Origin of the sequence: Micromonospora sp. CPCC 206060, assembly GCF_036906895.1 — a bacterium.
In the GTDB taxonomy this organism is placed as follows: domain Bacteria; phylum Actinomycetota; class Actinomycetes; order Mycobacteriales; family Micromonosporaceae; genus Micromonospora.
Genome location: NZ_JBAKHU010000019.1, coordinates 1 through 57671, shown reverse-complemented (window position 1 = coordinate 57671; position 57671 = coordinate 1). Strand labels below are relative to the sequence as shown.

Annotated in this window: 43 protein-coding genes and 2 pseudogenes (1 of these 45 running past the window's edge); 15 read left to right on the top strand and 30 right to left on the bottom strand. The window is 69.9% G+C overall.

The genetic code is table 11. The annotated features are described in order from the left end of the window. Positions 1 to 6822, top strand: partial view of an amino acid adenylation domain-containing protein gene (locus V6U90_RS14840; protein WP_334435901.1) — the 3' portion only. 5100 nt of this gene lie to the left of the window's left edge; 6822 of the gene's 11922 nt are visible here — the last part of the coding sequence; its start codon lies off the left edge, out of view; the stop codon is at positions 6820 to 6822. 196 nt (positions 6823 to 7018) lie between these two features. After that, on the top strand, positions 7019 to 8071 hold the full coding sequence (locus V6U90_RS14835; protein WP_334435899.1) for a LacI family DNA-binding transcriptional regulator: 1053 nt from the start codon (positions 7019 to 7021) through the stop codon (positions 8069 to 8071). 27 nt (positions 8072 to 8098) lie between these two features. On the opposite strand, the gene V6U90_RS14830 is transcribed toward V6U90_RS14835, so the two are convergent. The 7 genes from V6U90_RS14830 to V6U90_RS14800 form a co-directional block, all read right to left on the bottom strand. Further along, positions 8099 to 9733: a fucose isomerase gene (locus tag V6U90_RS14830; protein ID WP_334435896.1), complete on the bottom strand. Its 1635-nt coding sequence runs from the start codon at positions 9731 to 9733 to the stop codon at positions 8099 to 8101. Next, entirely contained in the window at positions 9730 to 11262 is a 1533-nt protein-coding gene (locus V6U90_RS14825) for an FGGY-family carbohydrate kinase (protein WP_334435893.1), read from the bottom strand. The genes V6U90_RS14830 and V6U90_RS14825 overlap by 4 nt, the downstream gene beginning before the upstream one ends. A 109-nt stretch (positions 11263 to 11371) precedes the next feature. Next, positions 11372 to 12370, bottom strand: coding sequence for a substrate-binding domain-containing protein (locus V6U90_RS14820; protein WP_334435890.1), 999 nt, complete (start codon positions 12368 to 12370; stop codon positions 11372 to 11374). Positions 12371 to 12397: 27 nt separating this feature from the next. After that, the gene (locus tag V6U90_RS14815; RefSeq protein WP_334435888.1) at positions 12398 to 13480 is read right to left on the bottom strand and encodes an ABC transporter permease; all 1083 of its coding nucleotides are present in this window, start codon (positions 13478 to 13480) and stop codon (positions 12398 to 12400) included. After that, the gene (locus V6U90_RS14810; protein ID WP_334435886.1) at positions 13477 to 15030 is read right to left on the bottom strand and encodes a sugar ABC transporter ATP-binding protein; all 1554 of its coding nucleotides are present in this window, start codon (positions 15028 to 15030) and stop codon (positions 13477 to 13479) included. Before V6U90_RS14810 ends, V6U90_RS14815 begins: the two co-directional genes overlap by 4 nt. Before the next feature lie 125 nt (positions 15031 to 15155). Beyond that, on the bottom strand, positions 15156 to 17279 hold the full coding sequence (locus V6U90_RS14805; protein ID WP_334435884.1) for a family 43 glycosylhydrolase: 2124 nt from the start codon (positions 17277 to 17279) through the stop codon (positions 15156 to 15158). Next, positions 17279 to 17602 (bottom strand): FG-GAP repeat domain-containing protein, encoded by a 324-nt coding sequence (locus tag V6U90_RS14800; protein ID WP_334435882.1) that lies wholly within the window; start codon positions 17600 to 17602, stop codon positions 17279 to 17281. Before V6U90_RS14800 ends, V6U90_RS14805 begins: the two co-directional genes overlap by 1 nt. 211 nt (positions 17603 to 17813) lie before the next feature. On the opposite strand from V6U90_RS14800, the gene V6U90_RS14795 reads away from it, so the two are divergent. Then, positions 17814 to 18230 (top strand): hypothetical protein, encoded by a 417-nt coding sequence (locus V6U90_RS14795; RefSeq protein ID WP_334435879.1) that lies wholly within the window; start codon positions 17814 to 17816, stop codon positions 18228 to 18230. Between the two features lie 232 nt (positions 18231 to 18462). Next, positions 18463 to 19641: a low temperature requirement protein A gene (locus V6U90_RS14790; protein ID WP_334435877.1), complete on the top strand. Its 1179-nt coding sequence runs from the start codon at positions 18463 to 18465 to the stop codon at positions 19639 to 19641. Positions 19642 to 19660: 19 nt separating this feature from the next. On the opposite strand, the pseudogene V6U90_RS14785 reads toward V6U90_RS14790, so the two are convergent. From V6U90_RS14785 to V6U90_RS14765, 5 genes and pseudogenes are all read right to left on the bottom strand, one after another. After that, positions 19661 to 19801: pseudogene (locus tag V6U90_RS14785) on the bottom strand (IS1380 family transposase); the annotation flags it as partial. A 43-nt stretch (positions 19802 to 19844) separates the two neighbouring features. Continuing rightward, a complete protein-coding gene (locus tag V6U90_RS14780) occupies positions 19845 to 20777 on the bottom strand; it encodes a carbohydrate kinase family protein (RefSeq protein WP_334435874.1) in 933 nt (310 codons plus the stop codon). A 44-nt stretch (positions 20778 to 20821) separates the two neighbouring features. Then, positions 20822 to 21661 carry an ATP-binding cassette domain-containing protein gene (locus tag V6U90_RS14775; protein WP_334435872.1) on the bottom strand — a complete coding sequence of 280 codons (840 nt, stop codon included), beginning with the start codon at positions 21659 to 21661 and terminating at the stop codon, positions 20822 to 20824. Next, positions 21658 to 22695 (bottom strand): ABC transporter permease, encoded by a 1038-nt coding sequence (locus V6U90_RS14770; protein ID WP_334435869.1) that lies wholly within the window; start codon positions 22693 to 22695, stop codon positions 21658 to 21660. Before V6U90_RS14770 ends, V6U90_RS14775 begins: the two co-directional genes overlap by 4 nt. 99 nt (positions 22696 to 22794) lie before the next feature. Next, entirely contained in the window at positions 22795 to 23877 is a 1083-nt protein-coding gene (locus tag V6U90_RS14765; protein ID WP_334435866.1) for a substrate-binding domain-containing protein, read from the bottom strand. A 237-nt stretch (positions 23878 to 24114) separates the two neighbouring features. Here V6U90_RS14765 and V6U90_RS14760 point away from each other — a divergent pair, with 237 nt between their 5' ends. From V6U90_RS14760 to V6U90_RS14745, 4 genes and pseudogenes are all read left to right on the top strand, one after another. Beyond that, on the top strand, positions 24115 to 26670 hold the full coding sequence (locus V6U90_RS14760; RefSeq protein WP_334435863.1) for a GH32 C-terminal domain-containing protein: 2556 nt from the start codon (positions 24115 to 24117) through the stop codon (positions 26668 to 26670). 79 nt (positions 26671 to 26749) lie between these two features. Further along, positions 26750 to 27805, top strand: coding sequence for a LacI family DNA-binding transcriptional regulator (locus V6U90_RS14755; protein ID WP_334435860.1), 1056 nt, complete (start codon positions 26750 to 26752; stop codon positions 27803 to 27805). A gap of 539 nt (positions 27806 to 28344) precedes the next feature. Next, entirely contained in the window at positions 28345 to 29172 is an 828-nt protein-coding gene (locus V6U90_RS14750) for a pectate lyase family protein (RefSeq protein ID WP_334435857.1), read from the top strand. Between the two features lie 95 nt (positions 29173 to 29267). Beyond that, positions 29268 to 29369 (top strand): annotated as a pseudogene (locus V6U90_RS14745) (transposase); the annotation flags it as partial. Positions 29370 to 29462: 93 nt separating this feature from the next. On the opposite strand, the gene V6U90_RS14740 reads toward V6U90_RS14745, so the two are convergent. The 6 genes from V6U90_RS14740 to V6U90_RS14715 all read right to left on the bottom strand — a co-directional run bounded on the left by V6U90_RS14740 (position 29463) and on the right by V6U90_RS14715 (position 35472). Next, positions 29463 to 30212: a sugar isomerase domain-containing protein gene (locus V6U90_RS14740; RefSeq protein ID WP_334435854.1), complete on the bottom strand. Its 750-nt coding sequence runs from the start codon at positions 30210 to 30212 to the stop codon at positions 29463 to 29465. Then, entirely contained in the window at positions 30205 to 31449 is a 1245-nt protein-coding gene (locus V6U90_RS14735) for a hypothetical protein (RefSeq protein ID WP_334435851.1), read from the bottom strand. The genes V6U90_RS14740 and V6U90_RS14735 overlap by 8 nt, the downstream gene beginning before the upstream one ends. Then, positions 31446 to 32381: an N-acetylglucosamine kinase gene (locus V6U90_RS14730; RefSeq protein ID WP_334435849.1), complete on the bottom strand. Its 936-nt coding sequence runs from the start codon at positions 32379 to 32381 to the stop codon at positions 31446 to 31448. Before V6U90_RS14730 ends, V6U90_RS14735 begins: the two co-directional genes overlap by 4 nt. After that, positions 32378 to 33274, bottom strand: a complete 897-nt coding sequence (locus V6U90_RS14725; RefSeq protein WP_334435847.1) for a carbohydrate ABC transporter permease — start codon at positions 33272 to 33274, stop codon at positions 32378 to 32380. Before V6U90_RS14725 ends, V6U90_RS14730 begins: the two co-directional genes overlap by 4 nt. Beyond that, entirely contained in the window at positions 33275 to 34099 is an 825-nt protein-coding gene (locus V6U90_RS14720; protein ID WP_334435844.1) for a carbohydrate ABC transporter permease, read from the bottom strand. A gap of 104 nt (positions 34100 to 34203) precedes the next feature. Then, positions 34204 to 35472 (bottom strand): ABC transporter substrate-binding protein, encoded by a 1269-nt coding sequence (locus tag V6U90_RS14715; protein WP_334435842.1) that lies wholly within the window; start codon positions 35470 to 35472, stop codon positions 34204 to 34206. Between the two features lie 158 nt (positions 35473 to 35630). Here V6U90_RS14715 and V6U90_RS14710 point away from each other — a divergent pair, with 158 nt between their 5' ends. Continuing rightward, positions 35631 to 36404 (top strand): GntR family transcriptional regulator, encoded by a 774-nt coding sequence (locus tag V6U90_RS14710; protein ID WP_334435841.1) that lies wholly within the window; start codon positions 35631 to 35633, stop codon positions 36402 to 36404. Between the two features lie 20 nt (positions 36405 to 36424). Here the strand turns inward: V6U90_RS14710 and V6U90_RS14705 are convergent, their stop codons facing one another. The 11 genes from V6U90_RS14705 to V6U90_RS14655 form a co-directional block, all read right to left on the bottom strand. Next, complete coding sequence (locus V6U90_RS14705; RefSeq protein WP_334435839.1) at positions 36425 to 39748, bottom strand: beta-N-acetylglucosaminidase domain-containing protein; 3324 nt, start codon at positions 39746 to 39748, stop codon at positions 36425 to 36427. 668 nt (positions 39749 to 40416) lie between these two features. Continuing rightward, complete coding sequence (locus V6U90_RS14700) at positions 40417 to 40941, bottom strand: DUF3995 domain-containing protein (protein ID WP_334435836.1); 525 nt, start codon at positions 40939 to 40941, stop codon at positions 40417 to 40419. After that, entirely contained in the window at positions 40928 to 41389 is a 462-nt protein-coding gene (locus V6U90_RS14695) for a hypothetical protein (RefSeq protein WP_334435833.1), read from the bottom strand. The genes V6U90_RS14700 and V6U90_RS14695 overlap by 14 nt, the downstream gene beginning before the upstream one ends. 234 nt (positions 41390 to 41623) lie before the next feature. Then, complete coding sequence (locus tag V6U90_RS14690; RefSeq protein ID WP_334435831.1) at positions 41624 to 42220, bottom strand: alkylhydroperoxidase domain protein; 597 nt, start codon at positions 42218 to 42220, stop codon at positions 41624 to 41626. After that, positions 42217 to 42840, bottom strand: coding sequence for a CMD domain protein (locus V6U90_RS14685; RefSeq protein WP_334435829.1), 624 nt, complete (start codon positions 42838 to 42840; stop codon positions 42217 to 42219). The genes V6U90_RS14690 and V6U90_RS14685 overlap by 4 nt, the downstream gene beginning before the upstream one ends. A 26-nt stretch (positions 42841 to 42866) precedes the next feature. Beyond that, positions 42867 to 44123 (bottom strand): amidohydrolase, encoded by a 1257-nt coding sequence (locus V6U90_RS14680; RefSeq protein ID WP_334435827.1) that lies wholly within the window; start codon positions 44121 to 44123, stop codon positions 42867 to 42869. After that, positions 44120 to 45076 (bottom strand): aldo/keto reductase, encoded by a 957-nt coding sequence (locus V6U90_RS14675; protein ID WP_334435825.1) that lies wholly within the window; start codon positions 45074 to 45076, stop codon positions 44120 to 44122. The genes V6U90_RS14680 and V6U90_RS14675 overlap by 4 nt, the downstream gene beginning before the upstream one ends. A gap of 91 nt (positions 45077 to 45167) precedes the next feature. Continuing rightward, entirely contained in the window at positions 45168 to 45527 is a 360-nt protein-coding gene (locus V6U90_RS14670) for a hypothetical protein (protein ID WP_334435823.1), read from the bottom strand. 49 nt (positions 45528 to 45576) lie between these two features. Then, entirely contained in the window at positions 45577 to 46395 is an 819-nt protein-coding gene (locus tag V6U90_RS14665) for a MetQ/NlpA family ABC transporter substrate-binding protein (protein ID WP_334435821.1), read from the bottom strand. Positions 46396 to 46436: 41 nt separating this feature from the next. Further along, positions 46437 to 47099: a methionine ABC transporter permease gene (locus V6U90_RS14660; RefSeq protein WP_334435818.1), complete on the bottom strand. Its 663-nt coding sequence runs from the start codon at positions 47097 to 47099 to the stop codon at positions 46437 to 46439. Further along, on the bottom strand, positions 47099 to 48061 hold the full coding sequence (locus V6U90_RS14655) for a methionine ABC transporter ATP-binding protein (RefSeq protein WP_334435815.1): 963 nt from the start codon (positions 48059 to 48061) through the stop codon (positions 47099 to 47101). Before V6U90_RS14655 ends, V6U90_RS14660 begins: the two co-directional genes overlap by 1 nt. Positions 48062 to 48554: 493 nt before the next feature. Between V6U90_RS14655 and V6U90_RS14650 the strand changes: the two genes are divergently transcribed. The 3 genes from V6U90_RS14650 to V6U90_RS14640 all read left to right on the top strand — a co-directional run bounded on the left by V6U90_RS14650 (position 48555) and on the right by V6U90_RS14640 (position 52720). Continuing rightward, positions 48555 to 50615: an FAD/NAD(P)-binding protein gene (locus tag V6U90_RS14650; RefSeq protein ID WP_334435813.1), complete on the top strand. Its 2061-nt coding sequence runs from the start codon at positions 48555 to 48557 to the stop codon at positions 50613 to 50615. Between the two features lie 181 nt (positions 50616 to 50796). After that, the gene (locus tag V6U90_RS14645; RefSeq protein ID WP_334435811.1) at positions 50797 to 52326 is read left to right on the top strand and encodes a chitinase; all 1530 of its coding nucleotides are present in this window, start codon (positions 50797 to 50799) and stop codon (positions 52324 to 52326) included. A gap of 115 nt (positions 52327 to 52441) precedes the next feature. After that, positions 52442 to 52720 (top strand): DUF2255 family protein, encoded by a 279-nt coding sequence (locus V6U90_RS14640; protein ID WP_334435809.1) that lies wholly within the window; start codon positions 52442 to 52444, stop codon positions 52718 to 52720. Positions 52721 to 52740: 20 nt separating this feature from the next. Here V6U90_RS14640 and V6U90_RS14635 read toward each other — a convergent pair whose 3' ends face one another. Then, positions 52741 to 53325, bottom strand: coding sequence for a DinB family protein (locus V6U90_RS14635; protein ID WP_334435807.1), 585 nt, complete (start codon positions 53323 to 53325; stop codon positions 52741 to 52743). A gap of 61 nt (positions 53326 to 53386) precedes the next feature. Between V6U90_RS14635 and V6U90_RS14630 the strand changes: the two genes are divergently transcribed. From V6U90_RS14630 to V6U90_RS14620, 3 genes are all read left to right on the top strand, one after another. Next, on the top strand, positions 53387 to 53659 hold the full coding sequence (locus V6U90_RS14630; protein WP_334435805.1) for a WYL domain-containing protein: 273 nt from the start codon (positions 53387 to 53389) through the stop codon (positions 53657 to 53659). 291 nt (positions 53660 to 53950) lie between these two features. Then, complete coding sequence (locus V6U90_RS14625) at positions 53951 to 55732, top strand: family 43 glycosylhydrolase (protein ID WP_334435803.1); 1782 nt, start codon at positions 53951 to 53953, stop codon at positions 55730 to 55732. Positions 55733 to 56233: 501 nt separating this feature from the next. Next, positions 56234 to 57640, top strand: a complete 1407-nt coding sequence (locus V6U90_RS14620) for a nitronate monooxygenase (protein WP_334435987.1) — start codon at positions 56234 to 56236, stop codon at positions 57638 to 57640. Positions 57641 to 57671: the final 31 nt, after the last annotated feature.

Genomic DNA, 57671 nt, shown 5'->3' with positions numbered 1-57671 from the left:
CAGGCCCCCGCCGCGCTGCTGGCCGAGCTGTCCGGGGCCGGCGCCACCGTGGAGTACCACCGGTGCGACGTCACCGTCCGGGCCGACCTCGACGCGCTGCTCGGGGGTCCGCGCCGGCTGGACACCGTGTTCCACGCGGCCGGGACCATCCGGGTGGGCACCCTGCGGGCGAAGTCCCCCGGTGATGTCCTCGCCGTGCTGGCGCCGAAGGTACGCGGCAGCTACCTGCTCGCCGAAACACTGCACCGGCACGGCCACCACGGCACGCCGGTGGTGGGGTTCTCGTCGGTCAGCGCCGTGCTGCCCGGACTGGCGGCGGCGATCGGGGACTACGCCGCGGCCAACGCCTTCCTCGACGCGTTCGCCGCCGCGCACCGGGCCGCCGGCCGGCCGTTCCAGGCGATCGGGTTCGCCGCGATCACCGGCACCGGCATGGCGGCCCGGGCCGGGGTCGTCGCCGGTCCCGGCGGGGACCGGCCGGCCGGGGGCGGGGGCATCGGCGCCCTGACCGTCCGCGAGGCGCTACGGGCGCTGACGGTCGCCGGGAGTGTCGACGCGGCCCATCTGGTCGTCGCGGACCTGCGCCCCCAACGGCCGGACACCACCGGGACCGCCGGGCCACCCGGGGGCACCCGGACGGATCCGCCCGGCGGCGGGCAGACGGTGGCGGAGCTGGGCGAACTACTGCGCCGGCTGGTCGCCGAACCGCTGCACCGCCGGCCGGAGGAGATCGCCGACGACACCTCGTTCCTCGCCCTCGGCCTGGACTCCCTCGCGGCCGTGGACCTGGTCAGGCGGTTGGAGGACGAACTCGGCCGGGAACTGCCGGTCACCCTCTTCTTCGAGTACACCACCATCGCCGAACTGGCCGGGCACCTCGCGGCCCAGCCCGCCACCCCGGTGGTACCGGCGCCCACGCCGCTGGTGGCGGACGGGGACGAGAGGTTCCCGCTGACCGCGGTGCAGCGGGCGTTCCACGTCAACGAGCGGCTCCACCCGACCGTGGCGAGCTACGGCCTCGTCCGGCACACGGTTACCGGTCCGCTCGACACCGACCTGCTCGGACGGGCCCTGGGCCACCTTGAGGCGCGCCACCCGATGTTGCGGGTGAGATTCGTGGCTGGCACCACGGTCACCGCGCCGCAGCAGGTGATCCTGTCCCCGGCGGTCCCCGCGCCCGCCTGTCCGGGCTGGTACCGGGAGCAGCACCACACCGGTACCCTCGCCGCGTTGGAGGAGCAACTCTGCAACACCCCGGTCGACCTCACCCGTGACCCCCCGCTGCGGGCGGTACTCGTGCGGGAGAGCCCCGATCGGGGCCACCTGGTGCTCGTCATGCACCACGCCGCCGGGGACGGGTTCAGCCTCAACCTGCTCAGCGAGGAGCTGTGGGCCACCTACACCGTCCTGGCCCGGGGAGGGACGCCGCAGCCGTCGCCGCCGGCCACCGACTTCCCCGCGTACGCCCGCGGTGTCACGGCCCCGGCGGCACCGGACCTGACGTACTGGCGGGACATCCTCACCGGCGGCGGGTGGACGCTACGGTTGCCGTTCGACGGTGACAGCGGCACCGCGCCCGCTCCCCCGTACGCGACCCACCCGGAGCACCTGGGGACGGAGCTGGTGGCCGGGCTGCGCGAGCATGCCGCAACCGCCGGGGTCTCCCTGTTCCATCTGCTTCTCGCCGGATACGTGCGGTGCCTGGCCCGGTGGTGCGGGCAGCGGCGGGTCCCGGTGAACGTGGCCCGGGCCGGCCGCGAGGCACGCCTGCCCGGCATCGACCGGATCGTCGGCCCCTTCGCCGACACCCTGCCGCTCCTGGTCGACGTGGACCCGGACGAGCCGGCGGGTCGGCTCGCCGATCGGCTCCGCCTCGCCTGGTCGGCCGCGCAGCGGCACGGCTCGGTATCCAGTCTCGACCTGGCCCGGCTGCTCGGCCCGGCCGGCGGGGGCCCCCGCACCGCGAGCCCCGCCGGGTTCAGTTTCGCCCGTTTCCCGGTCAACCGGGACCCCGACTGCCCGGTCACGGTGGCCGCGACGGCTGCCGGCACCGCGTCGGCGGCCACCCGGCTCAGCCTGCTCTGCTGGGAGTCCGGCACGACGCTGCGCTTCTCCTGGAACTTCCCGGTCCGGCTGTTCGACCGGGCGACCGTGGCCCGGCTCGCCGCCGAGCACCGGCGGGAACTGGTCGCCCTGGCCGGGGCGGGACGGCCGGACGCGGGTACCCGGCACACCGCCTCGGCAGCCGGTGCCCGCCCGGCACCCGGGTCACGGGCCCGGGAGGCAGCGGCCGGTACGGCCGAGGGTGGCGACGTCAGCGCCCGGATCCGGGCGGTGTGCCGACGTACCCCCGAGGCGGTGGCTGTGCACGACGGTACGACGGCACTGACGTACCGGTCCCTCGACCTGGCCGCCGACGGGGTGGCCGCGCTGCTCGCGACGTACGGGGTGGGCCCGGGTGACCGGGTGGGGCTGCTCACCTCGCCAGGGCCCGGCACGGTCGTCGGGGTCGTCGGGATTCTCCGGACCGGTGCCGCGTGGGTACCGCTGGACGCCGGACACCCACCGGCCCGCCTGCGCGACCAGCTTGCCCGGGCCGGGGCTGAGCTGGTCCTGCACGACGACGAGTGCGCCACCGCCGCACAGCAGATCGGCGACGACGCCCGGCTGGTCCGGCTCGAACCGGTGCGGTCCGCCGGGCCGGGCGACGGAGCCGCCCGGCCCGATCCGGGACCGGCGGGCCGTACGCCGTCCCCGCAGGACCCGGCCTACGTGATCTTCACGTCGGGGTCGACGGGACGACCGAAAGGCGTACCCGTCACGCACCGGTCGATGCTGAACTACCTCGACTGGGCAGTCACCACCTTCGGGTACCGACCCGGGGACCGGCTCGCGCAGACCGCCTCGATCTGCTTCGACGCCTCGGTACGGCAACTGCTGGCGCCGCTGCTGGTCGGCGCCACCGTGGTCACCTTCACCCGGTCCCTGCTGCGTGACCCGGAGGCCCTGCTGTCCCGGCTGGAGCGGGACCGGATCACCGTGTGGAGTTCGGTACCGACCCTGTGGGAGAGGATCCTGCGGGCCGCCGAGGAACGGGCGGCACAACACGGTGCGGCACCGGATCTGACCTCGCTGCGCTGGGTCCACGTCGGTGGGGAGGAGCTGTCGCCGGTGCCGGTACGGCGCTGGTTCGACCTGTTCGGCAGCGGTTGCCGGATCACCAACCTGTACGGCCCGACCGAGGCGACCATCAACGCCACCTGGCACCTGATCGACCGGCGTCCGGGCGACGAGGTGCGTCGGCTCCCGATCGGCCGGCCGGTGGGTGGGGCGGTCGTGCGGGTCGTTGACGCCGAGGGTCGGGACTGTCCCCCCGGGGTGGCCGGGGAGCTGTACCTGGGTGGGGTCGGTCTCACCGCCGGCTACCTCGGTGAGCCGGAGTTGACCGGGGCGGTGTTCGTGGTCCGAGACGGCGAACGGTTCTACCGCAGCGGCGACCGGGGGCGGATCGGACCGGACGGCGACCTGGAGTTCCTGGGTCGGTTGGACGACCAGGTGAAGATCCACGGTTACCGGGTGGAGCCCGGCGAGATCGAGGCGGTGCTGCGCAGGCACCCGGCGGTGGCGGCTGCCGTGGTGCTGCACCAGACCGATCCGCACCCACGGCTGCACGCCTTCGTCTGTCCCGTGCCGGGGGCCGCCCCGACGGTGGCCGGGCTGCGCGCCCATCTCCGTACCAGCCTGCCGGAACACCTGGTCCCGGCCCGGATCCACCTGCTGGAGAGCCTGCCGCTGACAGCCGTCGGCAAGGTCGACCGGGACCGGTTGTGGGCCCGGGTCCGGAGCGGGCCGCCGGTCGACGGCGGGACGGGCACTGACACCAGCACCGGCACCGGCACCGGCACCGGCACCGAGGAGAGGTTGGCCCAGATCTGGCGCGACCTGCTCGACCTGCCGGCGATCGGACCGGACGACGACTTCTTCGCCCTCGGCGGCGACTCCATCCTGGTCCTGGAGGTGTTCGCCCGGTTACGGGAGAAGGTCCCGGCCGCGCCGAGCCCGACCGTCATCTACCAGCACCGGACCCTCGCCGAACTCGCCGCCGCGATCGATGCGGAGACCGGGGAGGTCGTCCGGGCGACCGGGGAAGTCGTCCAGGCGACCGGGGAGGTCGTCCGGGCGACCGGGGACGCCCCGGCCGGATGCGCCGACCGGCACGGCCCCGGCGACGTGACCTCCCCGCCCGGCTCCGCTGCGGATCCGACGGCTCCGTTCCCCGTGACGGCGACCCAGCGCGGGTTCCTGCTCGCCGACGCGGTCTCACCGGGTGCCGGTACCACCTGGCTGGCCCGACTGCGGCTACACGGGCCGGTACGGCGGGAGGTGTTCCAACGCGCCGTCGACGTCCTCGTCGCGCGGCACCAGATGCTCCGGGTGGTCTTCCCCGCCGGCACCCGGCCGCCGGTGCAACAGGAGCTGCCCGTGTCGTTGCGGCTGCCGGTCGGGTACGAGGTGCTGCCCGCCCCCGCCGACCTGGCCACCCGCGTCGCCGAGGAGCGCAGCCGGCGGTTCGAGCCGTGGGCCTGGCCCCTGCTGCGGCTACGCCTCCTGGCGCTGGCACCGGACGAGCACGTCCTGCTGGTGCACGCGCACCACCTGATCGGCGACGGGTACAGCGTCGCCCTGCTGGGCCGCGAACTGCTGGCGGTCTACCACCGGCTGGCCGCAGGCGAGTCCGACGGGCTTCCCGCGCTGCGGACGAGTTTCCGGGACTACGTGGCGCTGCTGACCCGCCGGGCGGGCGCCCCACCGGATCCCACCGCACGCTCCTGGTGGGCGCGCCGGTTCGGCCGGCCGTACCAGCCACCGGTGCTGCGCACGGATCGTGGATCCGGGTCGACCAGCCGCGACCGGGACGACGACGGGTCGGTACCGGCGACCGCGCCGGCACCGGTGTGCGGCTTCACCCTCGATGCTCCGGTCGTCGCCGGTCTGCGCCGGCTCGCTGCCGGTGCGGCGACCACCCTGCATGCCACGGTGCTGACCGGGTACCACCGGGCGCTGACCCGGTTCACCGGTCAGGACGACCTGGTCGTCGGTCTGGCCGTCACCGGCCGGGACCACCCCCTGCCCGATCTGCACCGCGTCTTCGGTCCGTGCGCGACGATGCTGCCGCTCCGGCTGTACGGCACGGCCGCGTTCCCGGACCAGTTGGCCCACATCGCCGCCGAGGTCGCCGCAGCCCGGCAGCACGACCATCCGCCGTCGATCACGGCCGTCGGACCCACCGTGGGACGGGACGGAGCCCCGGTCGGCGCCCAGTTCTTCTTCAGCTTCCTGGACTTCGACGCGCTCGGCACACCCGGGCCGGGCCCGGCCGCCGGCCCGAACCCGGGCAGGTCCCGTCCCGGCCCCGGCCGACTCAGGCTGAGCTGGGACGACGACGACACGGACCTGGCGCCGCCGCCGATCGGCACCGACCTGTTCCTGACCGCCCGGCCCGTGTCGGGTGGCCTACGGATCACGGTCCGCGGTTCCGCAGCGGCGGTGAGCCCGACCGGGCTCGCCCGCCTCGCCGACTGGCTGCGGGACGACCTCACCACCGCAGCGACGGCAGCCACCCGGCCGCGCCCGGCACCGGCCGCCGGAGCGGGCGCGGCGGAGAGCGCCGCACCGGCCCCGTTGCCCGCCCCGGCGTCGGGGCCGTCGCCGGCGCAGTTGACCGCAGCCATCGTCGGCTATCTACCACCGCCGGCGCAGCTGGCCGCGATCGCTGGTCTACCCGCCGGGAGCCTGTCCCGGGAGCACCTACGCGGCCTGCTCTTCCCGGGCGGCCGCCCCCGGCTGCTGGAGGAGTTGACCACCCCACTGGGGACCTCGGGATTCGTCTGCCTTCCGCGCTTCTCCGACGAGTTGGCCGGTGCCCGGGAGACACTCGCCGCCGAAACGGCCCATGCCGTCGACCTCGCCGCCGGCCTCGGAGCCCGGTGCGTGTCGCTCGCCGGGATGATCCCCGCCCACACCGGTTACGGCACCGGCGTACTGCGGTACGCCAGTACCACCGTGGCGGTGACCACGGGACACGCGGTCACCGCCGTCTCCGTGGTACTGGCGGTGGAGGCGGCGTTGGCCGCGACCGGACGGACCCTCGCCGGACGGACCCTCGCCGTCGTCGGCCTCGGCTCGATCGGCTCCTCCTCGTTGCAGCTGCTGCTCGCCCGCGCCCCACACCCGCCGGCCCGGCTCGTACTCTGCGACATTCCCGCCGCAACACCCCGGCTGGCCACCCACGCCGCACGCCTACGGGCCGACGGTTTCCCCGGCACCGTCGAGGTGTGTCAGTCCGCGCCCGGGGTCCCCGGCGCCGTGTACGCCGCGGACGTGGTCATCGGGGCGACGAGCGCGGCGAATCAGCCGATCGACGTCGACCGGCTCCGTCCCGGCACGATCGTGGTCGACGACTCCTTCCCGCACGCCCTGGACCCCGCCCGCGCGCTGGCCCGGATGCGACGCGACCGCGACGTCCTCGTCGTCGGCGGCGGCCTGCTCCACCTGGGACGCACCGGGCGCACCGTGCCAGCGGACCTGCCGCCCGCAGTGGCGGCCGGGCACGCGGCGGGTTTCGGCCTGCCCGACACGATCGCCTCCTGCCAGCTCGAGTCACTGCTCCGGGCCGCCACACCCACCCTGCCCCTGGTACACGGTCCGGTGGACCTCGCCACGGCAACCGGTTACGCGCAGGCGCTGACCGGGGCCGGAATCACCGCAGCGCCACTGCACCTCCTGCGCCAGCTCATCGAGCCGGACCCGACCGCCTGGTAGGACAACCCGCCCCTGGGTCATGTCGCCGCCCCGGGTCCGATCCAGCCCGGCCGTGGGAGAAATCGAATTCCTGCCCGTATAGGCTCTCGGATTGACCATCCTTGCATGGTTGGCCGCGACGGGCAGTGACGCTCGTGCGACCGCTTTCTGGGTCCGCTGCTGGACTGGGCGCAAGACACCGACGAGGGACGGCCGCATGACGACCATCTATGACGTGGCTCGGGTGGCCGAGGTCTCGGCGTCGACGGTGTCCCGGGTGCTCAACGGGCACGCGTCGGTGGATCCGGACCTGGCGGCGCGGGTCCGCCAGGCGATGCTCGACCTGGACTACCGGCCCAACGCGGTGGCCCGCAGCCTGCGCCGGAAGCGGACCAGCCTCTGGGCTGTGATCATCTCCGACATCGGCAATCCTTTCTTCACCTCGCTGGTGCGCGGCATCGAGGACGTGGCGCAGGAGGCGGGCTTCTCGGTGGTCCTTTGCAACGGGGACGAGGATCCCGACAAGGAGTCCCGTTACGTGACTGCGGCGTTGGCCGAACGGATGGCCGGCGTGATCATCTCACCGTCGGGGCGACCGGCCCTGATCAACCGGCTCACCGAGGCCGGGATGCCGGTCGTGGTCATCGACCGGCAGCCCCGGGGGGTGGCCGTGGACACCGTGCTCGTGGACAACGTCCATGGAGCCGAGACGGCCACCGCCCACCTGATCGACAGTGGCTACCGCCGGGTCGCCTGCATCACCGGACCACGCCGGATCTCCACCGCCCTGCAACGACTACGCGGATACCAGCGGGCCCTGCACACGCACGGCCGGATTGTGACGGAGGAACTGGTCCGGTTCGCCGACTTCCGCGAAGACGGCGGGTACCAGGCCATGGCGTCGCTGCTGAGCGCGGCCGAGCCACCGGACGCGGTCTTCGTCGCCAACAACCTGATGACGGTGGGTGCGCTGGAGTGCCTGCTGGACCGGGCCGTCGCCGTACCCGCCCAGTGCGGCGTGGTCGGGTTCGACGACATCCCCTGGGCCCATCTGGTCCGGCCCTCACTGAGCACCGTCGCGCAGCCCACGTACGACCTGGGGCGGGCTGCGGCGTCGCTGCTCACCGAGCGGATCGCCCACCCGGCGAAGGCGCCCTCGACCGTCACCCTGCACACGACGCTGCGGATCCGCGAGAGTTCGACCCGCGCCCTTCTCCCGCCGGGCGGGCAGCTCCCGGACCGTCGGGGTGGAACCGAACAGCTCCACTGAGCCCGGCGTCAGCGGCACCTGCCCGGATCAGAGGTCGACGTCACCGCACAGGTGCACCCGTACGCCGAGTTCGTCGAACATCGCGGCCTTGACCCGCAGGGCACGGTCGGCCGCCCCGGCGTCGTCGGCGTAGACCACGTTGACGTGGTTGGCCCGGTGCCGGGCCATCAACTGGTCGCGGCCCACGCCGTGCAGCACGGCGTGCATGATCGGCCACTGCGGGGTGGTGGCCTGGAGCCGGCGCTCCGTCTCGGCGGCCGGTAACTCCACCACACTGCCCCGGCCCAGGTCGACGTGCAGCACCCCGTCCATGATGAAGACCCGCGACCAGACGATCTCCCCCGGCCGGGAGACACCGCTCAGGGTGCCGCCGCCCAGCGGGAAGTACATCGGCGGTTGCCGCATGCTGTACGACCGGTCGTAGCCGCCGTTGTGGGACGCCGGGACCGAGCCGGAGATCTCGAACACCCAGACGAAATCCGGCCCGTACTGCTCTCCCCAGCGGATGTCGTGCAGCGTCGTGGCCGGGTCCATTCCCATCGCGGTCCAGATCCGGTTGGTGACCAGCGAGTCCACCGCGACGCCCTCGTCGACCTCGTTGAAGTGCGGCAGGGCCTGTCCCGGATAGAGCTCACGCGACCCGTCCCGGCTGATCACCGGCGGTCGGGACACGTTGTTCAGCAGCCCTTCGGCCAGGTCACTCGCCGGCACGGTGTCCTTCAACCCCTGCTGGTACTGGATACCGACCGCGTCCAGACCGAAGTCGTCGGCGATGCGCAGGGCGGCGATGTACATCTTGAACTGGCTGAGCAGCTGCGCGTCGGTCAGTTCGGTCGCCTCGTCGGTACCGGTGTGGAAGGTCAGGCCGGCCCCGTCGAGCCAGGCCCGCACCGCGTGGGCCTCCTCGTCGGGTACCTGCGACATCTCCGCAACCAGCGCGCTCTGCGACAGCCGTTCCTTGAAGATGCCGAGCGGGTTGAGCAGTTCGTCATCGATGATCGCGTTGTACATGCCCATGCAGCCCTCGTCGAAGACCCCGATGATGGCCCGTTCGCGTACCAGCTGACGGGCCAGCGCCACGCCGAGCGTCACCTCGGGGTCGGACGGCAACGACGGCAGGTCCCGTACGTGGCTGTCGTCGTGGGTCACCTCGCCGGTCTCCAGCCAGGTCTTCAGTCCCCGGCGCGCCCACTCGTCGGTGAAGTCCTCGCTCCACAACGCCGAGTAGCGCACGCCCGCCTTGGTGAGGCTGCCGGCGAGGTTCAGCAGGCCGACCAGGCCGGGGAACTGTCCGCTCCAGTTCGCCACGAGCAGGATCGGCCCCCGGTGGGCGCGTAGTCCGGCCAGCACGTGGTGGCTGTACTGCCACACCGCCTCCACGACGATGAGCGGGGCGTCGACCGGGATGCGCCGGAAGACCTCGATCCCGGCGCGCTGGCTGTCGATGAAGCCGTGACCGGTGGCGTCGTCCACCTTGTGGGCCCGCTGGGTGTGCCAGCCCAGGGCGGTGACCGCGGCGGCGAGGTCCGCCTCCAGGCGTTGCTGGGTCGGCCAGCAGGTGACGTTCGCGCTCAGCCGCAGGTCACCGCTGGCGACCGTGTAGACCGTCTGAGGGACGGCGGTCGGCGGGTCGACCAGCATCGGCAAGGTGTAGTTGCTCACGGGGTGACGTCCTCCACTGGCTCGTCGTTACCTGGCGGGGTCGGAGTCGCAAGGCGCGCCTGCCGGGCGGCCAACGCGTGGGCGATGGACGTCGTACCGACGTACAGCTCCCGGTACAGCTGGTACAGCTCGTCGTAGTCGGCGGCGAGCGCCGGGCGCGGCTCGCGGACCTCCCGGATCGGGTTCCACCGGTGGATGAGCACCTGCTCCACCACCCCGGCGGCCAGGAACGCCGCCCCGTAGCTGGCACCGATGGTGACCGACGGGATGTGCTGGGTCCGGCCGGTGATGTCCGAGACGATCTGCGTCCAGAGGCCGCCCTGGGTGCCGCCACCCACCGCCACGACGCGCCGGATGTCGCCACCGGCCGCCTCGATCGTCTCGATGTTGTGCCGCACTCCCAGCCCGGTCGCCTCCAGCGCGGCCCGGTAGATGTCGCCCCGCCCGTGGGAGAGCGTCAGGCCGGCGATGACGCCCCGGGCGTCGGGATCCAGGATGGGTGTGCGCTCCCCGGCGAAGAACGGCAGCATGAGCAGGCCCCGCGCGCCCGGCCCGGACCGCTCGGCCAGGCGCAGGAGTTCGGGGTAGTCGGCGGCGTCGAACAGCTCCCGCAGCCAACCGGTGATCGCCCCGGAGGTCGCCATGCCGCCGGCCAGGTTGCGGGTGCCCGGCAGGGCGCCGACCGTACCCCACAGCGACGGGCTGGTCAGCCGGTGCGGCACCGTGTGCACCAGGAACATGGTGGTGCCGTACATGAGCATCAGGTCGCCGACGCCCTGGGCGCCCACGCTGACCGCCTCCGACCAGGCGTCGATCGTGCCGGTCACGACCGGGGTGCCCGGCGGCAGTCCGGTCGCCGCGGCGGCCACGGCGGTCACGCCGCCGGCCACCTCGCCGGGCCACCGCAGATCGGGCAGGTCCAGCCCCGGGGCGATCTCGTCGGCCCAGGGCCGGTACCACTCCTGGGCCACGGTGTCGTACAGCGGGGTGCACTGGCTGGCCGAGTGCTGGTCGATCAGGTACCGCCCGGTCAGCTTGAAGACCAGCCAGGAACTCGGCATGAACAGCCGTCGGGCCCGGGAGAACACCTCCGGCTCGGCGTCGGCGACCCAGGCGATCTTCGCTCCCGCCGCCTGCGTCGACAGCGTCGACCCGCACCGCCGCAGGATCTCGTCCGTGCCGTACCGCTCGGTGAGCCGGGCGATCTGCGGTGTGGACCGGGTGTCCACGCCGTACAGGATGGCCGGCCGCAGGGGCGTACCACCGCCGTCGGTGAGCAGCACGCACGGTCCCATCCCGCTGACCCCGACCGACACCACGTGGGCGTCGCCCGGGGCGAGCAGGTCCCGGGTGAGGGCGACGAACTCCTCCCACCAGATCCGGCCGTCCATCTCCACCCAGCCGGGTCGCGGTCGGTCCACCCGGTGTTCCCGGCTGCAGGAGCGCAGTACGTTCCCGGCCAGGTCGACCAGGACGCCCTTGCTGCTGGATGTGCCGATGTCGACTCCGACCACCGCCGCCACGGTCATGCCAGGTCTCCCCCGATCTCCAGGTCTGGGTCTGCGGTCACCGCGCCGGTGCTGTCGTCGCGTGGCCCGGTCGACCGGGTGCCGGCCGCCGGGTCACGCCGGCCGGCGCTCAGCCGACGCCGCCGAGCTTGGCGTACGCTTCGGCGGCGTTCTCCTTGGTGATCTGCATCGTGTCGAGCGTGGTGGTACGCGGGATGTCCTTGCTGCAGTCGACCAGGATCCTGCGGGCCAGTTCGACGGCCTCCCGGCCGCCGGTGGCGTACTGGAACGTCGCGGCGAGCCGGCCCTGCTCGACGGCCTTGATGCCGCCCGAGGGCACCGGCAGCGCGTCGATGCCGGTGAACTTCACCTTTGTGTGCAACCCGGCCGCCTTCGCGGCCAGGTACGCGCCCTCGGCCATCGGGTCGTTGTGGGCGTAGACGGCGGCCACGTCCGGGTGCGCCTTGAGCAGCGCGTCGGCCACCGCCTGTCCCTTCTCCCGCAGCCAGTCCCCCGGCTGGGAGGCGACGATCTTGATCTTCGGGTTGCCCGCGATGCCCTCCCGGAAGCCCTGTGCGCGTTCGGCGGCGGGCGTGGACCCGGGCAGCCCGGCGATCTCGATGACCGTGCCGCCGTCGGGCAGCAGTGTCTTGGCGTAGAACTCGCCGGCCGCCTTGCCGATCGCGACGTTGTCCCCGCCGATGAAGGCCGTGTACGCCTCGCCGTCCACCTTGCGGTCGAGCACGATGACCGGGATGCCCCGGTCGTACGCCTTCTTCACCACCGCGGTCAGCGGCGTGGCCTCGTTCGGCGAGATGATCAGAAGGTTGATCTTCTGGGTGAGGAAGTTCTCCACGTCGGCGACCTGCTTGCTGTTGTCCTGCGCCGCGTCGGAGACCACCACGGTGAAGCCGGGGACGGCCTTCGCCGCGGTCTGCACGTCGTTGTTCATGACCTGCCGGTAGGGCTCGGCGTTGTTGGCCTGCGCCATGCCGATCAGGAAGTTCTTGCCGGTGCCGCAGTTCGCGGCGGCGGTGTCGCCGCCGTCGGACGGCTTTTCCACGCTGCACGCGGTGGAGGTCAGCGCCCCGGTGAACAGCAGCGCGAGAAGGGCGGTACGGATGCGCATGATGACGCTCCTTGTTCGGAGGGTGGTTCAGACGATGCTGCGGCGTAGCTTCTGCAGCCCGGCGGCGGCCACGATCACCAGTCCCTTGATCAGTAGCTGCACGTTGGCATCGATGTTGTTGAGCGCGAGGATGTTGTTGAGGATGCCGAGCAGCAGCGCCCCGGCGAGCGTGCCGCCCATCGTGCCGGTACCCCCGGCCAGGCTGGTGCCGCCGATGACCACCGCGGCGATCGCGTCGAGTTCGTAGCCGGCGCCGTCGTTGGGGCTGCCCTGGTTGAGCTGGCCCGCGTGGATGATCCCGGCCACGGCGGCGAGGAGTCCCGCGATGGCGAAGACAGCGACCTTGACCCGCAGCACGGGTACGCCCGAGAGCCGGGCGGCCTTCTCGTTGCCGCCGATGGCGTAGACGTGGCGGGCGAACGCGGTCTTGCGCAGCACGACGATCGCGGCCACGCCGATGCCGATGAACAGCACCGCCGGGACGGGCACCACCCCGTTGATGGTGCCGTTGAGGATCTCGAACGCCGGGGGCGCCTCCTGGGGGCCGTCGCCGTAGGCGATCGGGATACCGAGCCCACCGGACCAGATCCGGGCCAGGCCGCGCGCGACCTGTAGGCCCGCCAGGGTGACGATGAACGACTGGATGCCGAGGCGGGCCGTCGCGTAGCCCTGCAACGCGCCGAAGGTGGCGCCGATCAGCAGCACGACCGTGACCGCGGGCAGGATGCCGAGCCCGGAGTCGACCATCAGCGTCGCGGTGCCGACGGCGGACAGGCCGAGAATGGCGCCGACCGACAGGTCGATGCCACCGAGCAGGACCACGAACGTCATGCCGACCGCGATGATCCCGATCTCGGACACCGCACGGACGATGTTGCCGAGGTTCTCCGTGGACAGGAACAGGATCTCGCCGTCGCGGCGGGGTGAGACGGCGATGGCCACCAGGAACACCACCAGCAGCGCGAAGAGGCTCTGGACGGCGAAGAGCCGGTCGACGAGTTCGCTCCGGCTGCCCGGACGGCGCCACCGCCGGTGGCCACCCGCCGCGCCGCCCCCGGCCGGCGGGACCGGCGTGCCGGTTTTCTCCCCCGCTGCGCGGACGTGAGTCATCCGTCGTCCTTCCCGGCGGCCGAGCCGCCCATCGCCGCGGCCAGGATGTCCCCGCCCGTACACCCGTCGGCCGCGAGTTCCGCGACGGCACGTCCGCGCCGCAGCACCACGATCCGGTCGCAGACACCGGTCAGCTCGGGCAGTTCCGATGACGCGAGCAGAATGCCCATCCCGTCGGCGGCCAGCCGGCGCAGCAGCCGGTAGATCTCCGCCTTGGCGCCGATGTCGACCCCGCGGGTGGGTTCGTCGAGCAGCAGCAGCCGGGGGCGGGTGAGCAGGTGTCGCGCGAAGACGACCTTCTGCTGGTTGCCGCCGGAGAGCGCGCCGACCGGCGCGGCGGCCGACGGGGTCTTGATCGCCAGCGCGGCGACCTGCTCGCGTACCGCGTTCCGCTCGCGTCCACGCCGGACGATGCCGGCGGTGGTCAGCCGGCGCAGGGCGGCCAGCACGATGCTCTGGCCGACGGGGTGGTCGAGGACGAGGGCGGAGCGACGGCGGTCCTCGGGGACGAAGCCGACGCCGGCCCGCAACGCGGACCGGGGGCCGCGCGGCGCGTACGGACGGCCGGCCAGCCGGACCGCTCCGGTGTGCCGGCCGGCCGGACCCGCGCCGTACAGCGTCTCCAGCAGTTCGGTGCGGCCCGCCCCCATCAACCCGGCCAGGCCGACGATCTCCCCGGTGCGGACGGTCAGGCTGACCCCGGCCGGCTCGCAGCGGCCTGGGCGGGTGACCCGGGGCCGTACGGCCAGGTTCTCCACCACGAGCAGCGGCGGCGGCGCCGGGCCGGTGGTGCGGGGTCCCGGATCGAACAGCGCCTCCGTTGGTCGGCCGACCATCAGTGTGATGATCCGCTGCCGGTCGGCGTGCTCCGGGCGCAGCGTCCCGGCCACCTCGCCGTTGCGCAGGACGGTGGCCTGGTCGGCGATGTGTTCGATCTCCTCCAGCCGGTGGGAGATGTAGACGACGGCCACCCCGCGTTCGCGCAGCGCGTGGATGGTGGACATCAGTCGCCGGACTTCGGCGTCGGCGAGCGCGGCGGTCGGTTCGTCCATGATGAGGACGCGAGCGTCGAGGGACAGCGCCTTGGCGATCTCGACGAGTTGCTGCTCGCCGACCCGCAGTGAGCCGACCGGACGGCGCGGGTCGATGTCGACGCCGAGCGGTTCCAGCCAGTCGCGGGCGGTGCGGGTCATCGCCCGCCGGTCGAGGGTCCGCAACCGGGTGCGCGGTTCCCGGCCGAGGACGAGGTTCTCGGCCACGGACAGCGCCGGCACGAGGTCGAGTTCCTGGTGGATGGTGGCGATGCCGGCGGCCTGGGCGGCGGCGGGGCTGGCGAAGCGCACGGCCACGCCACGGACCGAGATGTCCCCCTCGTAGTCGGTGACGACGCCGGACAGGACGTTGATCAGGGTCGACTTGCCGGCCCCGTTCTCCCCCAGCAGGGCATGCACCTCGCCGGCCCGCAGGGTGAGGTCGACGACGCGCAGGGCGTGGACGCCGCCGAACCGTTTCGCGATGCCCGTCATGGCGACGATCACCTGATCGCTCACGCGGGCTCCCGGGATAGAGGCAAGAAATCGATTTCTGACGGAAAATAGATGAGCGTCGACCCACTGTCAAGACCATCGGCCGGATACGGCGGGGTGGTCGCACCCCGCCGCACCGTCCCCACCGCTCACGGCACGGCGTTGATGGCCGCGTAGACGGTGTCGGCGAACGCGGTGTCCCCGTTCGACCCGCTGGCAGCGAACCGCCACGTCCCGCCCGGGTACCGCCCGGGCGACCACGACGTGCCCCCGGCACGCCAGAGCGGCTGCCAGGCCGCCATCGGGTGACCGGCGTCGTACCAGGTGTTGTCGCCCCGCCAGGCCGACGCCCACCGGTGCGCGGCGACCAGCGACAGGCCCGGACCGGAGGTCATCGTCCACGTCGGCATCCCGGTCACGTCCCCGGTCGGCCGGGCCGCGACCGCCGGGTCGCCGACCGCCGGAAGGGCACCGTCGACGTTGAACGCCGCCTCCCACACCGCCGCCGTCGTCGGCCCGTTGACCGACCAGGTGACGTCACTCTGCAACGACGGCCCGGTCCATCGGGGCGCCACCGTGAGCAGCCAGTCGGCGGTCACCGGCTCGTCACCCATCGGAATCCCGACCAGGTTGATCCGGGAGCCGTCGGCGGAGACGTCCACCCGGGCCGGCGGGCCCGCCCGGTCGGTGACGTCGAAACGACCGACCGCCAGGTACGGGCCGGTGCCCCGGTGCGACGAGTCCAACGCCGGCCGGTACGTCCCCGCGCCGGCCGGGTCGACCGCCAGGGACGCGATCCGGGTGTGCGGCCAGGTCCGCACGTCGGCCCGGAGGAAGCCGGTACTCACCGTGTAACCGCGGGCGACCACCCCGGTGGACCAGACCAACGGGGCGAGCCACAGCCCACCCTGGCCCCAACCGGCGTGGCTCAGGTACCAGTTCTCGCCGTCGACCACCATTTCCGCGGCGTGCGCGTCGAGGACGGTCACCTTCTCCGCCCCCTCGAAGCGCAGCGCGTCCCGACTGCGGTAAACGGCGGTACGCCGGTACGCCGCGCCATAGTCGGTGCCGTCGCAGCAGACGAAGAGATACCACCAGTCCCCCCGGCGCACCACGAAGGGCGACTCCGTCTGCCCGGCCTCCCGGCCGGTGTACGGCGACGTGTACGCCACGCCGCGGGCGCTCCAGGTGCGCAGGTCGGTACTGGTGCGGTAGGCCACCACATGGTTACCGCCCTGCGGGCTGGAGGTCGCCGTGTAGTACATGACCCACCGGTCACCGACCCGGGTCACCATCGGATCGCGTCCCTCCCAACCGTCGGTGAACAACGGGTTGGCCGGGCTGCGGGTCCAGGTGAACAGGTCGGTCGAGGTGGCCAGGTGCATCCGGTAGGCGGCGTAGTCGGGGTTTCCGGCCGCGTAGAACATGTAGTAGACGCCACGGTCGTAGACGATGTGCGGGGCCCAGATCCACTGTTCGCCCGCCCCCGGGTCGGCCACCAGCGCCGGTGGGTGTTTCGTCCACGGCCCGGTGGGTGTCAGCGCCGTCGCGTGACCGAACGTCTTCTCGTCCTGCGGCGCACCCGGCTCCGCGTGGGTGATGGCGAACACGTGCCACAGCCCGGTCCGCTGGTCACGAACGATGGTGTGGTCGTTGTAGTACCACGCCACCGGCTCTCCCACGCTCGGGTCGTAGACCCGGGTCAGCGGCCCCCGCGACGGTGTCTCACCCACCGTCTCGTACGGCGTGGTGGTGACCGCCGCCAGCGGGCCGACGCGGCGCAGCGAGATCGTGTCCAGACCGGCGAAGAACCCGGTCGAGGACGCGGACCGGCCGGTCACCGTCACCGTCAACCGGTGGGTACCGGCGGCCAGCGATGCCGAGCCCAGCGGCACCGCCTCGACGCGCCGCACGGTGGGGGCGTACCCGTCGAAGTGCTGACCGACGGCCACGCCGTCGATGGCGAAGCGCAGGGTCCCGTAGTCGGCGGCGCGCGTGAACACCCCGCCGATGTCGTACTGCCCGGCCGGCACCGGCGGCAGCGTGACGATGACCGAGTCCCCCGCCCGACCGGCACGGAACCAGAGTTGCCGGCCGGCCGACCAGCTCACTCCGCAGCAGTCGGCCTGGGCCTCGACCGGCGCGGTGGCCGAGGACACCGTCAGCGACTCCGCCTCCACCCGTACGACGTCGTCGGCGGTGGCCGGTCGGACCGGGACGGCCACCAGGGCGGCGCCGAGCAGGAGCACCGCGAGCATCCGGAGTACGCGCATCACGACACGCTCGGCCGGGGCAGATCGGTGCCGGGCGCGAACTGGTCGTGCCACCTGGTACCGGCACCGAAGCCACCGCCGGTCGACAACGCCACGTACACGTCTGCTCTGGTGCCCCGGGTGTACGTCACCACATCCGCCCTCCCGTCGCCGTTGAAGTCGCCTATGCCGGGCAGCTCGTCGCCCACCACGAACCAGTCGTGCCACTTGCCGGCCTGGGGGACGAAGCGCGTGCCGTCGGACAGCGACACGAACACGTCGCCGGTGGCGCCCCGGGTGAACGTCACGATGTCGTCGCGCCCGTCACCGTTGACATCGCCCACTGCGGCAACGGCGAAACCACGCTGTAGCAGGTGAGGAACACCGCCCTGGCCGCGACCGTCAGCAGCTCGCTGGCCGGGCCTGCGGGCCGGTACGGGTCGATCGGGTGCCGTGGTCCGGTCACACGTTCCGGCGAGCGCGGCGAGCAGGGTGCGACACAAGCGGCCGATGGGCTCGGCCATGGGACAGAACATCCGTGGCTAGCGGCCTGTCGTGCTGGCAGTGGCGCATGATGGCGCGGTGGAACTGCCACGGTTGGTGGGCGTCGAGGGGCTCGCTCCGGCCGATGACGCGCCGCCGGGAGTGGTGTGCTGGTCGGGGTGGCTGCGGAAGCATCCGCGCATACCCGTCTATGTGCTGTTGGACGGTGAGCCGGCGGCGAGCCTCGAACCTGATTTCATCGACGCGGTCTGCCGAGACGCGGACCGGTTGCTGGAGCTGGCAGCGGAGGCCGCCGGGCTGGAGGCGCCGGCCGCGCGCTGGGACCCGGACCTGACCTTCCGCGCCGGGCGGGCGTGGGAGGTCAGGTTTGCGGAGGCGCCCAGGCCAACTGAGCTGGGGATCATGGTGGTGTTCGACGGTGAGATTGTGACCGAGGTTGACGACCTGGCGGAGTGGGACTACGCCTGATCCGGACGCGGTGAATCAACGCCGGAGCTGCCGTCAATCGCGAGATGTTGCACCAGAGCCAGTTCTTGACGCGGTGTCGACAGCAGGTATCGCACCTTTTCGTGGGTTTAGGGCGAAAATCTGCTACCGTAGGTGCCAGACACCTCTGAGAATCTCCGGATCCGGTCGGTTTCCCTGTTGGTAACTGCCGTCGGCCCTTCGCGACCCCGGAGTCAATCATGGCGGGCGACCGATGAGGACCGATCAAGCCGTTGGGCTGGTGCGTGAGGGCGGCCCGCAACGAACGACCCTGCTGGAGCTGTTCTTTGATCTGGCGTTCGTTGCCGCACTCGCCCTGATCTCGCGGACCCTGGCCCACAATCTCGACGCAGGCGGCGTCCTTCACGCCGTGGTGCATCTGATGGCGATCTGGTGGGTCTGGTCTGTCACTGCACTGGTGACCGACCTCCACCATCCGCAGCGTCCTCCCATTTTCGTCATGACGCTCTGGGCCATGCTCGGCGCCATCCTGATGGCCGGTGCGCTGCCCACGGCCTTCTCCAGCCATGCCATCGTGTTCGCGGGAGCGTACGTGGCGATCCACGTTGGCCGGGGCATCTTCCTGGTCTCCGCGCTGTCCGGACGCCAGGCGCGACTGCACGTCGGGCGGTTCATCTTCTGGTTCCTTGTCTCCGCCGTACCATGGCTTGCCGGCGGCCTCGTGTCCGGCACAGCGCGGGGCCTGCTGTGGGCGGCTGGGCTCGCCATCGACTACGGATCAGCCTGGCTTCGCTATCCGACACCCCGACTCGGTCGAGTACCGATGTCCCAGTACAGGGTGGCAGCCGACCACCTGGCGGAGCGTTACCAGCAGTTCTTCACCCTTGCCCTCGGCGACCTCATCCTCGTCACCGTCCTGACCTACGCCGACAACGATCTGACGGGCGGCCGCACAGCGGCGCTCCTCGCCGCGTTCGCCGCCACCGTGCTGCTGTGGCAGATCTACGTCTATCGCGCCGGGGCCCTGCTCCAAGCTGCCATCGAGTCCTCGCGAGATCCAGGCAGGTTCGTGAGGTCCTCGCCCTACACGCACGTGCTCATGGTTGCCGGCGTGGTCGCCGCCGCTGCCGGATTCGAAATCGTCATCGCCCATCCCACCGAGCACCCCACGCCCTGGCTGGTCGGCGTCATACTCGGTGGACCCGCACTGTTCCTGGCCGGACGCATCCGATTCGAATACGAGGTGTTCAGCCGGGTGTCTCCGTCCCGACTCGTCGGCCTGCTCGTGTTGGCCGTTTCCGCACCGGCCATGGTGCTCGTACCCGCACTGATGGCCGCCCTCGCCGGAACCCTCGTGCTGGCCGGGATCGCCGTCTCGGACGCCATCCGCGCCTACGGAAACCCAGCCGAGCCACCAGCACCCGCCCTGTAGGCGCAAGCAGCCCCGACGCGTGCCCGTAGGTGGCGCCCTGCTTGGCGCGCCCGTACACCGGCCGCAGCAGCGAGTCGATGTCGATGAAGCAGCGGCCGTCGATGCCGTCCAGCACGGCGGTGCGCTGGGCGAGGGCCACCAGGTGCCGGCGCAGCACAGCCGACCGACGGATCGACGGATCGACGGATCCCACGGATCCAGGCTCAGCACCCGGTGGCGGCCTGTGAAAGTTCTGCGCGGGTGGGCGGATCCGCGCCCTGGCGAGCGCATGTTCGTGCGGCGACCTGGCAAGCGTGACCGACGACCTCGTTGAGGGTTGCGCGGTCTGCTGCGGCGAGGTCAGGGCGACGGCTCCCCGTGAGCAGTCCCTTCTCGGCGACCGCGGCCAGCATGCCGGCGGTGAAGGCGTCGCCCGCCCCGATGGTGTCGACTACCTCGACGGGATGTGCGTCCACCAGCAGGCGGTGATGGTGGGTCGACGCCCACGCGCCTCGGTCGCCGAGTGTTACGACGACGAGGACAGCGCCGAGACGTAGCCAACTCTCCGCGATGGCGTCATAGCGTCGTCGTGGGTAGAGCCAGGCGAGGTCCTCCACGCTGACCTTGACGATGTCACTGGTAGCGACCAGCATTTCGATCCGCTGACGCGTGGTGGCCACGTCTGTTGTCACCGAGGGGCGGCAGTTGGGATCGAAGCTGATCATCGAGGTGGAGCGCGCGCGTTGAAGCAGTGCCAGGACGTCTCCGGCGCCGGGTTCGAGGACCGCGGCGAGCGAGCCGGTGTGCAGGCAGCCGCTGATCGAACTCGGATCGAGAGCTGCGTCGACGATGGTGTCCCAGGTGATGTTGAAGTCGTAGCTGGCCTGCCCATCCGGATCCAGACGCGTGTGGGCGACGCTGGTGGTGCCCTGTGGCCGCACAGAGCCAGGGGTCACGTGCACCCCGTTGGCTCTCAGGTGAGCGAGAAGCATCCGTCCGGGCGGATCGTCGCCAAGTTGGGTCACCAATGCGGTGGGGTGTCCGAGCCGCGAAAGGGCCACAGCCACGTTCGCGGGGCTGCCTCCGGGGTGGCTGACCAGGCGCCCCGTCGGCTGCCTGATCATGTCCACCACAGTTTCACCGACGACGGTGATCACGCGTACTCCTTCTGGGCCTTCGCGCCGGGGCATTCACAGGTTGCTCAGGCGCCGTGCTGGCCGGGGTTCTGCTCGAGGGTGGTGGCGCCGGTCATGATGGCCACGGCCTCGGGCATGGTGTGGGACTGCGGGGTGACCACGCCGGCGCAGCGGCCCAGTCGCTGGATGTGGATGCGGTCAGCGACCTCGAAGACGTGCGGCATGTTGTGGCTGATGAGGATGACCGGCAGCCCTCGCGACCGTACCTCCTCGATCATTCTGAGCACCTGGTTGGACTCTTTGACCCCGAGCGCGGCGGTGGGTTCGTCGAGCACGATCACCTTGCTGCCGAAGGCGGCGGCCCGCGCGACCGATACGGCCTGCCGCTGGCCGCCGGAGAGGGTCTCGACGGCCTGCGCCACGTTCTGCAGGGTGCCGATGCCGAGGTCGGCCAGTGCCTGGGCGGCCTCGCGTCGCATGCCCTTCTGGTCGAGCATGCGGAACACGGTGCCGAGCGGTCCGCGCCGGCGCTTCTCCCGTCCGAGGAAGAGGTTGCTGGCGATGTCCAGTGCCGGAACGACGGCCAGGGTCTGGTAGACCGTCTCGATGCCGGCGTCCCGAGCGTCCTGGGGGCGCTTGAAGTGCGCTGGCCTGCCCTCCAGGAACAGCTCCCCGGCGTCCGGGGTCAGCGCCCCGGTGAGGCACTTGATGAGTGTGGACTTGCCGGCGCCGTTGTCGCCGATGACGGCGAGCACCTCGCCGGGGTAGAGGTTGAGATCGACCCCGTCGAGTCCGACGACCTTGCCGAACGTCTTGACCAGGCCGCGGGCGGAGAGCACGGGGGTGCGCTGGTCGGGCTCGGCCGTGTGGAGCCGACTACCGGGGGTGTGCGTGGTGGCGGTCATGCCCTCACCTTCCTGATCCACTGGTCCACGGCCACGGCGAGGATCACCAGTAGCCCGACGGCGAGAACGCGGTACTGGTCGTCGACTCCGGCCAGCGCCAGACCGCTACGGAAGAAGCCGACGATCAGCGCGCCGAGGAGGGTGCCGAGCAACGCTCCCCGGCCGCCGAAGAGGCTGGTGCCGCCGATCACCACGGCGGTGATGCTCTCCAGGTTGGCGTCGGTGATGGCGTTCGGGCTGGCCGCGCCCGCCCGGCCGATGAGGATCCAGGCGGTGATGCCGTAGATCGCGCCCGCTGCCAGGTAGACGCCGAGCAGGACCCGGTCGACCCGGATGCCGGCGAGCCTGGCCGCCTCCTTGTCGTCTCCGACCGCATAGACGTGCCGGCCCCAGGCGGTCTTGGACAGGGCGAAGCCCACCGCCAGGTACAGGACCACGACCGCGACCACGCCGATAGTGATCCGGAATGGGCCCAGCGGGAACGACTCGCCGGTCCAGCTGAGCACGGGTGGCAGGTCCGTGGCCTGGACGCTCTGGCCGCTGGAGTAGAGCAGCCCGATGGCGGTGAAGACACTGAGCGTACCGAGGGTGACGATGAAGGGCGGCAACTTCAGCCGGGTCACCAGCGCGCCGTTGAGTGCGCCTGCGGCCGCACCGACCGCGATGGCGAGACAGATGGCCAGGGCGCCGGGAAGCCCTTGTCCCTCGGCGAGTTTGGCTGACAGCATCATGGCCAGGATGACGATCGCGCCGACCGACAGGTCGATGCCGGCGGTCAAAATGATCAGTGTCTGCCCGACCGCGAGCGCGCCGATCACCGCCACCTGCTGCAGCACCAACGACAGCGAGTTGGGCGAGGCGAAGCGCGGGTTGAGGGTGGAGAAGACGACAAACGCGATGACCAGCACGAGGAACGGGCTGATCGCGGGGTGCGCGTGCAGCAGGTGCTGGACGCGTTGCAGCGGCGAGTGTCGGCGTAGGGCGAACTGCTGCGCGGCGGTGGTCGGTGGTGGTGGTGGTGTCGTGGTGGTCACGGGAAGCTCCCTGCCGGTGTCAACGGAGGCGGACGTACTGCCTGGTCGAGGGCCTGGGGGAGCAGGCTCTTGGGCGCCTCGACCGGGGCGGCTGTGGGCTCAGCCCCAGCAGCGCGTGGCGGCTTCGGCGCTGGTGATGCTCTCGACGCCGGTGGCGGCGGTGTCGGCGACCAGGGTGACGCCGGTGTCGAAAAAGTCGAGGCCGCTGGTGACCTGCGGCTTCTCGCCGCCGTTGGCGATCTTCTTGATGGCCTGCACGCCAAGTTCGGCCATCTTCAGCGGGTACTGCTGCGAGGTGGCGCCGATGACGCCGTCCTTGACCTGCCGGACGCCGTCGCAGCCGCCGTCGATGGAGACGACCAGAACGCCCTGGGTCTTGCCCGCCGCCTGCAGTGCCTTGTACGCACCGACTGCGGCTGGTTCGTTGATGGTGTAGACGACGTTGATGCCGGGGTTCTTCGTCAGGCAGGTCTCCATGGCGGTCCGTCCGCCGTCCTCGGCGCCCTGGGTCGGCTCGTTGCAGGCGATCGCGTAGCTGCCGCCGGAGTAGCTGCCGGTCTTCGCCTCGTCGCCGTTCTTCTTCCGGTCGGCCGTGTCGATGCCCATGCCGGTGAGGAAGCCCTGGTCCCGGTCGTAGTCGACGGAGACGACCTTGTCATTGAACAGGTCGAGCAGGGCGATGGTCGCCGGCTTGCCGGCGAGTTGGGCGGCAGTCCACTTGCCGACGAGTTCGCCGGCCTTGAAGTTGTCGGTGGCGAAGGTGATGTCCACGGTGTCGGCCGGGTCGGGCGGGGTGTCCAGAGCGATCACGTAGAGCCCGGCGTCGCGGGCCTTCTTGATGGCGGGGTTCACGCCGGGGCCGTTCGGGGTGATCAGGATGCCCTCGTCACCGCGGGCGATGGCATCCTCGATGGCCTGCACCTGGCCGGCCTCGTCCCCGTCTTCCTTGCCTGCGGCGAGGGTGAGTTTCACGCCCTCCGCCTCTGCGGCCTTCTTCGCGCCCTGCTGCATGGTCACGAAGAACGGGTTCGTGGAGTTCTTGGTGATCAGGGATACGGCGACGCTGTCGCCCGCCCCGCCGGTTCCGCCGGAGCCGTCGCCGCATCCGCTGACGAGCATGCTGCTCGCCGTGACGACGGCGAGCAGCAGCGCGGTACGGCCGCGGCCGATGCGCTGGATCATGTCTTCCCCCTTGCCAACTCCCCCGGCCGCCGGCCAGGCGGAGCAGTGATGACAACGATGTCAGAGCAGTTTCCAGTCAGCGACCCGGCGATGTCAATGGCATGACGAAGGCTTTTCCAGAACGTGCCAGGAGTATCGACATGACTGTTGACATCGATGTCAAGGGCCCGCAGGATGCCTCCACCGAACACCTCCGCCGGCCCGGGACGGCCGGCGTCCACGGGACGGAGGATGTGAATGAGGATCCGACGATGGATGGCCGCGTGCGCGGCGGCCGCCGTGGTAGCCACGCTGCCCGGCGCCACCGCCAATGGTGCGCCACCCGGGACGAGAGACGAGCCGCACCGCCCGCAGATCCACTTCAGTCCCGAGCGGAACTGGATGAACGACCCGAACGGGCTGGTCTGGTACCAGGGTGAGTGGCACCTGTTCTACCAGTACAACCCCGAGAGCGCGCAGTGGGGCAACATGTCCTGGGGGCACGCGGTCAGCCGCGACCTGTTCCACTGGGAGGAGCTGCCCGTCGTTCTCCCGTACTCCTCCGACGAGCACATCTTCTCCGGATCGATCGTGGTGGACGAGAAGAACACCTCCGGCCTCGGTCGCCCTGGCGCGCCAGCCATGGTCGCCATCTACACCAGCGCGTACCCGGCCACCGGCATCCAGGCACAGTCGCTGGCCTACAGCACCGACCGCGGGCGGACCTGGACCGCGTACGCCGGGAACCCGGTGCTCGACCTCGGCTCCCGCGAGTTCCGCGACCCGAAGGTGTTCTGGGACGCCGAATCCGGCTACTGGGTCATGGCCGTTGTGCTGGCCACCGAGCACAAGGTCAGCTTCTACCGCTCCGCCGACCTGACCTCGTGGACCCACCTCAGCGACTTCGGGCCGGCGAACGCCACCGGTGGCGTCTGGGAGGTACCGGACCTGTTCGAACTCCCGGTCGACGGTGACCCGCGCCGCACCAAGTGGGTGCTGGTGGTCAACCTGAACCCGGGGGCGGTGGCCGGCGGGTCGGGCGCCCAGTACTTCATCGGCGACTGGGACGGCACCCGGTTCACCGCCGACAACATCGTCACAGGCGAGCCGGAACCACCGGCCGGGACGCTCTTCGCCGACTTCGAGGGCGGCGACTACCCAGGGTGGTTGGTCGAGAACGACCCGACGCTGGGACCCGGGCCGTTCGCCACCGCTCCCTATCCCGGGACGGTCCCCGGCCAGCAGCAGGTCAGCGGCTACCGGGGCCGGTCGCTGGTCAACAGCTTCCTGGGCTTCGACACGCCGAAGGGACGACTGGTCTCCCCCGAGTTCACCCTCGGGCAGGACTACGTGAACCTCCTCGTCGGCGGGGGCGCGCACCCGCACCTGCCCGGCACCACCACCGAGTTCGTACCCGCAGACGCCGAGGCGGTGCTCGACTTCGAGCTGCCCGACGGCCAGACCTACGAGCAGGCCGGCTGGACGGCCACCGGCGCGCTGCGCGACCGGACACCCGTGGTCGGCCCAGCCCGGTCCGAACGCGGACACGTGGGCAACAAGCTGCTCACCACGTTCTATGAGGCCGACACGACGACCGGCACGCTGACCTCACCGGCGTTCACCATTGGCCGGAACCACCTCAGCGTCCTCACCGGCGCCGGCGGCCACCTCGACGGGGACGCACGGACCGTGGTGGAGCTGCTCGTCGATGGCGAGGTCGTCCGAACCGGCACCGGGAACTTCTCGGGCTTCATGAACTGGCGCAGTTGGGACGTGAGCCAGTACCGGGGGCGCAGCGCCCAGCTTCGGATCGTCGACGAGCACACCGAGGGCTGGGGGCACCTGCTGGTGGACCACCTGATCGCCACGGACGAGCCGGTGGCACCCCGGTCGGTGGAGACCGCGGTCAACCTCGTCGTCGACGGGCAGGTGGTGCGCACCGCCACCGGCAAGAACAGCGAACGCCTCGACTGGGTGGCCTGGGACGTCCGCGACCTGGCCGGCCGGCAGGCCCGCCTCGAAATCAACGACTTCAACGCCGGCGACTGGGGCCACCTTCTCGTCGACCACATCATGCTCGCCGACCGGCCGGCGCTCAGCGAGCTGGAGCGCTACGACTGGGTCGACTACGGCAAGGACTACTATGCGGCCATCTCCTACCACGGCGTCCCCGGCGGCAAGCGGGTGCTCATCGGGTGGATGAACAACTGGCAGTACGCCGGCACAATCCCGACCACCCCGTGGCGCGGCGCCATGGCCCTGCCCCGGGAATTCGGCCTCGCCACGATCGACGGCAGAATCCGTCTGGTCCAGCAACCAGTCGCGCAGATCCACCGTCTCCGGGGAGCCGGCGACACCTTCACACTGCGCGACGCCGTCGTCGAACCGGGTGTGCGGGACCTGCCGGCGGCTGCCGACGGGACTGTCCTGGAGATCGAGGCGGAGTTCGAACTCCGTGACGCGGATCGGTTCGGCCTGCATGTCCGCAGTGGCGCCGGCGAGCAGACCGTCATCGGATATGACTCCGCCGCCCGGCGCCTGTTCGTCGACCGGACCCGCTCGGGCGAGGTGGCGTTCAGCCCACACTTCCCCGGCGTGCACTCCGGTCCGCTCACCGTCGACGGCAATCGGGTACGGATGACGATCTACGTGGACCGGTCCTCCGTCGAGGTCTTCGGCGGGGCGGGGCAGGCCACCATCACCGACCAGATCTTCCCCGCGCCCGGCAACGATCAGACCCGCCTGTTCGCTGAGGGCGGTGCGGTGCTGGTGCGCTCGCTCACCATCCGTCCGCTGCGGTCGGTGTGGCGATAGCCTGAACCCGATCATCAGCCGTTCGGGGGTCGCGGCCATGGATCGCGGCTCCCGGAGCCGTCCCCCGGTAGGAGCGCTCATGAACAGTGCCACCTCCGCGCCGACAGCCGTCCGGGCGCGGCCCACCCTGCGGGACGTCGCCGTACTTGCCGGCGTGAGCACAAAGACGGCCTCCCGGGTGGTCAACGGTGAGCCTGGCGTCTCCCCGTCGAAGATCGCCGCCGTACAGCGGGCCGTTACCCAGCTCGACTACCGGCCGAACTTCACCGCCAGCAGCCTGCGCCGCGCCGGCGGTCGCAGCGCGGCAATTGCGGCCGTACTGGAGGACCTGGCCAACCCGTTCTCCGCCGCCCTGCACCGGGCGCTGGAGGACGCCGCGCGGGAACGGCAGGTGCTGATCTTCGCCGGGAGTGTCGACGAGAACCCGCAGCGGGAACGCGACCTGGTCCGTGCCTTCACCATGCGGCAGGCCGACGCCCTCGTCGTCGTTCCCGCCAGCGACGACCAGAGCTACCTGATGACCGAGATCAATGCCGGCACTCCCGTCGTCTTCGTCGACCGGCCCCCGGCCGGGCTGTCCGTGGACGCCGTACTCACCGACAACCACGACGGTGCCGCTGCCGCCGTACACCACCTCGTCCGGCACGGCCACCGAGAGATCGCCTACCTCGGCGACCTGCAGACGATCCCGACCGCCCGGCAGCGCTTCCAGGGTTTCAAGGAGGCGCTCAGCGACCACGGCATCCGGCCCGCGCCCGCGAACATCGTGCACGACCTGCACACCGAGCGTGACGCCGAGGGCGCCGTCCGTCGACTGCTGGCCACCGACGCCCCGCCCACCGCCCTGTTCACCTCCCAGAACCTGGTCACCATCGGCGCCATCCGGGCCCTTCAACAACTCGGCCGGCAGCAGCAGATCGCGCTTGTCGGCTTCGACGACTTCCCTCTCGCCGACCTCCTCCAGCCGGCCGTCACCGTCATCGCGCAGAACCCGTCGGAGATGGGCCAGGTTGCCGCCGCACTGATCTTCCGACGTCTCGACGGAGAACAGTGGCACCCCACCGCGCACCTCGTCGCCACCCGCCTGATCCCCAGGGGCTCCGGCGAGATCCTCGGGCCCCATTACGGGCGCTGATCGCGGTAGCCAGCAGATTCGTCTCTTGTCCGCGCATCGGCGGCCGGCGGCCTGCTGGTGGGCTCGGGCGTGACATCAGGGCACCCCACAGATCCATCGAGAATCTTGAGTGAGGCATCGATCCGTGCTTTCATAGGAAAGCGCTTACCTCAGCGCTGGAGGCGCTGAGCCGGCCGACAGAGCCACCGGTGCCCGCGTGGCGGCGTGGCGGCGTGGCGGCGCGCCCCCGCGCCATGCCGTCGATCGGCGGCGGTTGGTCAGACATACGAGATCCCACCACCCCCAAGGAGGTCACCCCATGCGACACCCCAAGCTGAACGGCCGGCGAGCGCGACACAGCGCGCTGGCCGTCGGCGCGGCAGGCGCGTTGGTCGCCGGCTCGATCGTGGCGTTCGCCCCCGACCGGCGTCGGCGCGGCCCCCGCTCCGCAACCCGTCGCGGAGACCCACGCGACAGGTGCGGTCGGCACGCCGACCGGCTTCGCCGCGATCCCGGGGTGGGGCCAGAACGGCACCACGGGCGGCACCGGCGGCAGTACGGTGACGGTACGCACCGCAGACGCGTTCCTCGACGCGATCGCGCAGAAGAAGCCGCTGATCATCAAGGTTGACGGGATGATCGCGCTGCCCGGCCCGATGCACAACGTCACCTCGGACAAGACCATCGTCGGAATCGGCGCGAACTCCGGCTTCACCGGCGGCGGCCTGAACATCGGGCTGCCAGCCGACGACGCGATCACCTCGCCGCCGGCCAACCGGGTCCACAACGTCATCATCCAGAACCTGACGTTCGACGACTGGGCGGACGACGCGGTCAACGTCCAGATGTTCTCCCACCATGTCTGGATCGACCACAACACCTTCGTCGGCGGCTTCGACGGCGCAGCCGACGTCAAACGCGGCTCGTCGTTCGTCACCATGTCCTGGAACCACAGCACCCACGGCAAGAACATGCTTGCCGGCCACAACGCGAAGAACGGCCCACAGGACCGGGGCCGGTTGAACATCACCTACCACCACAACTTCTTCGACGGCACCGTCGAGCGCAACCCGTGGGTGCGCTTCGGCAACCCGGTGCACGTCTACAACAACTACTACCGCAACGTCAGCAAGTACGGCGTCCGGTCCAGTTCGGACGCCGGCATCCTGGTCGAGGGCAACTACTTCCAGAACGTCGCCGTACCGTTCCAACTCAGCGGAGGCGGCGGCACCGCAGGCAACCTGGTGTCCCGGGCGAACTGCTTCGCCAACTCCGGTACGCCGCAGACCGGCGGCACCGTCGCGGCAATCCCCTACACCTACGAGGTGGAGCCCTGCGCGGACGTCCCGGCCGTGGTGGCCGCCGGCGCCGGCGCGGGCAAGCTGTAGGGGCACCCAGCAGCCCGAGCGACCTGAACACGCCCGAGCAGGTGCAGGGCCAGGCTCTGTCCCGTGAATCGTGAGTCTGGCTCGATAGCCCCTTCGTGGCACGAGGAGATCTGACCAACCACGAGTGGGCTGTGCTGGCATCGCTGCTGCCCGCACAGCCCAACCGTGGTGGCCGATGGAGGGACCACCGGCAGGTCAATCAACGTACTAGGAACGGGCGCGCCAGCGGGCGGTCCACACGGCCGCGCTCGCCGCGACAGGAGCTGGCAGATGAGGGGTTCCGCAGCGGGTCAGGGTTCGATCGGGCGGACCCGGTCGCGGTACCGCTCGTGGAGGACCTTGTTGTGTGCATCGCCTTGAGCGAGGTTCGCGGAGATGTAGACGGGCGGGTCGATGCCCCGCTCCAGCAGCCGACGGCAGACCAGTTCGGTGAGCAGCTGCGCGATGAGAACCCCGGTGAACGACGAGACCGCTCCTATGCGGACTCCCGGGGTGATCTCCAGTGCCGCGTCCCCGGCGGGGGCGTGATTGTCGATCAGCACGTCCGCCAGGTCGGCGAGATGCGGCCCCTGGGTCGAACGTGCACCGGCTGAGCGGGTGTGTGCGAGTGAGGTGACGGCAATGATCGGATGTGCACGGTCACGGGCCAGCGCCGCCATCTCAACGACGGCGGCGTTGATGCCGGAGTTGGAGACGATCAGGAAGACGTCTTGCGCGGAGGGTGCGGCGAGCCGGTAGATCTGCTCGGCGAGGCCGGGCTCGCGCTCGTATGTTGGATCGAGGATCGGCGCGGGCTCGGCGTTGCCGAACATCACGAGATCCTTGACCGCCAGCATGCTGACGGCGGCGAGCCCGCCGGCACGCGCCGCGAGTTCGAGGGTGACGATCCGCGAGTGGCCGGTCCCGAACGTCTGCAGGACACCACCGGCGGCGATCGTGTCGGCGACGAGCGTGGCTGCCGACTCGATGGCGTCGAGTTGGGATGCCAGGACCTGTTCGAGTGCGGTCCGGGCGATGTTGGCGTAGGCGGGCTCAGGCACTGGTCCTCCTGGAACGGTCACGGCCGCGGGCGGCTTCGACGGCGGCCTCGACAGCGGCTTCGACGGTGATCTCGCCGCTGCCGGAGCTGACCGGGCTGGCATAGGTTTCGTAGCAAGGTGGCGTGTCGCGGGTGGGTAGGTAGCCGAGGTAGCCGTTCGTATAGCCGAGGACCACGACGTCACGTACCTGGTCTGCCGCTGCGGAACGGATCGCTTCGCCCAACTCCAGGAACAGCTCGCCGGGGACGCCCACGACAGTGACCCCGTCGAGGTCGACCGCCTCCACGTCGATCACATGTGGTTCGGTGCGCTGGCGGGCGGCCTGCTCCTCGGCAAGACGCAGCCCTTGTTGGAGGACCCGGCGGATGCGCTCGTCTCCGACCTGTAGTTGCGAGGCCAGGCGCCGGGAGGCGTCGAGCTCCGCCGACTGTTTGGGCTGCAACGACACTCTCCGCGCGACGGGTGGCCGCACTGCCGCCGCTGGGCTGTTTCCGGCGTACGACGGCACCGGCTCGACTCGCCCGGCCAGCTGGGCGGCGAGCCGATCCACTTCGGGGAGCCCGCGTCCCCGGCGGGTGTGCCGGGTACTGATGTCGCCGGCGGCACCGGTGGCGACGACCACCCACCTTTCGGGAGTGGACAGTGCGCGGCGGATACCACCATTCAGGTCCGCGCTCACCCGGTTGTTGTCGGCGGGGAGGACGGTCGGGTGGACCGGGGAGACCACGACCATGCCGACGACGTCCGTGCCCGCGGTGACCACGATGCTGTCGACGGGGATGTCCATCGGGGGCGGATCGGCGACGTTGCGGTGCCCCGCAAGCCCGGGGACCAGGGTGCGGGTCGAGCTGAGTCTGGCGATCTGCTCAGACGCCATGGCGTACCGCGCGGCCTCGACTGACGCGGCTTCGAGCCGGTCGCTGAGGTGCCGCGGCGTGACCGCGCCGCCAGGGTTACAGCCCGCCTCGGGGCTCGCATGTGTGTGGGTGGCGGCAACCCAGCAGGACGGCACGCCGATCTCCCGCATGGCGGTCCGGATCCGATCGACGACGTCAACGTTCACACAGATCAGGTCCGCGACCACCAGCGCGAACCGGTGACTGTCGTCGGCGAAGGTCACGACATGGACCTCCAGCGGGTCGAGCACGTCCTGGACGCCTTGCGACCGGTCGACGTATCCACCCATCGGTTCTCCGGGCACGACCTCCAGGCGCGCCACCCCGTGGCCAACTCTCATGCGTCGGCTCCGGGTTCGTGGTGTGCCAGCAGGCCGGCGTAGGGGCCCGAACCGCGCAGTAGCGTGGGACCGCCCTCGATCGGCTCCGCTCTGGGTCTGACCAGCGGCAACCCTCTGGCGTCGAGTTCTGCTGACAGCGCCTGGTGCAGGAAGTTCCCCGGTGACAGTACCCGTCCGCTGTAGGACACCTGGCGTTCTGCCCCGCTGAGACGGAGCCGGGCGGTCGCGGCCTCCGCGGCGTCGGCGAGATCGGTTGCCGCCTTGGTGCAGATGTGGCCCGCCACCGGGTCGGCCTGGGTGGCGGCGTCGATCACCTCGCGGGCGAAGGCCGCCGTGCGGGCGATCATGGCAGGGTCGCGGTAGTACCGTTGGAGCGATGCCAGGTCGCTGCCTCCGAGCGCCGCAACGAAGCGGTCGACCAGCACGGTTGTTGGCCCGACCCCGTCGTATGACGCGGTCGCGGCGCGCATCCCCGCCAACCCGATGGCGAACGCGCTGCCGCGGTCGCCCAGGTGTGGACCCCACCCGTCGAGCCGGGCATGGTTTCCGTCGGCGGCCACGGCCAGGACCGTTGTCCCGGTCCCGACGCACAGGACCACGCCGGGACCGCCGAGGGCGCCGGCGTGGGCGAGGATGCTGTCCTCCACGACCACGGTCGGGCCGCCGAGGAGCTTCTCGATGGCGAGGGTGAGGCGCCGGCGCTCGGCATGATCACCCGGTACGCCGGTCAGGCCGGCGACCACTCCCGCCACCTGCGCGGGAAGGGAGATCGTCGCCGCGGCGCCACGGATGGCGGTCAGGATCCGGTCGGCACCGTTGTCATCGGGCTGGTAGGAGAAGCCTGGCCCGACACCGAGCTGACGACCGGCCGGAGTGCGCAGCAGCAGCCGGAGCTCTGATTTGCCGCCGTCGATGGTGATGGTAGTTGTCATCGCGACATCCCTGCGGTCAGGCCGGCGATAATCTGCTTGGTGGCCAGTGCGAACACCACGGCCAGCGGGATCAGGGCGATCACGAGGCCGGCGAACAGGGTGCCGCGATCGGCGGCGAACTCGCCGAAGAACCGGGTCAGCCCGACGGGGATGGTGTACTTCTCGCCGCTGCGCATCAACACCAGCGGATAGAAGAAGTCGTTCCAGGTCGGTGCGAACTGGAAGACCGTGACCACCGCGAGTGCCGGCCGCATCAGGGGCAGCACGATCGATACGAACAGGCGGCCCTCGTGCGCTCCGTCGATTCGCGCGGCCTCCTCCAGTTCGCCGGGAAACGCCCGCATGAAGCCCATGATCACGAAAACCGAGAACGGGATCCCGCCCGCCGCGTAGAGCAGCACCAACCCGATCCGGCTGTCGATCAGACCCATCGACTGGAACATGTAGAAGACCGGCAACAGGCCGAGCTTCGCGGGAATCATCAGGCCGGACAGGAAGAACGCCGCCAGCAGAGCCCGCCCCCGGAACCTCCACCGGGACAGGGCGTAGGCAGCCATCGCCGACACGGCGACACACAACGCCACCGACGCGACCGTGACGACCAGCGAGTTGATGAAGTACGTCGAGATCGACGCCGTCTCCCAGGCGCGGGTGTAGTTACTCACGTCGAACGAACTGGGCAATCCGACCGGCGCCCGGAGGATGTCCGCGTTGGGACGGAGCGAACCGATCAGCACCAGCAGCAGCGGGCCGAAGGCGATCCCGGCGTAGGCCCAGAGGATGAGTTGGCTACCGATGCTGTGGGAACGTGAACGTTGGCGGGTGCCGTTCGGGCGCGAGGAGCCGCCGTTGGTTCCCGGTGCCGTACGGGGGGTGGTCACGAGGGTGCTCATCTAGGTGACCTCCCGGCGGCGCAGCGCCCGCTCCATGGCGAGGGAGATCCCGAAGATGAACGCGAAGATCAGCATGGCCAACGCCGAGGACTCTCCGATCGCGTTGCTGCCGCCCTGGAAGGCGGTCCGGTAGTAGAGCAGACCGAGCACGTCCATGGCGCCGCCGGGTCCGCCGTCCGACCCGCCCAGCGCATAGACGAGGTCGAAGATGTTGAAGCATCCGATGAACGTCAGCACGGTGATCACCCCGACCGCCGGCATCAGGAGCGGGAATCGGACGCTCCAGAAGGTTCGGGTGGCTGACGCGCCGTCCATGGCGGCCGACTCCTCCAGCTCGCGCGGAATACCGGCCAGGGCGGCGCCGAAGATGAGCATGGGTCCACCGACCCACTGCCAGGCGTTGACCAGGATCAGTACCGGCAGCGCGGTGTCCGGCTCACCGAGCCACGGACGTGCCCACGAGTCCAGGCCGACAGCTCGGAGCACATGGTTGATCGGGCCGAAGGTGGGGCTCAGCAGGAGCGACCAGATGTAGCCGACGATCAGCGGGCTGATCAGGTAGGGAAGCGAGAAGAGGGTCTGGAACAACCGCTTGCCCCAGGGATTGCGGTGCAGGAGTACGGCCAGGCCCAGCCCGATGGTGTTCTGGATCAGCATGGTGCCGACGAAGAAGAGCACGTTGTGCCCCAGCGCGGCACCGATCTCATCGCGCAACGGATAGCGGGTGAGGATGTCCTGGTAGTTGCCGATCCCGACGAACTCCCCCTGCCGGGTGCCCTCCCAGCGGAACAGCCCGTAGTAGAAGGCGATGACGAGAGGTACCACGAGGAAGAGGCCGTAGAGAGCGAACGCCGGCAGGCAGAACGCGGTGATCCACCCGGGTGAGGTCCCTCCAACCTGGCGGCGGGGCCGCCAGGTTGGACGGGCAGTTACTTTTTGGGCCGGAACCACTGATCGACCCCTTGCTGGATGTGTCCGGCCGCGCCAGCGGCGTCGCGTCGTCCGAGCAGGTAGTCGGAGAACGCCTTCGAGGCGAGGTCCCAGGCCGTGGGTGTGCCACCGGAGAAGTACGCGTAGGTGACGTACGGGCTCGGGTTCGCCTGGTATTCCCGCAGTGCCTGGGCGAGGAGGGCGTCCTGCGGCTCGACGCCTGGTACCACGGAGATCTGACGCAGCTCGCTGGAGTAGGCCCGGCCGAACTCCGGCGTCGCCATCCACCGCACCAGGTCCAGAGCCGCCTCGCGCTGGCGGGACTTCGCCGAGACCCCGAACGACCCGTCGACCCACCCGGGAACGAGCGTCTTGTCGGTGGCCGCGCCGGGTGCGGGCGGCACGTTGAAGATGCCCATCTTCAGTTCGGGGTTGGCCTTTCCGAACACGCCGAGTTCCCAGATGCCGCCGGGGAACATGGCGGCCCGGCCGGCGGTGAAGAGTGCCTGGGCGTCGGCGTAGCTGACGCCGGACGACTGCTTCGGCCAGTACTTGTCGGTGCTCTTCCAGGTCTCGACGGACTTCACCCAGGGGGCGTCGGTGAACTTCGCCTCGCCGGTGAGCATCTTGTTGAGGTAGTCGGTTCCGCCATACGTCGTGGCCCCGAAGATCTCGTGTTGGATCGGCAGCATCCACGTGTCGGTGACGGTGCTTGCCAGTGGGACGACCTTGGCTTTGTCGAGCTTGTCGAAGGCCGCGATCATGTCCGCCCAGGTGGTGGGGGCGGCGATGCCGTTGTCGTCGAAGATCTTCTTGTTGTAGATGACGTGCAGGGTCTGGAGCGCGAACGGAACTCCGTAGACGTGCCCGTCGCTGGTGCCCTTGGCGCCGTCGAGGACCGGTGCCGGGAAGCCGCTCAGCTCCTTGACCTGGTCGTCGAGGGGCACCAGGCCGCCGGAGGCGACCAGCGGCTGGAGCAGCCCGTAGGAGCGCAGCTGCGCGACGTCCGGGCCACTGGCGTCGGTGAGGCCGGTTTTGAGAATGGTGTCGTATTCGGTGGCCTTGTAGGGGAGGTACTCCACGGTGACGCCGGGGTGGGCGTCCTCGTAGATCTGGAAGATCTTGTTGTACGCGGCGACATCCTCCTGCCGCCATCCCCAGACCTTCAGGTTGACGGCCTCCTCGCCGTCCCCACTGCCTGGCGCGCAAGCGGCGAGGGTAACGGTGAGCAGTGCCACCGCTCCCATCACACCGTGCTTCCTGGGCATCGCATCTCCGATCGTCGTGCCGCTACCCACCCAGCTCGGCGGCTAGGGCGACTGTAATACTGGCATAGACCGGTGGTCAACGGGTAGGCGATCCTGCCCGGAGATTGGGAAAGATGCCCGTACGATGGCTTCAACCGCGAAGGAAGGGGAGCGAGCCCGTGCCAAGGACGCGACACGAGCCGAACGACGGGGAGCTTGAGTCGTTGCTGGCGGAGCACAACCGCTTCAAAGGCAAGCACATCAGGGATGTCCTCACCGCCGTGGTCCTGAACTCGCGGGATGGTGCGCTGCTCCCCTCCGAGCGGGTCCTCGCCGAGCGGTTCGGAGTAGCCCGGATGACGGTCCGGGGCTCCATCGACGCACTGGAGTCCAAGGGGATGGTTCGGCGGGTGCCTGGGCGCGGGACCTTCGTGCAGCATCCGACCCTGACCCACTCGGAGATCTTCCGCTCCTTCAGCGAGGACATGCGGATGCGCGGCATGACCCCGGGTGCCAAGTCCTACCGCAGTCGGACCCGCCCGGCCACCCGCACAGTCGCCGCCAACCTCGACATCGCCCCGGGCGAGCCGACCCACTACATCGAGCGGATCCGTACCGCCGACGGGATCCCGATGGCGCTGGAGCGGACCAACCTCGCCGCGGCGCGGTGCCCCACCCTGCTGGAGGTGATGGGGCGCGACGACTCGCTGTACGACGTTCTCGGCCGCGTCTTCGGTGTGCGGCTCGAATCGGCACGACAGATCGTCACCGTCGCCAGGCTGACCGCCACCGAGGCGAAACGACTCGAAGTCGCCGAGGACAGCCCGGCGTTCCTGATAGAACGCATCTCCGTCGACAACATGGGAAAGGTCGTGGAGTTCGGGCGGTCGCTCTACCGTGGGGATCGCTACGCCATCCAGATGCGCGTCAGCCCCCCTTCCCAGGGCGGCTGACGCGCATCCGGATGGTCCGGTCACCCCAGCCCGGAGAGGTAGTGCTCCTGGAGCTCGGCTGCCGTCAGCGCGCGATCATAGATCGCTGTTTCGTCGAGGTCGCCCTGCAACCGCTGGTTGGTGTCGTCGCCCCGGCCGCCAAGCTTGATGCTTGCCGTGCCGCTGCCCGGTGCCACCACCGTTGCGGTGCTGTTGTCGGCGACGCCGTCGAGGTACACGGTCAGTTGCGACCCGTCGAACGTGGCAGCGACATGGTGCCACCTGTTCGGCGTCAGCTGGGTACGGCCGGACACGACGCCGTGTCCCTGGCCGGGAGCGCCGAGCGACCACGCCTGCAGGACACCGCCGCTCACCCTCAGCGCGTACCCGTTCGTCGCCGGCCCGATGTAGCTCTCGATGACCGCTTGCCCCGGTGACGGAGCGAGCACGTCGAGCTTGACCCACGCTTCCAACGTGAACGACCCATTCAGGTTGGTCCGCTGGCTTCGCGGCACCTCGATGTAGCCGGCCGAAAGGTCACCCGCGCCGTCACCGGTGAGCACACCCTCGGCACCCGCACGCGCGCCACCCAGGTAGGTTCCGTGCTGTCCGGCCTCGGAGCTGTCGACAGCAGTCCCGGAACCAACCGCGTCGCCCAGCCTCCAGTAGCCGGCCGGTTTCGCCCCGGCCACCAGATCCGGATAGCTGCCCTCCCCGACCAGGATCGGGAGCGACAGGTTCACCGGTGGCACGCCGTCCTTGTGGAACGTCACCGTGACCTGATGGCGTCCCGGCTCGGTGCCAGCTGGAACAGTCACCTCAACCGGCACGCTCGCTACGATGGTTCGACCGTCCGGCCGAGCGCGGAGAACCTGCGTCGCCGGGCTGATGATCCAGCCATCCGGACCGGTAGCGGTAACGCGTCCAGTCAGCTCCCCCTCGGCGAACACTTCGAGGGCGACCTGGAACCGTTTGGTCTTTCCCGGTGCGATGAGCGAGCCCGGCGGATCGACCGAGACGTTGCCGCTGAGCACGTCGGAGTAGTGCGGGACGATCTCGTAGATGCGCGGCGCACCGCTGTCAGGAGCCCACTGGATCCGTACCGCGCTGGCCGCCACGTCCCCGGCCTGCACCTTGGTGAAGCCTTCAGCGAACTGCCCAAGATTCACCCACGTGCCACCGACGAGGGCCTGGATCATGCCGTCCGCGGGAGCGGTCGCGTCCTGGACAACGGTCACCGCTGACAGCCGGCGCGGCTTGGTGATCGGAACCGTGATCGCATCACCGTCCTGTGGTTTGCCGGCGGCGACATAGGCCGTGTCATCGCGCCGGTCGGTCAGATTGCCGAGCTGCGACCCTTGGGCGGCAGCCGGGACGCCAGTGGGGGTCCCGAGGTCGCCGTACCAGCGGTCACCGATGTAGCTGTCACTCTGGGACGCCGCGAAGCTGAGCAGATTGTCGACCGGACCGGGACTGATCTGGTGCCACGTTCCGTCGAGAATGGCGCGTGCGCGCGCTTGATCCCGTCGCGCCAGCCAGGCGGCTTCGCTGGATCCGCCGTCCTGGGCGCGGAGGATGCGCAGGGCTGCCCGACCCGCCTGGCCCGTCACGCCAACCCGGTCCAGCCAGGGCCCGATCTGCTTGAGTAGGAGCAGGTTGTCGAGCTGTGCCCGTAGCGTGCTGGGCAGTTCCTCGAGGCGACGCAGCTCGCTGTCGAGCTGGTTGAGCTGGGCGTCCACGGGTCGGCCCGCCCGGTAGTCGGCGATGAGGCGGTTGATGAGTGCGGCGAGCTCTGGCCGATCGGTGTTGTCGAGCACGCTGGCCCGGTTGTTCTCGGCGAAGAGCCGCAGCGGTTCGTACGCGTCGCCGCCGAGGATCTGCAGCGTGCGCGTCCATGAGCGTTGCGCGTCGTAGGCTCCGGGGTTCCAGGCGTAGTCGGCCTGCGTACCAAGTGAGATCTGCGAGGCCTCCTGGACGGTGACCAGCTCGTTGAACGAGATGCCGATGGCGTCGTCCGCCATGCCGGCGTCGCGGTTCACCAGTGGGCCCAGCAGCAGTCGGTTGGGGCTGTAGTCGTTGACCGGGTAGTTGTCCCAGATCATGATCCGGTGCTTCGGCCACGCGGCCTGAGCGGCCCGGAAGTCACTCTCGGTGATGCTCTGGGAGACCACTTCCGGGCCCGTCCAGTAGAGGTCGACCTCGGTGCTCAGCAACTCGTCGAAGCGGTTCTTGTACGGTGTCCGCGTCATGCCCCAGTACTCCGTCGGCACGGCCACCAAGCGGGTGGCGCCGGGGCGCTTCTCGATGAGCTCGCGTTGGATGAAGTTGGTGACATCAGCCTGGGCGGCCGCGAGCGGCGACGGATCGCCACGGTAGGCGTCGCGGTCCTCCTGGCACGCAAAGTTGCCCGACACGTCGTCCCAGGCGACGACGTAGCTACGGATCCCGATTTCCCACAACTGCTCGTAGCGGGCCAGCAGCTTGGCCCGATCGGCCTCGCGCACGTGGCAGATCCCCTTGCTGGGGGCCAGCGGCGCCTCCGGCGAGATCCGGTACACGAAGTCGACATGGCGCGACTTCGCCAGGTCGACGATCTCCTTCATTCGGGCCAGCTCTGCCGCGTCGTACAACGAGTCCCAGTTCGTACCGGTGCGCAGGTCGTCCGCCGGTCCGTAGAAGAACTGGTTCATCTTGTGCCGGGCCAGGAACTCGATCTGCGAGCGCCGGTCCTCCTGCGAGAACACCGGTCCGTAGAAGGACTCCATGCCCCCGCGGATCTTGTAACCCGGCCAGTCGCGGATCTCCACGCCGTCGATGGCTACCGGGGAGCGTGCCGGCACGAGCAGCTGGCGAAGTGACTGGACCGCGTAGAAGGTGCCGGCGCCATCCACGCCGGAAAGGACGATTCGCGGTCGCCCGCTCCCATCGAGACCGGCCGCCAGTACGTACCCCTGACTGGAGAGCGACTCCGGACCGTCGACACCGAGCGCGCCCAGCGCATCCGTGCTGGCCGGCGTCTCGCTCGGCCCACCCAGGAAGATCACCGGACGTGGTGACGACAGATCTCCGTCGCGCACCACCCGGGCGGTGACACCGTGCGCGCCAAGCAGCTCCACAAGCAGGTTGCGCGCTGCCGAATCCACGGCCTCACCTGCGACGACGTCGACCTTGTCAGGCAGGACGACGGCTCCCGGACGCGAGTCAATCCGCTGCGGCACCGGAAGGATCTGCGTCGCAGGCACCCGCTCGGGTGCCTGCTGCTCGCCTCGGGCGGGCAGCGCGTTCACCATGCCAACGGCAAGCACAACCGACGTGGCTAATGTGACGGTGCGGTGGTAACCGCGAAACGATTGCGAAAGAAACATGAGACCTCCACTTGTGCCGGTCTAGCTCAGAAACTGTCGCCGGTGTGTGCCGGCTTGGCGTGCGTTGGCGTGGTCACCCCAGGGGCTGACCGGCACCGGGTCCGGACGGTTGGGTGGGCGAGCTGTCCCGGGACGCGGCGGCTGCTCCCCCATGCCGCGACGCGGTGACGAACCGGCAGCGCGGGCTCTGGGCGGCATGCTCGGTCCTCCCCGGTGGGATCGGATGCACTTGTGGTCTATACCAGTAACGAGAATCCACGGCTGACCTGGCCACGTCAACCCCGCACCGATGATCCGCAGGCTCCAGCGGCCGGCCAGCTCCCGTCACCCGAGCCTCGTTGCCACCCGATGCGCCCTTGTCAGGCCCCCCGCGCGATGCTAGCGTCCGCCCGAAATACTGGTCTAGACAAGATCGTGCTTGTAGATGGTTGGCCCAGGAGGCTCGCAACCAGGGAACTCAAAAATCTCCCCGTCGTCGCCGTGGCCACACCAGCGGCAGCCGTCGCTACGGAACCCCAGATCCCGCACCTGCCGCGCAGGCTGAGCGGAGCATCCGCATGCTCCACTTCAACTTCGCTGGCAATGGCTGCGACGGCGAAGATGCCGGTGCGCCTGTCGACGACCCGGTCGAGGAGATCAGCGCCCGGCAGGCGGAAAGAGCGTTGGCTCTAGCCCGGAGCCTGTCGGCGAGCCGGTCCACGCGCTGCCAGCCGCCATCCCGTCGCGGTCCAGAATGTCCCCCACAGCAGGAAGAACGGCGACCACAGCAGCAGATCCCACCGCGCCAGGTCGCGAGCCAGGGCGGCGTGCTCGACGGGCGGGCGGACCTCGGCCAGCAGCAGCGCGTCGCCGACGAAACCGAACCCCAGCACCCCGATCGCCCGGGCGATCATGAAGATCCCCAGCACCCACGCGATCGCGAGCAGCAGCCGACGCGGAACGGCCGCACCCCAGGGGCGGACGGCGGCCAGCGCGACGATGACGCCGACCACGGCGGCACCGGCCAGCACCCAGTGGCTCGCCACGAACAGCGGATCACGTGCCAGCAGCCGCTCGCGTAGCTCCGGGGGGAGCGGATCCTTGTCGGCGAGCGCCTCGGCCCCCAGCGCCTGCGCGAGCTTCATCGATCCGTACGCCGCCGCGCACACCGCCGCCCCGTACGCCGCGCCCCTCGCCCGATCAGCCCGCGACACGTCGCCTCGTCGCCGTCTCGTAGGACCGGATCATCGCCAGAAGCAGCCCGATCACGACGATCCCGAGGACCCCGTGGTACCACTGCCAGCCGATACCGGTGCCGACGAACCCGTCCAGGATCATGATCACGGCACCGCCGCCGACGGCGAGCAGCATCCCGGCCAGCACCAGCAGCATCAATGCCCTCGGCACCCTGCGACCCAGCGGCGTGACCGTGGCGAGGGCGAGGCTCGCGCCCAGCACACCGGTCGCGGTGGCGCACCACTGTGCCGTGGCCGGGTCCATGAAGTAACGCTGGGCTTCCGCAGCCGAGACGGGCGGGCCGCCCGGAAAGCCGAGCCGGGACTGCAGGGCGAAGGCGGCCTTCCCTGCGGCATAACCGAGAAACAGCACTGCCATCACGTACGCTGGCCAGCGACGCGGGTGAGCAGAATCGACCATGATCACGACGGTAGCCGCCGTGCACCGGGCTCCCACTCCCGCAGGGAGGGGAGACCTCTCCCCCGCTGGAGGGAGCACCGGCCCTGGGGGTGCGGCAGCCGCGTCGAGGGGCCATGGGCGTCACCCGCCATCTTTGGAGCACCTCGGAGTCGCGGTCGCTGTACTCCAAGGGCACCTGGTCGTTCAGACCCGCTCCTGCGGTGCGGGCCAGGTCGACGTAGCGGAACAGCTCACCCCACGTCAGGTAGTCGGTTCACCGAGCGACAGCATGAGCCGATTCGCCCAGTTGAAGAACGCCCCGCTCATGATCGCGTCCAGGATCTCAAGTTCGTCGAGACCTGCCTCGCGCAGGAGCACGATCTCGGCCTCGCCGAACCGGACCGGCGTCCGGGTGAGCGCCACGGTCGCGCGGACGATGGCGTTCCACCGCGCGCCGAGATCGGCGTCGACTCCCTCGTCGAGCAGGCGCTGGACCTCCTCTCGGCGCTTGGAGTGGTGGGACGCGAACGCCGAGTGCACCGACGCGCAGTAGACGCAGCCGTTGAGCCTCGACGCCGCCGTCGCCGCCAGTTCGCGGTCGGCGCGCGGCAGGCCGGCCCTGGTGTTGTAGAAGATGTCGAAGTCGGTCTTCGTCCGTTCCCGCAGCGCTGCGGGATCCCGCGCGAGCAGCCGGAAGTACGGATTCTTGGCCCGCGATGCCTGCACCAACGATGCCAGGTGCTCCTCGGTCAACTCGGACTCGTCGAGTGGATGCAGCCACGGATGCCAGCCGAGGACGTCCTGGGTGAACCGCGGCGGCTCGACGATCTCCACCTCGGGGGTGAGTGTCTCGCTCATGACAGGTCTCCTTCGCGGCTCGCACTCAGGGCTTGCAGCCCCTGGACGACGCGGATCTGAAAGGTCAGGAACGCGACGAGCTGCGACAGCGACACGATCCCCGTGGTCGACCACCCGGCGTCGAGTAGCGCCTGTAGCCGGGCGCGGCTCGCGTCCCGTGGGTGGAACACCAGGAGGTGGGTGTGCTCAAGTGCCGCGACCAGCCGCCCGCCCAGTACGTCGACGCTCTCGACGGAGTCGATGACGTACTCGGTTCCGGTTGTGCTCTCGCCCGCGAGTTCGAGCCGGAACTGTCCGTAGGGCCCCTCGGTCGCGCCGCGGCGGCTCTCGACGAGGACGACGTCCGGGAGGGTCGTCGAGCCCTCCCGGCTGTCGAGCAGGCGGTCCGTGTAGAACCGCGTCGCGGCATCGACGCCATGGAGGCAGGCGACGAACGCGGCGACGGCGAAGCGTTCCCGCAGCGTGAACTGCGAGTCGTCGCGCGGCTCGAAGAAGGCCCGGAAGCTGCCCTGAAGATGCTCGCGCGCTTCCGGCCGGTTGTCCCGGATGGCCGAGATGCGATCATCCGGCCGCGAGCCGATGAGATGGTCGACGACGTCGAAGTCTGTGCTGGCCGACACGAGCGGTCCTCTCTGCGGTACGGGGGCTAGGACGGAACGTCGAGACGGGTACCGAGAGCTGCGAGCGCGGCGCGCACCCCTGCGGGGATCGCGTACTCGGGCTCCGGGGCGAAGTGCGGCGTATGGTTCGACGGCATGTCGCCGGGCTCCCGGCCGGGGCGGTAGGCGCCGAACATCCAGAAGACGAGCGGTACGCCGATCGCGTCGGCGAGCCAACCCACGTCCTCGCTGCCGGTCGCCCGCAGGTCGCGCGCGACGTTGTCCGACCCGAAGACCGCATCGAGGGCCACCGCCACCTCGCCGGCCTGCTCGGGCGCGTTGAAGCACCGGGGAAAGCGGCTGATCTCCTCGATCTCCGGCTCGGGCGCGCCGCTCGCGCTCGCCTCGGCGGCGATGATGCGCCGGACGGCGGCGAGTACGGTCTCCCGCGTCTGGGCATCCGGCGTGCGGATGTTGAGCGACAGGGTCGCCTCGTCGGGAATGATGTTCTCCTTGGTGCCGGCATGGAAGGTGCCGACGGTGACCACGGCCGGGGACCCGGGTTCCACCTGCCGGGAGACGACGGTCTGCAGGCGGGTGACGAGGTGGGCACCGAGCACGATCGGGTCGATGGACTCGTGCGGGCGGGCCCCGTGTGCGCCGCGTCCGCGCAGTCGCACGCGCCACGAGTCGCCGAGGTTCATGACGTTCCCGACGCCGATCCGCACCTGGTCGCTCGCCAGGGAGGTCACATGCTGCGCCAGCACCGCCTCGGGACGCGGAGCCTTCTCCCACAGACCGTCGTCGACCATCGCCGCCGCCCCCGCGGCCGTCTCCTCGGCCGGCTGGAAGATCCACACGACGGTGCCGGCCCAGGCGGCCCGGTTCTCGGCCAGCACGCCGGCGGTCGCGAGCGCGACCGTCGTGTGCAGGTCATGGCCGCAGGCATGCATCACCCCGGACACCGATCCGTCCGGCAGCTGGCCCTTGTCGGTGCTCGCGTAGGCCACGCCCGACTCCTCCTGGATCGGGAGCCCGTCGAGGTCCGCGCGGTATGCCACGACGGGGCCTTCCCCGTTGCGCAGGATGCCGACGACGCCCGTACCGCCGCACCGGAACGTCTCGATGCCCAGGTCGGCGAGTCGCGCCTCGACGAACTCGGCGGTCCGGTGCTCCTGTCCGGACAGTTCGGGATGGGCATGCAGGTGGTGATAGACGGACAGCGACGGGGCCAGCCGTCCCCCGCTCCAGAGCCGGCTCAGGGCGGCACCTGCGGGACCCGCCGCCCGCGCCGACCGGTTCACGCCGTCACCGGGGCCGTTGCCTCGAAGGTCTCCGCCAGCTCGTCGAGGACGGCCATGACGCTCGCGTCGATGTCGAGTTCGGCGCCCGCGACGATGTCGTCCAGATGCGACTCGCGCCGGATGCCGCAGATGACGTTGACGGCGTCCGACGACGCGAGGAGGTAGGCGATCGCCAGTGCACCGGGGGTGGTACCCAGGGACGAGGCGGCGGCGGTCAGTCCCTCGACGAGGTCCATGGCCGGTCCGAAGCGGTCACCGAACAGCGGGTCGTCACGCCGGGAGCCTTCGCGCGCCGGCGGCGCGGACCTGGTGAACGCGCCCGTCAGCAGCCCGTTCGCGAGGGGTGAGTAGGCGTGCAGGGACAGTCCCGTCGACGCGCACAGCGGCAGGATGTCGTCGCGTACCCCGCGGGAGAGGAGGCTGTACCTGCGCTGCACGATCTCGATCGCGTCGTGCGCGAGGTAGCTCTCGACGTCCTCCGGAGGACAGTTCGACGCACCGATCGTGAGGATTTTCCCCTCGTCGCGCAGCTCGATGAGCGTCGCGATCGTGTCCTCGATCGGCGTCATGAACGGCGGCATCGCCGGGTTGTGGGTGTAGTAGATGTCGATGCGGTCGGTGCCGAGCCGGCTCAGGCTCTCCTCCACCTCGATCCGGATGGTCCGCGGACTGAGGTTGCGCTTGACGGCGTGCCCGTCCCACGTGAAGCGGTAGCTGCCCTCGTCGTCGCCCCACCACAGCCCGCACTTGGTCGCGATGATGACGTCATCGCGACGACCGCGAATGGCTTCGCCGATCACCTCCTCGCTGTGACCGAATCCATAAACCGGCGCGGTGTCGATGACGTTGATACCACGGTCGAGGGCGGCGCGTACGGCGCGGACCGACACCGCGTCGTCGGCATCCGGGTAGCGGAATCCGCCGCCGATGCCCATGGCGCCGAAGGTGACCACGGACGCCTTCAGCGAGGTCCGGCCGATCGGGCGATACTTCATGCGATGTTCCTCTCGGACTAACTCGATCAACGAGATGGGTCGGCCGGTGTCAGGTCATGTCGAGGCGAAGGACTCCGCCGACGCCGACGTTCTCGGCGGCGTGCTCCTTGATGATGACCACCACCTTGACGGTGTCGCCCCAGTCCTTGGCCTGGACGACATCGTTGAGCACCTTCACCATCCGGCGCTTGAGCTCCACGCTCTTGCCGGGTGCCGTGTACAGGAAGAACGTGATCTCGTAGCCGTCCTTCACCGTGCAGTTCTCGGGTGGCAGCGGCACGAGGTAGACGCTGCGCATGTGCGGGGGCAGCTCGAACGCTGTCCGCGCCGCACGCCCGATTTCGTCGACGAACGTGGGGAGATCGACCTTGTCGAGCGGGAGATCGGTCATGCCGACGACGCTGACCATGGTGTTTTCCCTTCTGGGGGGGGTTGCGGTTCGATGGGCGGGCGAGGACTCAGGGCGTCTTCTTGAGGCCCTTGTAGGTATTCGCGATCCAGGTCTTGTAGTCCGCGGACTGCATGAACGCGATCGCCACGTCGAGCCAGGCGGTGTTCTTGTAGCCCTCCTTGACGACCCAGAGCGTGCCGCCGTAGGTGCCGTAGACCTCCGGCGCCTCCTCGTAGAGGGCCTTTATCGAGGGGTCCTTCATCAGGTAGACTGTGATCGATGGGGCGGTCATCGCGTCCAGGTCGGGGAACGCGGCGGCCTTGCTGCGCGGGTTGACCTCAACCCAGCGGAGGTTCTTCGGGTTGGCGGTGACGTCGAGGATCGTGGGTGCCTCGACGCCCTTCGCGAGTTCGATGAGGCCGTTGGCGGCGAGGAGCTGAAGTTCGCGGGCGCGGTTCGCGGAGTCGTTGGCGATGCCGATGCGCGCGCCGTTCGGGAGAGCGTCGGCCGAGTCGTGCTTGCTCGAGACGAACTGCACGGCCGTGGTCTGCAGCCAGGGGCCGTAGGTGGTGAGCGACGATCCGTTGCTGTCCTTGTAGCTCTTGAGGTAGTTGGCGTTCTGGAAGAAGTTGGCGTCGATGCTGCCGTCCTCGGTGGCCCGATTCATGGCGATGTTGTCGTCGAACACCTGGACCTTCATCGTGTAGCCCTGCTGAGCCAGACGCTCGGCCACGAAGTTCAGGTCGGGCTCCTCGCGGGCCAGTACACCTATCCTGACCGTCTTGCCGTCGCCTCCGGAGTCGGAGCCGGACGAGCAGGCCGCGAGGGACACGGCCAGGGCGGCGACGACGAAGAACGGGATCGCTCTCCTGAGGGGGTTTCTCATGGGGTGCTGCCTTTCGTGCTGGGCAAATGATGGGGCTGGGGTTACCGGAGTTTGCGGTAGAGGGCGTTGCCGCCGAGCTGGATGCCGATCACCATGACGACCAGGATCGCGACGGTGCCGTACATGATCTGGTCGTTGAAGTTCTGGTAGCCGTAGGTCAGGGCGACGGCGCCCAGGCCGCCCGCGCCGATCGTGCCGGCCACCGCGGTGAAGCCGAGCAGCGAGATCACGCCGAGCGTCATCTGCGAGACGACCGCCGGTACCGACTCGGTGACGATGACCCGGAAGGTGATCTGCCGGTCGCTCGCGCCGAAGGACCGGGCCGCCTCGATGAGGCTCGGGTTGACCTCCTTGAAGGCGCTTTCGAGGAGCCGCGCGATCAGCGGGCTGCCCGCGAATGTGATGGCGAAGACCGCCGCCCACACGCCGATCGACGTGCCGAGTACCAGGCGGGTCAGCGGGATGATCGAGATGGCGAGGATGATGAACGGCACCGACCGCAGCATGCTGATGACGGTGCTCACGATCTCGTGGACCGTCCGGTTGGGTCGAAGCCCGTGCGTGTCGGTCGTTACCAGGACCAGCGCGAGCGTGAACCCCACGAGGGTGCACGTGACGAACGAGCCGAGCAGCATGGTGATGGTGTCGAGCAGCCCGGGCAGGATGATCCGCTCGAAGAGCTCGGAAAACTCGTACTGGTACATCAGATCTCCTTCCAGTCGGCCCCGAGAGCGGTCAGGCCTTCGCACACCGCGCGAAGATCGGCGTCGGCCACCTGGAGCAGGAACGATCCCGAGACCCGGTCCCGGTAGCGGTCGAGTCCGCCCCACGAGATCTCGAACGGCACGCCGGTGCGGATGGCGAGCTGCGACAGCAGACTGGTCCCCGCGGCGTCCCGCTGGACGACCCGGACGAGCGAGGTGCCGGGAGCGACCTCCGGGCGACGCCCCGCGTCGCGGATGAAGTCCCCCAGCAGCTCCGGGTTCTCCAGGAAGAAGTGCTCAACGGCCCCCTCCGCGCGCAGGTGCCCGTCGCTGAGCAGGCCCATCCGGGTGCATACGGACTTCATGACCGCCACCTCGTGGGTCACCACGACGATCGTGAGGCCGAGCTCGCCATTGATGCGCTTGAGGAGGTCGAGGACCGCCTCGGTGATGTTCGGATCGAGCGCGGAGGTGGCCTCGTCGCACAGCAGGATCGTCGGATCGTTCACCAGCGCCCGCGCGATGGCGACCCGCTGCTTCTGCCCGCCGCTCAGCTCCCGGGGCAGCGCCTTGAGCTTCTCACCGAGCCCGACCAGATCGAGGAGGTCGCGCACCTTCCGGTCGGCGGCTGCTCTGCGTACGCCCTGGCACTTGAGCGGGAAGTACACGTTGTCGTAGACGTTCTTGCGCTCCATCAGGGAGAACTGCTGGAACACCATGCCGATCCGGCGGCGGAACTGCGGCAGGTCCCGATCGCCGAGGGCGCGTATGTCCGTGCCGTCGATAATGAGGCTGCCGCTGTCGATCTCCTCGAGCCGGTTGATGCACCGCAGCAGCGTGGACTTCCCCGCGCCGCTCACGCCGACCAGACCGAAGATCTCCCTCTGGTCGATTTGCAGATTTATCTCGTCGAGCACGACGTGATCGCCGTAGGACTTTCTCAGGTCGCGGAACTCGATCACCGTCGCTGCGTTTCCTTTCACGCTCGTTTCAACCTCGACACAATCCGGAAAAGGGCTGGCGACAGCGCGCCGGTGTGGTGACCAGCCCCTGGTTGAACCTCGTGCGGCCCATCGTCGCCGACACCGTGTTTCATCCGTGTTTCATCCGTCGAAAATCGGCGACGGGAAGTCAGGCGACGGGAAGTCAACCGCCGGCATAACGGTGGGTTACTCTCGCCGAGAGCGCCCCCGATGCCCCTGAGTTAACCTGACCCAGCCCGCCCTCGACGTTGCCGGAGACCCGATCGCCGCCGGGTCGGCGGCACGCTGCGCGCCGTCGACGGCATCGACCTCACCGACATCGAGGCGGCGGGTCCGGGTCATGACACCAGGGGGCAGCCACGTGGTCCGTCCCGCCAGCGTCGCGCCGCGGCACTGCTCGCGGGTGCCGGATGACCAGCAAGTTCACCATGCCGCAACTCTATTAAACCTAGCGACGAAGTAGGGTATACCTGTGACCCGGTTCATAGACATTCGTCCACTATGGACAACTCGCCCCGCCCGCCCGGTCATCGCGCTCATCGGCGCAGGTCCCCGCGGTGTATCCCTGATCGAGCGGATCGGTGCGAATCTCGCCGACTTCACCGAGATCGACCACCTCGACGTACACGTCATTGACGACACTCAACTCGGTGCGGGTCGAATCTGGCGTACCGACCAAACGCGCCAGATGTGCATGAACACCCTCGCGGGGGCCGTGACACTCTTCACCGATGACACCGTGACGATGGCCGGCCCGGTCGTCCCCGGACCCACGCTGTTCGAGTGGTGCCGGCTCGCACTCGATGCCGCGTACCCGTCGCCGTCGTCGGCGATCCAGGTGGCAGACATCGATCCGGCCCACCGCGCCGCGTTCGCCTCCGCTGCCGTCCGCCCGGGCTTCGTCGATGACTACCGCGACGAGCTTGAGGCGATCACGGTCGCATCCCATCCGAGCCGATCACTCTATGGCGAGTACATCCGCTGGTGCTTCGAGCGGGCACTCCACACCATGCCGGAGCGCGTGACGGTTGCCACCCACCTGGCGCGAGCCGTCGGCATACGCGAGGACGGCGGGCGCCAGCTCATCGAACTCAACACCGGTGAGGTGCTCGCGTGCGATGCCGTCGTGGCCGCGACCGGGTGGATGCCGCGCGACCACACCGACGAGGAGCACGGTTACCTGGCGGTGCTGGCCAGGCATCCCGAGATGATGTGGGTACGTCCCGACAACCCGATCGACCAGGCCCTCGGGGATGTTCCGGACGGGGCAACCGCGATCGTACGCGGGCTCGGGATGGGCTTCTTCGACGCGATGGCGCTGCTGACCATCGGCCGCGGTGGGCGGTTCGTCGACGACTCGCTGACCCGGGCGGGCGTGCGCTACGAACCGTCGGGACGCGAACCGAAAATGTACGTCACCTCCCACCGGGGCGTCCCGTACCGGGCGAAGTCGCTCTACGGCTCACTGCCACCCGCAGCGCCGCAGCGTTACCTGCGGTCGGTCGACTGGTCGACGATCCCACGCCCCATCGACTTCGACCGTCAGCTGTGGCCGCTCATCGTCAAGGACGCATTCGTCGACTACTACGAGACGCTTCACCGCGTGCGCCCCGAAGCGTTCGCCGCCCCGCTGACCACGGTCCTCGCGACGATCGATGCCACCGAAGGCCGGCCGTCGGCGCTCGACGCCGCGATAGCGCCACACGTTCCGGACGCCACGGACCGCTTCGACCTGCCGGCAGCGATGTCGCCGGTCCGCGTAGCGTTCCCCAACCCCGAGACCTTCACCGCCTGGGTCGCCGACTACATGGCCGACGACCTCACCGAGTCGGCAAAGGGACGGGACAGCGCCATCAAGGCCGGGCTGTGGTCGATCAGCGCGGCGCGACAGCTGGCGAACGTCATCGGAACGTTCGGCGGCTTCGACGCCGAGTCGCGCGCAAGCGGCTTCCGTACCCTGCAGGCGTTCGGCGGCATGGTCGGCAGCGGCCCGCCGGCCTTTCGCAGCCGACAGTTGCTGGCCCTCGTGGACGCCGGTCTCGTCAGGTTCATCGGCCCCGCGGCGCACGTCATCGCCGACGACGACCTCGGCCTCTTCCGCGCCGAGTCGCCCGCCGTCGCCGGTTCCGCCGTCACCAGTCCCGTGCTCATCGACGCGTGGATGCACGCACACGACGCCACGGCCAGCGCCGACAGCCTCACCCACTCGCTCGCGGCGGCGGGCCGCATGCGTCCATTCAGCGTCCACGGACGCGACGGGCATCGGTACCCCACCGGCGGATTCGATGTCGACCCCCAGACGGGGCTACTGGTCCATCCCGACGGCACGCGCGACGCCGCGTTCCACGTCGCCGGCATCCCCCTCGACGAGGTGATGGGTGACACGATCATCAGCCCGATGCCGCGCACCGATCCCACGATGCTGCGTGAGACCGACCGCGTGGCCCGTAGCGCCCTGCGGGTGGCGGCCGATGCCGCTACCTCCGTCCGTACGTCGAGAGGAAGCCGCGTTTCGCCGACGTTCAACGGTTGACAACGGCGTCTCCCCCGCTTCCGACGGCGACACCGTGCGGCTCGGCGACGCCGAGCCGGGCACGGCCGGGCAGCGCCGCGTCGGAGCCGGGACAACGCCCCTGGACAACTACAGTTAACAAACCTAATAATTGCACATCCGTCGATACGTCCGGCGGCCCACCCCGTACCGGGAGGACCGGATGCAGCGCACCACCCGTACCTCGTTCCTGGCCGCCCTCGCGGCCCTCGCCACCGCTGCCGCGGCGGCCGTGGCCCTCGCCAGCCCGGCCCTGGCCGCCGGGCCCACCGCCAGCTTCGACAAGACCGCCGACTGGGGCAGCGGCTGGGAGGGCAAGTACACGATCACCAACGGCGGCACCAGCACCATCACCTCCTGGCAGGTCGCCTTCACCCTGCCCATCGGCACCACCCTCGGTTCGTACTGGGACGCCGCCCTCAGCAGCGACGGCCAGCGACACACCTTCACCAACCGGTCCTGGAACGGCACCATCGCCCCCGGGGCCTCGGTGTCGTTCGGGTTCCTGGCCACCGGGTCCGGATCGCCCACCAACTGCACCCCCAACGGCGCCCCGTGCGGCGGCGGTCCGACCACCCCGCCCACCACGACGCCGCCGCCCACCACTCCCCCACCGACCACGCCGCCGCCCACCACTCCCCCGCCGACCACGCCGCCCACCACCGGGCTGCCGAAACATGCGCTGATCGGCTACCTGCACGCCAGCTTCGCCAACGGCTCCGGCTACCTGCGGATGGCCGACGTGCCGGCCGACTGGGACATCGTCAACCTCGCCTTCGGTGAACCCACCTCGGTCACCTCCGGCGACATCCGCTTCCAGCTCTGCCCGGTCACCGAGTGCCCCAACGTGGAGACCGAGGCGGAGTTCGTCGCCGCCATCCGGGCCAGGCAGCAGCAGGGCAAGAAGGTGCTGCTCTCCATCGGCGGCCAGAACGGGCAGGTGCAGCTCACCACGACCGCCGCCCGGGACACCTTCGTCCGGTCCGTGTCCGCGATCATCGACCGGTACGGCCTCGACGGCCTGGACATCGACTTCGAGGGCCACTCCCTCTACCTGAACCCCGGGGACACCGACTTCCGCAACCCGACCACCCCGGTCATCGTCAACCTGATCGCGGCGATCCGCACCCTCAAGCAGCGCTACGGCACGGGCTTCGTCCTCACCATGGCCCCCGAGACGTTCTTCGCGCAGCTCGGCTACCAGTTCTACGGGCCCGGCCCGTGGGGCGGCCAGGACCCGCGGGCCGGGTCGTACCTGCCGGTGATCCACGCCCTGCGGGACATCCTCACCGTGCTGCACGTGCAGGACTACAACTCCGGCCCGATCGTCGGGCTGGACAACCAGTACCACACCATGGGCGGCGCCGACTTCCACATCGCGATGACCGACATGCTGCTCGCCGGGTTCCCCGTCGCCGGGAACACCAGCGCCGTCTTCCCGGCGCTACGCGAGGACCAGGTGGCCTTCGGCGCGCCCTCCTCGACCAGCGCCGGCAACGGGTACGTCGCCCCGGCCGGCGTGCAACAGGCGGTGAACTGCCTGGTCAGCGGCCAGGCTTGCGGCGGGTACACGCCCCGCAGCGGCACCAACCCCAACTTCCGTGGGCTGATGACCTGGTCGATCAACTGGGACCGGTACTACGCCTGGGAGTTCCGGCTCAACCACGGTCCGTTCCTACGGACCCTACCCTGACCCGACGCCGCGGCAACCGGCCACGGGACCGTACGCACACCACGACGGGCCAGCCAGAGCCACCGCTCCCGGCATTACCTGAACAGCGGTCACGGCCTCACCGGCCTCGACCACGATGCCCGGTAGGACCCTGGACGAACTCACCATCATCGCCCAAGCCGACGAGCTGGACCTCGCCTCCGAACGCCGTGACAACAGTCTGCGCCACCCGGTCACCATGTGGATCGTCCGCGACGGCGGCGGCCTTTACCTGCGCTCCACGTCCCTTGGTCCGGTACAGACCCATGAGCTGCACTGGGGCGGTCGGTGGTGGTCCGGCTCCAACTCACGATGCTGGCGACGCTTCGGCCCAGAACGCCGCCAACCCGGCCCGGGTCGGCGCAGTGGAAGGTGATCTGGACGTCGCGGTCCATCTCAGCTGGCCTCCCGCCGGGTCTGCTGGCGGGTGTGCAGGTGGAGGTCGCGGAGCAGGCACACCTCGGCCAGATGATGGATCAGCTCGCGGTGGATGTGCAGCACCAGTGCTGCCAGAGGACGCTCGGCGTACGGTCCCTCCGCCTCCCCACACGGGCGGGCGAGGCCGGCTTCGCCGAGGGACTCGACCCCGGCCAGCCACATGGCGTACTCCGCGTCGAGCTGCGCCAGCGCCGCAGCCGCGGTCGCGGCGTACTCGAACGACTGGTAGTCGGTGGGCGCGCGACCGAAGTGCGCAGCGTTACGCACCGCGAGCACGCCGACGATCACGTGCCCGAGTCGCCAGGCGATCGTCGTGAACGGTGGCGGGTCGGGTACCGGCATCGCGAAGTCGATGGTCATCGAGCCGGACCCGGCCTGCACCGGGGCGCCGCCGGTGCCGCGCGGGCGCACACTCCAGCAGCCGGGCGCCGGCTCCCAGAAGTACTCGTCGTCGGTGAGTCCGTCAAGGCGATCGCGCAGCTGGTTGGTCCAGTGCCAGGCGAGCTGGTCTCGGAGTAGGGGGTTCCAGTTCTGGTCGGTCATGGTTCCAGCCTCCCGCACATAGCGGACAGGATCGTTCCTTGTTCTGTCGAACGATGAGCGCGTGACCGTCGAGGCGCCGTACCGTTATCTCGCCCGGATGCGAGTGCACGCCCGGCCCGACCGGGTGCGGGAGCTGGTGCCGCCCCAGGTGGGGCGCGTCGAGGACGATCGCGACGGGTGGTGCGTGCTCGTCGTCGGCGGGGAGGATCTGGACTGGCTCGCCATGCACGTAGCCCGGCTGGGCTTCGACGCCAAGGTGTTGGAGCCTCCGGAGCTGCGGGAGGCCGCCGCCCTGCTCGCCTGCCGCCTTGCGGCGGTGGCCGGGACCGGCTGACCGGCCGGTCAGTCCTTGCTCGACACCCGTGGACGCAACCGTTTCAGCGAGCCGAGTTGAGCGGCCAAGACCTGTTTCCCGCACGCGGGGATCGTCCCCGCTCCTCGTCGCCGGTGTCCCGGTTGATCGCCTCAGCCTGACAGACAGGGGTCGCCGGTGGGGCGCAAGAGCACGGGTCACTGTGCATAGCGAGCCATTGACAACAACTAGTTCGACCTTCAAGATACCGGTCTAGCCCAGTATTTGGTCGTGCCGCAGACAAACAACGGCCGACCCCGAAGGGAGATCGCCATGCGTATCCCGCCCATCCGCCGCAGCCAGGCCCACGCGACCTTGTTCGCAGTGCTTGCCACCCTCACTCTCGTCGTGCCGGCCGCGCCGGTCGTGGCAGGCCCGAGTGCCGTCACCGCCGTAGCCGAAGGCCCCAGGAAACTCATCGCACAAGGGTTCGCCGACCCGGACGTGGTCCGCATCGGCCAGACCTGGTACGCCTACGCCACCAACGACTTCAGGCACCTCCCGGTAGCCAGCGCGCCCACCATCGACGGGCCGTGGCAGGTCCTCGGTGACGCGATGCCGGGCGGGCCCGGCAGCTGGGCCGTCGCCGGCAGGACCTGGGCTCCCGACGTCCAACCCAACCCTGACGGCAGTCTGACGCTCACCTACACGGCCCACCACGCCGCCTCCGGTCGTCAGTGCATCGGCGTGGCGCTCGCGACTTCGCCGATCGGGGGGTTCGTGCCCTACGGATCGGGTCCGCTCATCTGCCCCCTCAGCCAGGGCGGCGCCATCGACGCGAACACCTTCGTCGCGCGGAACGGAACGCGCTACCTCACCTGGAAGAACGACGGCAACGCCATCAACCAGCCGTCCACGCTCTGGGTCAGCCAGATCACCAACAACGGCACCACCCTGGTCGGTCCGACGACCGCGACGCTGACCGTTCCGGCAGGCCAGATCATCGAGGCGCCGGACCTGGTCCAGCGTGACGACAAGATGGTGCTGTTCTACTCCGGTGGATCCTTCGCCAGCTGCGGCTACTACACGTCGTACGCCACAGCGCCGGCGGTCATCGGCCCCTGGACGGCGGCGCCAAATGCCTTCATGACCCAGGCCAACACGGGACTCTGTGGCCCAGGTGGCGCGGACGTCGTGACCGCCCAGGACGGGCTGGGCGGCGGCGACAAGGTCGTGATGCACGCCGAGGTTGCGGACGGCAGCAGGCACATGTACTCGATCGACCTCAGCTGGGTCAACGGTCTACCGGTTCAGGGCGGAAGCCGGCAGGCCTCGCTCGACGGCAACGGCCTCGCCGAGATCGGGCTGATCCAGACCGACGGGCAGATCAAGGTTTGGCAGAACTACAAGGGTTTCGACGCCATGCCGTTCGGCGCCGCCGCGATCATCGGAGCCTCGTTCACCGACCCCGCCAGAGTGCGGTTCGCCGACCTCGACGACGACGGGAAGGCCGAGCTGATCCAGATCCAGACCGACGGCCAGATCAGGGCCTGGCACAACGACCTCGGCTTCGCTCAGATGCCGTACGGGAACTCGGTCGTCATCGCGGCCGGATTCACCGACCCGGCCCGGGTACGGTTCGCCGACCTCGACGACGACGGGAAGGCCGAGCTGATCCAGATCCAGACCGACGGCCAGATCAGGGCCTGGCACAACGACCTCGGCTTCGCTCAGATGCCGTACGGGAACTCGGTCGTCATCGCGGCCGGATTCACCGACCCGGCCCGGGTACGGTTCGCCGACCTCGACGACGACGGGAAGGCCGAGCTGATCCAGATCCAGACCGACGGCCAGATCAAGGCCTGGCACAACGACCTCGGCTTCGCCGCCTCGCCGTACGGCTACACCGTCATCCTCGCTACCGGCTTCACCGACCCCGCGAGGGTGCGGTTCATGGATCTCAACGACGACGGCCGATCCGAGATCGCCCTGATCCAGACCAACGGCCAGATCAAGGCCTGGCACAACTACAAGGGCTTCGACACCATGCCGTACGGTGCCGCCCAGATCATCGCGATCGACTTCCTCGACCCGGCCCGCACGATCTTCATCTGATCCGGTGAGCCGACGCTGACGTGATCGGGGCCCGCAGTCTCACCGGGGCGGCGGGCCCGCTCACGTGCATCAGGATCTGGTAGCGGTCGCTGCGGTAGGCGGCACAACGGTCACTATCAGGGTCCAAGGTCCCGTCACGGCGGCCAGCGCCGGCGGGCTGGCCCTCTACAGCGACCCGTGGTCCTGGCACCCGGACCCGGATGCGAAGGACACCACTTGACGGGACTTATGCCTCTGTCAGAGCCACCCGGCGTTTCCGCAAGCTTCGCACGGCCCATCGAATGGGTGACGGGCATCGAGAGAAACATGATGCCGCCGGGGCGAGGACGGGAGATCAAGGATGGCAAACGCTGTGGTGGCGGGTACGGCATCAGATCCTGCGTGCGAGGTGACCAGCATCCTGCCGGTGTGGACCGGCGTGTCGGCCACGAGTGAGCGCCGGTGAGCGCCTCGATCACGGCGCCGCACCCGGTCCGATCCCCAGCGATCATCCAGGGCGGGATGGGCGTCGGCGTTTCCAGCTGGCGGCTGGCCCGGGCAGTGGCCCGCACCGGACAACTGGGCGTGGTCTCCGGCGTCGCACTCGACGCCTTACTCGCACGGCGCCTGCAGAAGGGCGACGACGGTGGTCACGTCCGGCGTGCCCTGGCCCAGTTCCCGATCCCCGCGCTGGCCCAGGCGGTGCTGGACCGCTATTTCGTTTCCGGCGGGTTGCCCGACAACCGTCCGATGCGCCCAGTACCGAAACTCGGCCTGCGACCCCAATGCCACGCGCAGCAGCTGACCGTCGTCGCCAACTTCGTCGAAGTCTTTCTTGCCAAGGAAGGCCATGACGGTCTGGTCGGGATCAACTATCTCGAGAAGATCCAGACGGCCACCCCGGCGGCAGTGTACGGAGCCATGCTCGCCGGCGTCGACTACGTCCTGATGGGCGCGGGCCTGCCCACGGAGATCCCCCGCCTGCTGGACGCGCTGGCCGTCCACCAACCCGCCCGGTTGTCCGTGACCGTGCACGGTGCCCTACCGTCCGAAGATCACCACGTCACCCTCAACCCGCAGGAGGTGCTGGGCGAGACGGTGGGTCCGCTGCGTCGGCCCCGGCTGCTCGCTATCGTCTCGTCCGCCACTCTGGCTGTCTACCTCGCCCGCGACGCAACGACCTGCCCGGACGGCTTCGTCCTCGAGGGACCGGTCGCCGGCGGGCACAGCGCCCGGCCGCGGGGCCGGCTCGCCCTCGACGACGACGGCGAGCCGGTGTACGGACCACGCGACCGTATCGACCTGCCAAAAGTCGCCGCGCTGGGCCTGCCGTTCTGGCTGGCCGGCGGGCAGAGCAGCCCGGAGCAGCTGGTCGCGGCCCGGGCTACGGGCGCGGAGGGGATCCAGGTCGGCACGGCGTTCGCGCTGTGCCGCGAATCCGGACTCGACGACGGCCTGAAACAGCGGCTGCTTCGAGAGGCGGCCGAGGAAGCGCTGGTCGTGCGCAACGACGTCCGGGCCTCCCCGACGGGTTTCCCTTTCAAGGTTGTGTCCCTGCCCGGCACCATCGCCGACGAACGGATCTACGCCGACCGGCCACGACTGTGCGACCTGGGCTACCTGCGCACCCCGTTTCGCCGTACCAACGGCACGGTCGGCTACCGCTGCCCCGCAGAACCGGTCGACGAGTACGTGCGCAAAGGCGGAACGGTCGACGACACAGTCAGTAGCCGGTGTCTGTGCAACGGTCTGCTCGCCACGGTCGGCCTGGGCCAGCGGCGCTCCGACGGTTACCTGGAGCCACCGCTGGTGACCCTCGGGCAGGACCTGTCCGTTCTGACTCACCTGACCCGGCAGAGCAAGGACTACGCCGCCGCTGATGTCGTCGGGTACCTACTGAGCCATTCCGCGCAAGGTTCTGACTACTGATAGTGGTCACGTGGTGCGGTCATGGTCGATA

Bases quoted from the DNA above. Each gene is read 5' to 3' on its own strand.
- V6U90_RS14620 (WP_334435987.1), top strand. From the start codon at position 56,234: ATGGGCGTCGGCGTTTCCAGCTGGCGGCTGGCCCGGGCAGTGGCCCGC.
- V6U90_RS14790 (WP_334435877.1), top strand. From the start codon at position 18,463: ATGAGGACCGATCAAGCCGTTGGGCTGGTGCGTGAGGGCGGCCCGCAA.
- V6U90_RS14665 (WP_334435821.1), bottom strand. From the start codon at position 46,395: ATGAGAAACCCCCTCAGGAGAGCGATCCCGTTCTTCGTCGTCGCCGCC.
- V6U90_RS14735 (WP_334435851.1), bottom strand. From the start codon at position 31,449: ATGAGAGTTGGCCACGGGGTGGCGCGCCTGGAGGTCGTGCCCGGAGAA.
- V6U90_RS14760 (WP_334435863.1), top strand. From the start codon at position 24,115: ATGAGGATCCGACGATGGATGGCCGCGTGCGCGGCGGCCGCCGTGGTA.
- V6U90_RS14730 (WP_334435849.1), bottom strand. From the start codon at position 32,381: ATGACAACTACCATCACCATCGACGGCGGCAAATCAGAGCTCCGGCTG.
- V6U90_RS14625 (WP_334435803.1), top strand. From the start codon at position 53,951: ATGCGTATCCCGCCCATCCGCCGCAGCCAGGCCCACGCGACCTTGTTC.
- V6U90_RS14715 (WP_334435842.1), bottom strand. From the start codon at position 35,472: ATGCCCAGGAAGCACGGTGTGATGGGAGCGGTGGCACTGCTCACCGTT.
- V6U90_RS14755 (WP_334435860.1), top strand. From the start codon at position 26,750: ATGAACAGTGCCACCTCCGCGCCGACAGCCGTCCGGGCGCGGCCCACC.
- V6U90_RS14835 (WP_334435899.1), top strand. From the start codon at position 7,019: ATGACGACCATCTATGACGTGGCTCGGGTGGCCGAGGTCTCGGCGTCG.
- V6U90_RS14635 (WP_334435807.1), bottom strand. From the start codon at position 53,325: ATGACCGACCAGAACTGGAACCCCCTACTCCGAGACCAGCTCGCCTGG.
- V6U90_RS14775 (WP_334435872.1), bottom strand. From the start codon at position 21,661: ATGACCGCCACCACGCACACCCCCGGTAGTCGGCTCCACACGGCCGAG.
- V6U90_RS14660 (WP_334435818.1), bottom strand. From the start codon at position 47,099: ATGTACCAGTACGAGTTTTCCGAGCTCTTCGAGCGGATCATCCTGCCC.
- V6U90_RS14690 (WP_334435831.1), bottom strand. From the start codon at position 42,220: ATGAGCGAGACACTCACCCCCGAGGTGGAGATCGTCGAGCCGCCGCGG.
- V6U90_RS14805 (WP_334435884.1), bottom strand. From the start codon at position 17,279: ATGCGCGTACTCCGGATGCTCGCGGTGCTCCTGCTCGGCGCCGCCCTG.
- V6U90_RS14670 (WP_334435823.1), bottom strand. From the start codon at position 45,527: ATGGTCAGCGTCGTCGGCATGACCGATCTCCCGCTCGACAAGGTCGAT.
- V6U90_RS14765 (WP_334435866.1), bottom strand. From the start codon at position 23,877: ATGATCCAGCGCATCGGCCGCGGCCGTACCGCGCTGCTGCTCGCCGTC.
- V6U90_RS14645 (WP_334435811.1), top strand. From the start codon at position 50,797: ATGCAGCGCACCACCCGTACCTCGTTCCTGGCCGCCCTCGCGGCCCTC.
- V6U90_RS14640 (WP_334435809.1), top strand. From the start codon at position 52,442: ATGCCCGGTAGGACCCTGGACGAACTCACCATCATCGCCCAAGCCGAC.
- V6U90_RS14815 (WP_334435888.1), bottom strand. From the start codon at position 13,480: ATGACTCACGTCCGCGCAGCGGGGGAGAAAACCGGCACGCCGGTCCCG.
- V6U90_RS14725 (WP_334435847.1), bottom strand. From the start codon at position 33,274: ATGAGCACCCTCGTGACCACCCCCCGTACGGCACCGGGAACCAACGGC.
- V6U90_RS14820 (WP_334435890.1), bottom strand. From the start codon at position 12,370: ATGCGCATCCGTACCGCCCTTCTCGCGCTGCTGTTCACCGGGGCGCTG.
- V6U90_RS14705 (WP_334435839.1), bottom strand. From the start codon at position 39,748: ATGTTTCTTTCGCAATCGTTTCGCGGTTACCACCGCACCGTCACATTA.
- V6U90_RS14825 (WP_334435893.1), bottom strand. From the start codon at position 11,262: ATGACCGTGGCGGCGGTGGTCGGAGTCGACATCGGCACATCCAGCAGC.